General features: G+C 57.0%; 41 protein-coding genes, 1 tRNA gene, 2 rRNA genes, 7 pseudogenes and 1 other annotated feature (2 of these 52 only partly in view). Of the genes and pseudogenes, 30 read left to right on the forward strand and 21 right to left on the reverse strand.

Going from position 1 to position 57,671, the window contains the following annotated elements; genetic code table 11:
- From LDL28_RS13580 to LDL28_RS13590, 3 genes are all read left to right on the forward strand, one after another.
- A 23S ribosomal RNA gene (locus LDL28_RS13580) occupies positions 1-2,328 on the forward strand; it begins 415 nt to the left of the window's first position.
- 110 nt (positions 2,329-2,438) lie between these two features.
- Positions 2,439-2,554, forward strand: a 5S ribosomal RNA gene (gene rrf, locus LDL28_RS13585).
- Positions 2,555-2,574: 20 nt separating this feature from the next.
- Positions 2,575-2,651, forward strand: a tRNA-Met gene (locus LDL28_RS13590).
- 248 nt (positions 2,652-2,899) lie between these two features.
- On the opposite strand, the pseudogene LDL28_RS13595 reads toward LDL28_RS13590, so the two are convergent.
- The 5 genes and pseudogenes from LDL28_RS13595 to LDL28_RS13610 all read right to left on the reverse strand — a co-directional run.
- Positions 2,900-3,244: pseudogene (locus LDL28_RS13595) on the reverse strand (PHP domain-containing protein); the annotation flags it as partial.
- Positions 3,239-3,399: pseudogene (locus LDL28_RS15730) on the reverse strand (DNA polymerase Y family protein); the annotation flags it as partial. The pseudogenes LDL28_RS15730 and LDL28_RS13595, both read right to left, overlap by 6 nt.
- 57 nt (positions 3,400-3,456) lie before the next feature.
- Positions 3,457-7,107, reverse strand: a complete 3,651-nt coding sequence (locus LDL28_RS13600; RefSeq protein ID WP_233059040.1) for a DEAD/DEAH box helicase — start codon at positions 7,105-7,107, stop codon at positions 3,457-3,459.
- Positions 7,107-7,520, reverse strand: a complete 414-nt coding sequence (locus LDL28_RS13605) for a hypothetical protein (protein ID WP_233059041.1) — start codon at positions 7,518-7,520, stop codon at positions 7,107-7,109. The genes LDL28_RS13600 and LDL28_RS13605 overlap by 1 nt, the downstream gene beginning before the upstream one ends.
- A 96-nt stretch (positions 7,521-7,616) precedes the next feature.
- A pseudogene (locus LDL28_RS13610) lies at positions 7,617-8,380 on the reverse strand (IS5 family transposase).
- 174 nt (positions 8,381-8,554) lie between these two features.
- On the opposite strand from LDL28_RS13610, the gene LDL28_RS13615 reads away from it, so the two are divergent.
- The 7 genes and pseudogenes from LDL28_RS13615 to LDL28_RS15775 all read left to right on the forward strand — a co-directional run.
- Positions 8,555-9,175: a hypothetical protein gene (locus tag LDL28_RS13615; protein ID WP_233059042.1), complete on the forward strand. Its 621-nt coding sequence runs from the start codon at positions 8,555-8,557 to the stop codon at positions 9,173-9,175.
- Positions 9,176-9,736: 561 nt separating this feature from the next.
- Positions 9,737-11,014 carry a type II restriction endonuclease gene (locus LDL28_RS13620; RefSeq protein WP_233059043.1) on the forward strand — a complete coding sequence of 426 codons (1,278 nt, stop codon included), beginning with the start codon at positions 9,737-9,739 and terminating at the stop codon, positions 11,012-11,014.
- Positions 11,015-11,161: 147 nt separating this feature from the next.
- Positions 11,162-11,728: a hypothetical protein gene (locus tag LDL28_RS13625; protein WP_233059044.1), complete on the forward strand. Its 567-nt coding sequence runs from the start codon at positions 11,162-11,164 to the stop codon at positions 11,726-11,728.
- 41 nt (positions 11,729-11,769) lie between these two features.
- Positions 11,770-12,532, forward strand: a pseudogene (locus tag LDL28_RS13630) (IS5 family transposase).
- Positions 12,533-12,796: 264 nt separating this feature from the next.
- Positions 12,797-13,732, forward strand: a complete 936-nt coding sequence (locus LDL28_RS13635) for an MFS transporter (protein ID WP_255663278.1) — start codon at positions 12,797-12,799, stop codon at positions 13,730-13,732.
- Positions 13,733-13,758: 26 nt separating this feature from the next.
- Positions 13,759-14,043 (forward strand): transposase, encoded by a 285-nt coding sequence (locus LDL28_RS15770; RefSeq protein WP_408887022.1) that lies wholly within the window; start codon positions 13,759-13,761, stop codon positions 14,041-14,043.
- Positions 13,998-14,114 (forward strand) — a sequence feature (AL1L pseudoknot). It overlaps the preceding gene by 46 nt.
- A 93-nt stretch (positions 14,115-14,207) precedes the next feature.
- Positions 14,208-14,722 (forward strand): annotated as a pseudogene (locus LDL28_RS15775) (IS3 family transposase); the annotation flags it as partial.
- A gap of 357 nt (positions 14,723-15,079) precedes the next feature.
- Here LDL28_RS15775 and LDL28_RS13645 read toward each other — a convergent pair.
- From LDL28_RS13645 to LDL28_RS13660, 4 genes are all read right to left on the reverse strand, one after another.
- Positions 15,080-17,017 (reverse strand): toll/interleukin-1 receptor domain-containing protein, encoded by a 1,938-nt coding sequence (locus LDL28_RS13645; RefSeq protein WP_233059046.1) that lies wholly within the window; start codon positions 17,015-17,017, stop codon positions 15,080-15,082.
- Positions 17,018-17,030: 13 nt separating this feature from the next.
- The gene (locus LDL28_RS13650) at positions 17,031-18,986 is read right to left on the reverse strand and encodes a hypothetical protein (RefSeq protein ID WP_233059047.1); all 1,956 of its coding nucleotides are present in this window, start codon (positions 18,984-18,986) and stop codon (positions 17,031-17,033) included.
- Positions 18,987-19,961: 975 nt separating this feature from the next.
- The gene (locus LDL28_RS13655) at positions 19,962-21,440 is read right to left on the reverse strand and encodes an FAD-dependent monooxygenase (RefSeq protein WP_233059048.1); all 1,479 of its coding nucleotides are present in this window, start codon (positions 21,438-21,440) and stop codon (positions 19,962-19,964) included.
- 125 nt (positions 21,441-21,565) lie between these two features.
- Complete coding sequence (locus tag LDL28_RS13660; protein WP_233059049.1) at positions 21,566-21,937, reverse strand: hypothetical protein; 372 nt, start codon at positions 21,935-21,937, stop codon at positions 21,566-21,568.
- 528 nt (positions 21,938-22,465) lie between these two features.
- Here LDL28_RS13660 and LDL28_RS13665 point away from each other — a divergent pair.
- Positions 22,466-22,627 (forward strand): hypothetical protein, encoded by a 162-nt coding sequence (locus tag LDL28_RS13665; protein WP_233059050.1) that lies wholly within the window; start codon positions 22,466-22,468, stop codon positions 22,625-22,627.
- A 137-nt stretch (positions 22,628-22,764) separates the two neighbouring features.
- On the opposite strand, the gene LDL28_RS13670 is transcribed toward LDL28_RS13665, so the two are convergent.
- From LDL28_RS13670 to LDL28_RS13685, 4 genes are all read right to left on the reverse strand, one after another.
- Positions 22,765-23,097, reverse strand: coding sequence for a hypothetical protein (locus tag LDL28_RS13670; protein ID WP_233059051.1), 333 nt, complete (start codon positions 23,095-23,097; stop codon positions 22,765-22,767).
- A 237-nt stretch (positions 23,098-23,334) separates the two neighbouring features.
- Complete coding sequence (gene nhaA, locus LDL28_RS13675) at positions 23,335-24,516, reverse strand: Na+/H+ antiporter NhaA (RefSeq protein ID WP_233059052.1); 1,182 nt, start codon at positions 24,514-24,516, stop codon at positions 23,335-23,337.
- Positions 24,517-24,639: 123 nt separating this feature from the next.
- Positions 24,640-25,209 (reverse strand): hypothetical protein, encoded by a 570-nt coding sequence (locus LDL28_RS13680; RefSeq protein WP_233059313.1) that lies wholly within the window; start codon positions 25,207-25,209, stop codon positions 24,640-24,642.
- On the reverse strand, positions 25,209-26,297 hold the full coding sequence (locus LDL28_RS13685; RefSeq protein ID WP_233059053.1) for a DUF3500 domain-containing protein: 1,089 nt from the start codon (positions 26,295-26,297) through the stop codon (positions 25,209-25,211). The genes LDL28_RS13680 and LDL28_RS13685 overlap by 1 nt, the downstream gene beginning before the upstream one ends.
- A 257-nt stretch (positions 26,298-26,554) precedes the next feature.
- Between LDL28_RS13685 and LDL28_RS13690 the strand changes: the two genes are divergently transcribed.
- Complete coding sequence (locus tag LDL28_RS13690; RefSeq protein WP_233059054.1) at positions 26,555-27,430, forward strand: sulfurtransferase; 876 nt, start codon at positions 26,555-26,557, stop codon at positions 27,428-27,430.
- A 110-nt stretch (positions 27,431-27,540) separates the two neighbouring features.
- On the opposite strand, the gene LDL28_RS13695 is transcribed toward LDL28_RS13690, so the two are convergent.
- Positions 27,541-29,493 carry a tetratricopeptide repeat-containing sulfotransferase family protein gene (locus LDL28_RS13695; RefSeq protein ID WP_233059055.1) on the reverse strand — a complete coding sequence of 651 codons (1,953 nt, stop codon included), beginning with the start codon at positions 29,491-29,493 and terminating at the stop codon, positions 27,541-27,543.
- A 335-nt stretch (positions 29,494-29,828) separates the two neighbouring features.
- Between LDL28_RS13695 and LDL28_RS13700 the strand changes: the two genes are divergently transcribed.
- Positions 29,829-30,599, forward strand: coding sequence for an SDR family oxidoreductase (locus LDL28_RS13700; RefSeq protein ID WP_233059056.1), 771 nt, complete (start codon positions 29,829-29,831; stop codon positions 30,597-30,599).
- A gap of 102 nt (positions 30,600-30,701) precedes the next feature.
- Here LDL28_RS13700 and LDL28_RS13705 read toward each other — a convergent pair whose 3' ends face one another.
- Complete coding sequence (locus tag LDL28_RS13705) at positions 30,702-32,147, reverse strand: short-chain fatty acyl-CoA regulator family protein (protein WP_233059057.1); 1,446 nt, start codon at positions 32,145-32,147, stop codon at positions 30,702-30,704.
- Positions 32,148-32,448: 301 nt separating this feature from the next.
- On the opposite strand from LDL28_RS13705, the gene LDL28_RS13710 reads away from it, so the two are divergent.
- The 7 genes and pseudogenes from LDL28_RS13710 to LDL28_RS13740 form a co-directional block, all read left to right on the forward strand.
- Positions 32,449-33,360, forward strand: coding sequence for an AMP-binding protein (locus LDL28_RS13710; RefSeq protein ID WP_233059058.1), 912 nt, complete (start codon positions 32,449-32,451; stop codon positions 33,358-33,360).
- 296 nt (positions 33,361-33,656) lie between these two features.
- Positions 33,657-34,652, forward strand: a complete 996-nt coding sequence (locus tag LDL28_RS13715; RefSeq protein ID WP_233059059.1) for a Gfo/Idh/MocA family protein — start codon at positions 33,657-33,659, stop codon at positions 34,650-34,652.
- Entirely contained in the window at positions 34,649-36,052 is a 1,404-nt protein-coding gene (locus tag LDL28_RS13720; RefSeq protein WP_233059060.1) for an MFS transporter, read from the forward strand. Before LDL28_RS13715 ends, LDL28_RS13720 begins: the two co-directional genes overlap by 4 nt.
- A gap of 30 nt (positions 36,053-36,082) precedes the next feature.
- Positions 36,083-36,844: a 2-keto-4-pentenoate hydratase gene (locus tag LDL28_RS13725; RefSeq protein WP_233059061.1), complete on the forward strand. Its 762-nt coding sequence runs from the start codon at positions 36,083-36,085 to the stop codon at positions 36,842-36,844.
- 17 nt (positions 36,845-36,861) lie between these two features.
- On the forward strand, positions 36,862-37,791 hold the full coding sequence (locus LDL28_RS13730) for a 2-hydroxyacid dehydrogenase (protein WP_233059062.1): 930 nt from the start codon (positions 36,862-36,864) through the stop codon (positions 37,789-37,791).
- Between the two features lie 178 nt (positions 37,792-37,969).
- The gene (locus tag LDL28_RS13735; RefSeq protein WP_233059063.1) at positions 37,970-39,460 is read left to right on the forward strand and encodes a carbohydrate porin; all 1,491 of its coding nucleotides are present in this window, start codon (positions 37,970-37,972) and stop codon (positions 39,458-39,460) included.
- Between the two features lie 25 nt (positions 39,461-39,485).
- Positions 39,486-39,653, forward strand: a pseudogene (locus LDL28_RS13740) (IS5/IS1182 family transposase); the annotation flags it as partial.
- A gap of 14 nt (positions 39,654-39,667) precedes the next feature.
- Here the strand turns inward: LDL28_RS13740 and LDL28_RS13745 are convergent.
- A pseudogene (locus LDL28_RS13745) lies at positions 39,668-39,763 on the reverse strand (IS5/IS1182 family transposase); the annotation flags it as partial.
- Between the two features lie 114 nt (positions 39,764-39,877).
- On the reverse strand, positions 39,878-39,979 hold the full coding sequence (locus LDL28_RS15625; protein ID WP_370636396.1) for a hypothetical protein: 102 nt from the start codon (positions 39,977-39,979) through the stop codon (positions 39,878-39,880).
- A 191-nt stretch (positions 39,980-40,170) separates the two neighbouring features.
- Here LDL28_RS15625 and LDL28_RS13750 point away from each other — a divergent pair, with 191 nt between their 5' ends.
- Together LDL28_RS13750 and LDL28_RS13755 are read left to right on the forward strand one after the other, a co-directional pair.
- Positions 40,171-41,112: a hypothetical protein gene (locus LDL28_RS13750; RefSeq protein WP_233059064.1), complete on the forward strand. Its 942-nt coding sequence runs from the start codon at positions 40,171-40,173 to the stop codon at positions 41,110-41,112.
- A 236-nt stretch (positions 41,113-41,348) separates the two neighbouring features.
- The gene (locus LDL28_RS13755; RefSeq protein WP_233059065.1) at positions 41,349-42,869 is read left to right on the forward strand and encodes a CYTH and CHAD domain-containing protein; all 1,521 of its coding nucleotides are present in this window, start codon (positions 41,349-41,351) and stop codon (positions 42,867-42,869) included.
- An 876-nt stretch (positions 42,870-43,745) separates the two neighbouring features.
- On the opposite strand, the gene LDL28_RS13760 is transcribed toward LDL28_RS13755, so the two are convergent.
- The 3 genes from LDL28_RS13760 to LDL28_RS13770 form a co-directional block, all read right to left on the reverse strand.
- Positions 43,746-44,441, reverse strand: coding sequence for a YkgJ family cysteine cluster protein (locus LDL28_RS13760; protein WP_233059066.1), 696 nt, complete (start codon positions 44,439-44,441; stop codon positions 43,746-43,748).
- A 295-nt stretch (positions 44,442-44,736) separates the two neighbouring features.
- Positions 44,737-45,582 carry a non-homologous end-joining DNA ligase gene (gene ligD / locus LDL28_RS13765; protein WP_233059067.1) on the reverse strand — a complete coding sequence of 282 codons (846 nt, stop codon included), beginning with the start codon at positions 45,580-45,582 and terminating at the stop codon, positions 44,737-44,739.
- Positions 45,583-45,875: 293 nt separating this feature from the next.
- A complete protein-coding gene (locus LDL28_RS13770; protein ID WP_233059068.1) occupies positions 45,876-47,594 on the reverse strand; it encodes a diguanylate cyclase in 1,719 nt (572 codons plus the stop codon).
- A 615-nt stretch (positions 47,595-48,209) separates the two neighbouring features.
- Between LDL28_RS13770 and LDL28_RS15680 the strand changes: the two genes are divergently transcribed.
- The gene (locus LDL28_RS15680; protein WP_305069309.1) at positions 48,210-49,817 is read left to right on the forward strand and encodes a methyl-accepting chemotaxis protein; all 1,608 of its coding nucleotides are present in this window, start codon (positions 48,210-48,212) and stop codon (positions 49,815-49,817) included.
- 351 nt (positions 49,818-50,168) lie between these two features.
- On the opposite strand, the gene LDL28_RS13785 is transcribed toward LDL28_RS15680, so the two are convergent.
- Entirely contained in the window at positions 50,169-50,354 is a 186-nt protein-coding gene (locus LDL28_RS13785; RefSeq protein ID WP_233059069.1) for a hypothetical protein, read from the reverse strand.
- A gap of 297 nt (positions 50,355-50,651) precedes the next feature.
- Between LDL28_RS13785 and LDL28_RS13790 the strand changes: the two genes are divergently transcribed.
- The 7 genes in view from LDL28_RS13790 to LDL28_RS13820 are tightly spaced (each overlapping or abutting the next) and all read left to right on the forward strand, a layout consistent with a single transcriptional unit that may run on beyond the window.
- The gene (locus tag LDL28_RS13790; protein ID WP_233059070.1) at positions 50,652-51,305 is read left to right on the forward strand and encodes a cytochrome c3 family protein; all 654 of its coding nucleotides are present in this window, start codon (positions 50,652-50,654) and stop codon (positions 51,303-51,305) included.
- Positions 51,293-54,181, forward strand: coding sequence for a 4Fe-4S dicluster domain-containing protein (locus tag LDL28_RS13795; RefSeq protein WP_233059071.1), 2,889 nt, complete (start codon positions 51,293-51,295; stop codon positions 54,179-54,181). The genes LDL28_RS13790 and LDL28_RS13795 overlap by 13 nt, the downstream gene beginning before the upstream one ends.
- Positions 54,178-55,548, forward strand: coding sequence for an NrfD/PsrC family molybdoenzyme membrane anchor subunit (gene nrfD / locus LDL28_RS13800; protein ID WP_233059072.1), 1,371 nt, complete (start codon positions 54,178-54,180; stop codon positions 55,546-55,548). Before LDL28_RS13795 ends, nrfD begins: the two co-directional genes overlap by 4 nt.
- A complete protein-coding gene (locus LDL28_RS13805; protein ID WP_233059073.1) occupies positions 55,431-56,033 on the forward strand; it encodes a DUF3341 domain-containing protein in 603 nt (200 codons plus the stop codon). The genes nrfD and LDL28_RS13805 overlap by 118 nt, the downstream gene beginning before the upstream one ends.
- On the forward strand, positions 56,030-56,533 hold the full coding sequence (locus tag LDL28_RS13810; protein WP_233059074.1) for a cytochrome c: 504 nt from the start codon (positions 56,030-56,032) through the stop codon (positions 56,531-56,533). The genes LDL28_RS13805 and LDL28_RS13810 overlap by 4 nt, the downstream gene beginning before the upstream one ends.
- A complete protein-coding gene (locus tag LDL28_RS13815; protein WP_233059075.1) occupies positions 56,530-57,582 on the forward strand; it encodes a hypothetical protein in 1,053 nt (350 codons plus the stop codon). Before LDL28_RS13810 ends, LDL28_RS13815 begins: the two co-directional genes overlap by 4 nt.
- Positions 57,575-57,671: the 5' portion of a hypothetical protein gene (locus LDL28_RS13820; protein WP_233059076.1), read on the forward strand. 287 nt of this gene lie beyond the right edge of the window; the window shows 97 of its 384 coding nt (coding positions 1-97); its start codon is at positions 57,575-57,577; its stop codon lies beyond the right edge, outside the window. The genes LDL28_RS13815 and LDL28_RS13820 overlap by 8 nt, the downstream gene beginning before the upstream one ends.

Below are 57,671 nucleotides of genomic sequence, written 5' to 3' on the forward strand. Positions count from 1 at the left end.
TACTCCCTGGTGACCGATAGCGAACAAGTACCGTGAGGGAAAGGTGAAAAGCACCCCGATGAGGGGAGTGAAAGAGACCTGAAACCGGATGCCTACAAGCAGTCGGAGCCTCTTATGGGGTGACGGCGTACCTTTTGTATAATGGGTCAGCGAGTTTCTGTTTGCAGCAAGCTTAAGCCGTTAGGTGTAGGCGTAGCGAAAGCGAGTCTGAACAGGGCGACGAGTTGCTGGCAGAAGACCCGAAACCGAGTGATCTAGCCATGGCCAGGCTGAAGGTGCGGTAACACGCACTGGAGGGCCGAACCCACGCCTGTTGAAAAAGTCGGGGATGAGCTGTGGCTAGGGGTGAAAGGCCAATCAAACTCGGAAATAGCTGGTTCTCCGCGAAATCTATTGAGGTAGACCGTCTGGTATTACCCCGGGGGGTAGAGCACTGGATGGGCTAGGGGGGCCCAAAGCCTTACCAAACCTAACCAAACTCCGAATACCCGGAAGTATGAGCCAGGCAGACAGACAGTGGGTGCTAAGGTCCATTGTCGAGAGGGAAACAGCCCAGACCACCAGCTAAGGCCCCTAAATCGTGGCTAAGTGGGAAAGGATGTGGGGATTCCAAAACAACCAGGAGGTTGGCTTAGAAGCAGCCATCCTTTAAAGAAAGCGTAATAGCTCACTGGTCTATTAGAAACCCTGCGCCGAAAATGTAACGGGGCTCAAGCCACGTGCCGAAGCTGTGGGTGCATATCTATGATATGCGCGGTAGCGGAGCGTTCCGTAGGTCTGTGAAGGAGACGGGGTGACCCTCTCTGGAGATATCGGAAGTGCGAATGCTGACATGAGTAGCGACAAACAGTGCGAGAAACACTGTCGCCGAAAGTCCAAGGGTTCCTGCGCAAGGTTAATCCGCGCAGGGTGAGCCGGCCCCTAAGGCGAGGGCGAAAGCCGTAGTCGATGGAAACCGGGCAAATATTCCCGGGCCTGCCAGAAGTGACGAATGCAATATGTTGTCGGGTCTTAACGGATTGATCCGGCTTTTGGCGCATTCCAGGAAATAGCTCTGGCATATAGACCGTACCCGAAACCGACACAGGTGGACTGGTAGAGAATACCAAGGCGCTTGAGAGAACGATGCTGAAGGAACTAGGCAAATTACTTGCGTAACTTCGGGATAAGCAAGACCCATCAGTGGGCAACCATTGGTGGGTGGCACAGACCAGGGGGTAGCGACTGTTTAGTAAAAACACAGGGCTGTGCGAAGTCGAGAGACGACGTATACGGCCTGACGCCTGCCCGGTGCCGGAAGGTTAAGAGGAGGTGTGCAAGCACCGAATTGAAGCCCCGGTAAACGGCGGCCGTAACTATAACGGTCCTAAGGTAGCGAAATTCCTTGTCGGGTAAGTTCCGACCTGCACGAATGGCGTAACGACTTCCCCGCTGTCTCCAGCATCGGCTCAGCGAAATTGAATTCCCCGTGAAGATGCGGGGTACCCGCGGTCAGACGGAAAGACCCTATGAACCTTTACTGCAGCTTTGCAGTGGCATCAGAGACATTCTGTGTAGGATAGGTGGGAGGCTTTGAAACCGGGGCGCCAGTTCCGGTGGAGCCATCCTTGAAATACCACCCTGACTGTTTCTGATGTCTAACCGAGGCCTGTTAGCCAGGTCCGGGACCCTGCATGGTGGGCAGTTTGACTGGGGCGGTCGCCTCCCAAAGTGTAACGGAGGCGCGCGATGGTGGGCTCAGGCCGGTCGGAAACCGGCTGTCGAGTGCAATGGCATAAGCCCGCCTGACTGTGAGAGTGACAGCTCGATCAGAGACGAAAGTCGGCCATAGTGATCCGGTGGTCCCGCGTGGAAGGGCCATCGCTCAACGGATAAAAGGTACTCTAGGGATAACAGGCTGATCTCCCCCAAGAGTCCACATCGACGGGGAGGTTTGGCACCTCGATGTCGGCTCATCACATCCTGGGGCTGGAGCAGGTCCCAAGGGTTCGGCTGTTCGCCGATTAAAGTGGTACGTGAGCTGGGTTTAGAACGTCGTGAGACAGTTCGGTCCCTATCTGCCGTGGGTGTTGGAGACTTGAGAGGATTTGTCCCTAGTACGAGAGGACCGGGATGAACATACCTCTGGTGCACCGGTTGTCGCGCCAGCGGCACAGCCGGGTAGCTAAGTGTGGACGGGATAACCGCTGAAAGCATCTAAGCGGGAAACCCACCTCAAAACAAGGTCTCCCCAAGGGCCGTGATAGACCATCACGTCAATAGGCCAGGTGTGGAAGCGCAGTAATGCGTGCAGCTAACTGGTCCTAATCGCCCAATAGGCTCATTCCATCGCCACAATCGTGGCAACATACATGCACAGCAGTCATCCACTCTCAACACTCATACAAAACACACCAACCCATCCACATCCTCTCCCCTCAATCAGGGGGACTGGATGACCTGGTGGCCATGGCGGGGAATGATCCACCCGATCCCATCCCGAACTCGGCCGTGAAATACCCCAGCGCCCATGATACTGTGCCTTAAGGCACGGGAAAGTCGGTCGCCGCCAGGTCTTCCAATCCCCCTCACAATCGCGGGGTGGAGCAGCCCGGTAGCTCGTCAGGCTCATAACCTGAAGGCCGCAGGTTCAAATCCTGCCCCCGCAACCAAAACTTATTCAATATAATCAGCATGTTAAGCCGTCCGTAAGGGCGGCTTTCTGCGTTTCAGATACACCTGCAGGATGCGTATAGGATGCAAATGGGAGTGAAACTCCAGCGTAGTTTGGACTCATAACAAGGCTTTTCACGATGGCGTGAGCTTTATCGGCAGCCTTATTGATTAGTGGAAAGTGCGCGATCTGACGACGATACGCTCACCGGCGGAATCGCTGTCATGGGCGCTCTCAGCAGAGGTGCAGCAGTGTCAGCGCCATATAGGCTCGATCGGCAAAGGTGTCTTTCAGTTTGCGTAGTGCAGGGCACAACCGGCTATAGGCGGCCCGGTCCGTAGGGTAGACCGGCACCGGCGGGAAATCGGCAAGGTCGGGGCGACAGCCAACGACAAACCTGAGCCCGATCTGCTTCACCGTGACATGGGTTTGCACAATGCCTGCCAGAGAATTACGGTCGCAGATGCCCAGAGCCTCAATGACAAGAGCTTTTGCCTGTTCGCACAGTTCGATCAGTGAGGACGCCCCGCGCGGGAACGAGAAATAGGTCGTGATCTGAAGTTCGGCGTAGCGTGGTGCTGGCCCACCCACCCGGTAGAGCCAGAACCGCTCACTACTGGTATCTTCCACCATTCGCCAAAGACCCGTTCCGGCCCGTCGGCGTATTTCACCTTCCGCCCCACGCCGAGCCAGATGAAGAACAGCGGCGGCTGGTCTGGCAGCGCTACCATTGCCTGCACTGATTGGTTACTCCCACCACGCCATTTCTCCTTTTTCTTTCAACTCAGTCCTCCGTGTTCTCCCTATTGTCGCGAGGTTGTAGAGAACGTGCGGTGGACCGCGGTTTCCCATCGGTTCACTCGAAGTTCGTAGTCGTTGCCGATCCTTCGGGTTGAAAACTCTTCGAGGATATCGTCGGAGCGCGCGAGTTCGAAACCGGCGGGATCAAGCCATCGAATTAATGCGCCGCTCACGATCGGAATGACGCTATATCGCTGGCGACGACCATTGGTACCCGTCAGTCGGACGGTTTCGGCACCTTCCGCCGGTGCTGTCCGCTCCCTGCTTGGGAGGCTACCTTGCCATTGAAGGAAGAGTTGAGGATCGATCCAGTCGTCTGGATCAATGTCTTCGAATTCGTTGTTCAGCCAAGCATCGAATTCGGCGCGTCGGCCTACCGCTGCTTCTCGGGTTTGCGCTAGATTCTGGGATAAAGCGAACGCCACGAACGGGTCATGGGTCCCCCATCTCAGAAGCTCGCGAGCCCAAAAGCCGAACCAAGGAAGGCCGGTAGTATTCTTCCACTCATCAAGCGAGGGAACGGCGAAAGGGTCTCTTGCACCCGTTGACCATGCTTGTGCCACTACGGCGCCGATGGCGACGCCTAGCCGAAATTCGAGGTTGTCGGCGACGAAGCGCTGCCAGGTGCGTAAGTCGTCAGCTTCGGGTGTCAGAGCGTCGGGCTCATGCATCCACCAGTCCAAGACATTTGTCCAAGTCCGGAGGATTTCCTGGTCCGTAGCCGTCTGGCGTACGCGAAATCCAAATCCGCGATCGGCGGACAGCAGGTCGCCGATTTGCTCGAATACATTAATTCGCGCTTCTGCGTCGTCCGTGCCGTAGGTCGTTGCGGCAGCGATGAACTCAAGGACGCGTGGCGCGATCTGCTCGAAACGTCGGCCTACGAGTGGCGAGAAGCCGTATTGGTATAGACGGCGGCGTTCATCGGCATCTGGATAGACGGTTTCTACGATCGCACGCCCGCGCTGCACGAACGCGCGCTCGAGCCAGACCTCCTGGATTGCAGCCGCAGAGGTGAAGGTCGTGCGCCATAGTTCTGCTAGGTACGCTTCCGCTCTCGCCCCCGTCATGGCCACGTCCTCCGCTCGGGTTATTTCCTCGAGGGCGTTCAGCAGAACACCATCCAGCTCGTCGAGTGTGTCGGCGAGCCTTGAGAGAGCGTCGGTGGCGCCTTCTCCAGCGGTGCCGCTGATGTCGGTGGGTAGAGTTTGCTCTAACCATTCGAGAAAATCGTCTGGATCAATGCCTAGGAGACGGATTGCTCGATCGTGGATCGCGTTGAGCAGAAGCGCCAATGGGCTTTCCACTTCGTCGGTGTCCTCTTCTTCAATCAGCAGCGACACGCGCAGCCGCTCGTAATCTCTCTGCAGTTCCCGAAGCTGGCTTCGTTGGACGGGTATAGTCCCCGCAGCGGTGGAGGATACCTGGGTCGGCAGGGCAATCAGCATCATGCCCTCGATGCCCTTTGCGGTCCCCGGCCGACCCGCGCGGCCTGCGAGATTGCGGAGTTCGGAGGTGGAAAGAGGAGCGATAACTTGTGTCTGGGTTTCCTGATCCCACGATCGTCGTTTAAGTGATGTCAGAAATATGAGATCGAAGGGAAGATTGACGCCTTCGGTTAGCGTCGCGGTCGCGACCGTAATCGGACATATTCGGCGCTCGATCATGTCAGTCATCAGCCGTCGTAGACGTTGCGGCATCTGGCCGTGGCTGGTGGCGATTCCACGATCGAGCAGGAAGAGTTCAAACGAATCTTCGCCGCAATAATCGATGCAAGCTGCCCGCGCTTCGTCGAACCTCGCCCGATTGGCTCCATTTGGCGCGGCAAAGCGCGGTACGGTGGCCCAACTGGCAAGTTCAAGGGCTTCTTTGAACCAGCGCATTGTTTGTTCGGGCTCTTGCGCGACGGAAATCAGGATGCGCTGGTCTTCCTCAACGAGGTGAAGCACAGTCCAAAGAACGCTCAGGCAATTGAAGCGATTGAGGCTGTTTCGCATGGCGGCCGGAAGCTGCGGCATCGGTTGCATGCGCAACGGCAGATATACCGGCTTTTCCTGGCCCCGAATGTAGAGCGTCCGGCCATTCATGATGTCTAGAAGGATACGGCCAGTGGCATTGGGTGCAGTTTCCAGAACGCCTATGACTTGGCGCGTGCTGCGATATCGGACGCCGACGGCTTGGGCGTCGCGACGGCCCTCGATCCATCGGGCGACTGGAAGGGCCGCGCCACCCGCGACGGCCGTGAGCGCGATGCGCACGACGTCGGGGCGCTGCGCTATCACCCGCGAGACGAAGTTCTCCAGTCGGATCGAACGGTTGCTGTGGTCTGAGAAGCTGACGCGGGTGTTTTCGTCGCCGTTCGGGACAATCTGATGCGCCTCGTCGAGGATAAGCAAGCGCAGGCGTGCTGTGATGATGGGGCCGAGATAGCGCATTAGTGCGTCGGCTTTTTCGACGGTGGCGATCAACACCGTCGGTTCGTCGCCCGTGAGCCAATAGTCAGTGATCCCCCAGTCCGCACCGCCGTAGAGCGCTGTGATGGTCATTTCGTTCCCAAGCTCGGATCGGAGTTTGGTTTCGACCTCGCCGGCGAGCGCTCGCGACGGGACAAGGTAGATGGCGAGTGGAGCAAGGCCGTCATGCTCGCGCAGTAGCAACTCCTTGACGAGTGCCATGTTCGCGACGAGCGTCTTCCCCGAACCCGTTGGCGTGCAGAGTGCGAATGAAGAGTCGCTTAGCAGTCGATCTAGGCCCTGAAGCTGCGAGGTCCATAGGATGCCTCGGCCACGGCTAAACTGATCGCGGGCATAGGCTGTGAGCTTTCCACTCCGGCCCGGGTTCAAAGCGGCAAGGGCGATCAGGGGACGATAGATGCTTGCGGCTTTATAGCTGTCTGCGACCTGCCGCATGAGCGATAGGACCAGTGACGCGTCATCGCTGAATGTCCTGGCGGCCATTTCGTCGAGCGCATAGAGCTTCGTCATGGCGGTCTCTAGACGCGCGTCGTCGCCGCGCCGCAGGCTGTCGGCAATCAGCCCAAGGCTGCGGACAAGCTCGACCGTGAAGAACCAACCGACGCGGTCGTCATCCTCATCCAACTCGTCTAGTTCGGTCCCCGGCTGGGCCAGTCGAAGCGACGCATCCGATGCCGTCAAATCGGGATGGGCGTTCCAGAAGGCGGACGAGAGTCGAATGACGTCATCGAAGTCTGCTTTGAGAAAAGCGGCGTAGAGGGCAACACCGTCGTGCTCGGTGGTAATTTGCCTGAGAAGCCCAGAAGCCATCGCTGGCAGGCCTCCGAGTTGATAGGCTGCGGCCGCGAGAAGCTCGATCGGGACGACGACGCGCAGCGTGTCGGCGGCACGGGATAGCCATTCGAGGATTTCGCCGGTCCTGCGAATGCAATCGATCGCCCGTGCCGAGCTTGCACCTTCGATTTCCCGAAAAATGTGAGCCGCGTGCAAAAGGCGGCGGGCATCGGCGAGCTGTCGTATGGATTCACGCTTGGTCCACTGTATTGCAGGAACCTGCCAAGTCGTTTGAAGGCACCGCACATACGCGCGGGCTTGTGGTCGTGATAGTTCGTTTTCAATAGCGAGCGCCCTGCGCAAGGCGTCGGCAATTTCCAGGCGGTCTGCGTCTTGTTCGGGCATTATTCGGTCTCCTGCCAGAGGCTCGAATAGAGACCATCGATAAGTTGTTCGCCGTCGGTTAGGATGAGTTCGACGACTTGCAGATCGTGCGCCGCTGTATATTCTTCCGGCGCTTTTTTCCAATCGATGAGCACATCTAGAGCCTCGCGTCCACGCGCGCCGTTCCCGGCAATCAGAATGAGGTTCGTGCGCGGTAGAGGCGGCGCATTTTCCAAGGCGATGGCGCGGTCGATCGACAGGATCGCTGCCTGATGACCCTTGGGATCGCGCTGCTCAAGGAGGCGCTGGAGTTGGCGCAGCCCATGGGGAACGGCGGTATCGCGATTGACTTCGAACCAGACTCCGCGTCCCGATCGAGCGCGTTCGCCGGTCTCCTCGTCTTCTTCCCAAGGGCCGAGCATCAGCGAGTCCACTGCAGATGCTGTGAGCCGCTGGCGCCACTTCGCTTCTCCGGCGATGAAGCGGATGACTTCACCGGCAGCATTTAAGGATAAGCCTAGGCTCAGGACTCATTCCTTAAGATAGAAGATGAAGCTTGCTGCGATGTGGATTGCAGACATGAATGTATGAGCGCAGCGGTCGTATCTGGTCGCCACACGTCGCCAGTCTTTCAGCTTTGCGAACATGTTTTCGATCAGATGACGCTTTTTATACAGATGCCAGTTGTAAGGCGGCTTTGATTTCCGGTTCTTTTTCGGGGGAATACAGGCAGTGATATTGCGTTCTGCAAGCGATAACCTGATCCGGTTGCTGTCATAGCCTCTGTCCCCGATGACTTCTTCTGTCTCGTCGGAGAGATCTGCCAGCAGCACGTCTGCGCCTCTGAAGTCACTGACCTGTCCCGCAGTCAGATGAAGGCGGACAGGCCGGCCCAGACCATCGCACACGGCATGGGGTTTTGAGTTCAGGCCACCTTTTGTCCGTCCGATATGGCGGGGAAAAGCCCCTTTTTGAGCAGGGAGGCCGATGTCCGGTGCGCCTTGAGATGTGTTGCATCGATCATCAGGCGCTTTGAACGGCCTGCCTGTTCAGTCAGGGCGACAAGGATCCTGTCAAAGACGCCCAGGCGGCTCTACCGGATGAAGCGATTATACAAAGTCTTGTGCGGGCCATACGCTTTCGGAGCATCTTTCCACTGAAGACCGTTGCGGATCACATAAACGATCCCGCTCAGAACACGCCGGTCATCCACGCGTGGGACTCCGTGAGCCAGAGGAAAATACGGGGTAATTCTCTCCATCTGGCTCTCAGACAGCAAAAACACATCACTCACAGGCTCATCCTCCCGAATGCCTGTGAATCATGAAACTCAGCTCAATTCAACAAATTAATAGGTCCTGAGCCTAAAGTTTATGGCGTACATCTCGGTCCGGTATCGACGCCGTTTTACGAAGACGAAAATCCACGGCCAATCGGGCCGAATTTCTATTTCACCCAGCAATGCGAATTGCAGGCCCTTCATGAAGCCGGCGGCCCGGAATGGACGATCCTTCGCCCTGACGTGGTGGTGGGCGATGCTGCCGGGAATGCAATGAATATCGCGACCGTCATAGGTGCCTACGCCGCTATCTGCGCGGCCGATCAAGCGGCGTTCCGGTTTCCGGGATCATACACAACATATGATCGGTGTCTGGCCCAGGTCACGGATGCCCATGCGCTGGCTCGCGCCAGCCTGTGGGCAGCAACCTCGGAAGCAGCATGCGGTCAGGCATTCAATTACGTTCATGCGCCTTTCCGGTGGCGCCGGATCTGGGAGCGTCTGGCCCAGCATTTTGGTCTTATGGTGGGCGAACCCATTCCGTTTTCACTGTCAGAGCATATGCCTGCACTTGAGCCGATCTGGAACCAGATCAGCAAGCACCTGGTACAGCCCGATTTTGACAAAGCTGTCGGCTGGGGGTTTGGCGACTTTGTGTTCGGCACAGAAGCCGATGTCGTGTCAGATATGACAAAAATCCGACTGGCCGGATATACGCAGGACGCCGATCCGCTAGCAGTTCTGATCAGCGCGATTGAACGCCAACAACAGCAAGGCGTGATTCCGCGCATAGGCATCCGCGAGGGGTAGCGGCAGTGTCTAGCGATCTGTCTTTCCGAGTTTGGCGATGTGTATGACAGTCCGATCAAATGGTCGGCGCAACTGAAAAAGTTGGCGCAGCAGTGATCTTCAATTCGGGGCGCATCCTATAAGCTTGCTATTTATATGGCAGACGGACGTTTTGAGCGGATCCGCCACTACTTCTGTAACTTTGAACAAAGGGCTTTCGGTTTCGCTAGCGGAGGGGCTTGCTAATCATATTCAAGATCAGGCGCATGCAGAAAAAAGATTAGAGAAAGAGCTACTTAAACTCGCTTTATTCTCAACTTGATATTGTCGCAATTTGAGAAGCAATTCTGCCCCCGCAACCACTTGCAGTTTCTGAAACCCCGCTAAGTCAACAGCTTAGCGGGGTTTTGCTATGCGTAAACTGAGGGTATATTCTGGGAAGCTGTTTAATTTCAGTTATTTAGGGGGTGTAGGTTCAAATCCGGGGTATCCTACCGCGCAACCACTTGCGATTATCTGCATTGACGTAAGACGCTGTTACAATCAGGCTCAGAAGAGAATGTAATTTTAGCTTCCGGATTGATGACCGATCTTATTCGAGACCTTATCCTTCGCTGGCGGGCCGATCCGGCAGGGACCTATCAGAGCTGGTTTTTATGGGATGAGCGCCTTAAGAACTTTCGCTCTATCCGCCGGGGCCTGCAGCAGGTCGTCGCCGAAATTGCCGATGGCACATTCGGGGTCGCCTATCGTGGCTCATCCCTGGAAACGGTTGTTCATTCGATTGCGGAGCAGCGTCAGATTTTCAAGGGTGCGGATCATGCGTTCCTGTGGAAGCCGAAGCTACGGATTCCCGATATCTACGAAAATCCCGCCAATCAGAAAGCATTCGGGCAGCTTCTTAGTACCTGTCTGTGCTGCAATACCGAAGAGCATGTGGTTTCGGCCATTCATGCAATCGATGCCCGGAAGATAAAAGGGCTGGGACCAGCCGTCGCCAATCTGCTGTATTTCCTGCATCCGACGATCATGCCGCCTTTCAATACGGCGATCGTGAACGGCTACAACGCCTTGACCGGATCAAAGGTGAAGCTGGGGCGATGGGAGGAATATCTTGCCATGCGGCAGAGTATCCTGAAGCTGAATGCGACCTACCGTTCGCTGCTGTCCAATGATCTGGGCGCCATTGGAGGACTGCTGTTTGACCTCGGAAGCGGACGCTATACAGCGCCGCCTCTTGAGGATGACGAAACAGCGCGAAAACTCTGGGAAGCCGATCTTCATCAGGTGAGGGAGCAAAGCGCAAAAGAGGCCCGGATCCTCGCCACGGAGCGGGAAACGGATCATACCCATACCGAGATTCAGGGCTGGCTTCGCGATCTGGGGCTTTCTCTGGGTTACGATGTCTGGATTGCGGCCAATGATCGCAGTCGTCCATGGCAGGAGGGTAAGCTGGGGGATGGCTGCCTGTCGGTATTGCCGGGGTTCACGACGGAAACGCAGGGAGCGGAGTCAGTGCGTCTGATCGATGTCCTATGGCTGGACCGGGACAGCCACCGGATTGTTGCAGCCTTCGAGGTCGAGCATTCAACGACCATCTATTCCGGCATCGTGCGAATGCTGGATCTTGCTCTCGGGTCAGAGGCGCAGGTTCTGGAGGGACTATTCCTTGTCGCGCCGGACAAGCGGGAAGCCGATGTGCGGGAACAGTTGCGGCGGCCGGCCTTCAGCAGGATTTCTGATCTGAAAGTCCGGTATCTGCCTTATGGGGCGCTTGAGAAAAATCGCGAGGCAATCAGGCGCTTTGGCCAAGGACTGAAGCCTATCCGAGTCATATCCCATCTCCTTACGCCAGTATAATGGTGGTGACCGGAATGGGGGAGAGCAGACGGTTCGTTCCGGAGGAAACAACACACAAGATCGGACTCCACTCCTATTCTGTATCTTTTCGTGTCAATGCAGGAATGTTACTATTTTTATCTTAGATGAGGAGGGAAGGTCGCCGCTGTGACTTGGCTGGAAACGCTGATAAACACCGAGATTATCGATCGCATCGCTGCTGATCCAAGGACGACTGCGGATAATTTCCTCGGTTATCCCAAACAGCATGTCTTCGCGGACGTGCTACAGGGAGGTCGACGTATCATTGAAGTGCCTTTGTCCCTTGAGACGCCTGCGGGAGAAATAGTTTCCCTGAGCGTGACAGATCAGGCTCTTCTGTATGCCCGTTACAACCAAAAAGGGCACTTGCATGAGCTCATGCATGCGTTCAGGCAATTGATCGGCACATGGCGTGGGGAAATCAGTATTCTCGACATCGGCTGCGGACCTGCAACGGGCGGACTTGCCTTAGCCTCGGTCGTAGGGCCGGCGCAGGCTTTTCGCTATTTCGGCTGCGATCGCTCTATCGCGATGCTTGACCTTGGCGGGAGGCTCATGGCTAAGGCCCGCGAGTTGGACGGTATTCACCGGGCGTCAGAAATCCGTTTCGTTCCCTGTCTGAACGATGTCGACTTTGGCAATCGTCGGCAGGTAACGACCCTAGGCTCAGGACCTATTAATTTGTTGAATTGAGCTGAGTTTCATGATTCACAGGCATTCGGGAGGATGAGCCTGTGAGTGATGTGTTTTTGCTGTCTGAGAGCCAGATGGAGAGAATTACCCGTATTTTCCTCTGGCTCACGGAGTCCCACGCGTGGATGACCGGCGTGTTCTGAGCGGAATCGTTTATGTGATCCGCAACGGTCTTCAGTGGAAAGATGCTCCGAAAGCGTATGGCCCGCACAAGACTTTGTATAATCGCTTCATCCGGTGGAGCCGCCTGGGCGTCTTTGACAGGATCCTTGTCGCCCTGACTGAACAGGCAGGCCGTTCAAAGCGCCTGATGATCGATGCAACACATCTCAAGGCGCACCGGACATCCGCGTCTCTGCTCAAAAAAGGGCTTTGCCCCGCCATATCGGACGGACAAAAGGCGGCCTGAACTCAAAACTCCATGCCGTGTGCGATGGTCTGGGCCGGCCTGTCCGCCTTCATCTGACTGCGGGACAGGTCAGTGAGTTCAGAGGCGCAGATGTGCTTCTGGCAGTTCTCCCCGACGAGACGGAAGAAGTCATCGGGGACAGAGGCTATGACAGCAACCGGATCAGGTTATCGCTTGCAGAACGCAATATCACTGCCTGTATTCCCCCGAAAAAGAACCGGAAGTCAAAGCCGCCTTACAACTGGCATCTGTATAAAAAGCGTCATCTGATCGAAAACATGTTCGCAAGGCTGAAAGACTGGCGGCGTGTTGCGACCAGATACGACCGCTGCGCTGATACATTCATGTCTGCAATCCACATCGCAGCAAGCTTCATCTTCTATCTTAAGGAATGAGTCCTGAGCCTAGTTTGGATGGGAATTAAATGGAATTTACGCACTGACTGTCGATCCCTGATGCTGTTCACAAACTGGGCAGGGAAAGGGTCTTCATGTTTCGCGTAGCGATTGGGCAGTCCAGGCTTGTGCAGGTAGCGTCATGCCCCTTGGCTTTGTGGTCGTTCTGATGACGTCAGCGTCGTCAATGTGGCGCTGGAAGCGTTGCACGCCGCCTTTCGGGCCGACATGAGCGGTCTGCAATAGGTCGTCAACGCCTATACGCTGGCGTTCGCGGCACTTCTGTTGACTGCCGGGGCGCTCGGGGATCGGGTCGGCGCCCGGCGTGTCTTTATGGCTGGGTTTTCGCTGTTCACACTCGCATCGCTTGGATGCGGTCTCGTTTCTGACTTGCGGGCACTGATTTTAGCCAGATTCCTGCAAGGAATCGGGGCGGCACTTTTGGTTCCGAATTCGCTCTCCTTGCTGCGTCAGGTCTTTCACGACCCCGAAGAACGCAATCGGGCGGTGGGATGGTGGGGCGCTGGCGGTGGAATCGCGCTCGCCGCAGGGCCGGTCGTGGGTGGGTTTCTGATTACTGTTGCCGGCTGGCGCGCCATCTTTCTCGTCAATCTGCCGATCGGTATGCTCGGTCTTTGGCTGACCGCGCGCTACGCGCCGACTTCTCCGAAACATCCCAATCGTGGGCTTGATCTCGCCGGCCAGATTACGGCGACTCTTGCGCTCTCAGGTCTGACAATGGCGCTGACGGAAGCGAGTGTCCGTGGCTGGACCGACCCGGTTATTGTCGTGGGTCTTGTTGCGGCAGTGTTGCTCGGAGCGCTGTTTCTCTGGCTGGAAGCTGGCAATCCATCCGCGATGCTGCCTTTGAACCTGTTCCGAGACGGGACGCTCCGGAGCGCCACGACGATCGGTTTGATCGCCAATCTCGCATTTTATGGCGGCGTCTTCATTCTGAGCCTTTATTTTCAGGCGATCCGGCACTATTCGCCGCAGACGACCGGATTGGCCTTTTTGCCGATGATGGCCACGCTGGTGATCATGAATGTCATTGCAAGCCGGGTCGTCGGTCGCGTTGGCCCGCGTCGTCTGACGGCGATTGGAATGAGCATATCGGCGCTCGGCTATGGCCTCTTGAATTGCCCCGGGTTTTGTGGAGACAGAAAGACCCGTGAGGTAAGAAGAATTCATGAGCAATAAATCGAAGCGTTTTCCGCCTGAATTTCGTGAACGTGCAGCCTGCATGGTTCTGGAGGAAGAAGAACCATCCTTCGCGGTGGTCTGCGGTGATGATGATCGCTCCAAAGCTGGATATTCACCCTGACACGCTGTCAAAATGGACCCGTCTGCATGAACGGGCGAATGCGCCTGCGGTGAGTGAACTGCCTGATCGAGAGAAGATCAGGCAACTGGAGCGAGAGAACTGCGCATTGCGGCAGGCCAATGAAATCCTGCGTAAGGCTTCTGCGTATTTTGCCCAGGCGGAACTCGACCGCCGGTTCAGGCCATGACCCGCTTCATTGAGGAGCATCGGCAGACATATGGTGTCGGGTCAATCTGAAAGATCCTGCCGATTGCGCCATCTGTCTATTATGCTTCCGTGGCCAGGCAGAAAAATCCCTATGTGCGCGGCCAGAAAGACAAAGAGCTGTATCCGCAACGTCCGTGTCCGCAGGATCTGGTGCAACGCCAGTTTCATGCTCCAACTCCCAACAGGCTCTGGGTTTCGGATTTTACTTACGTTTCCACATTGATGTGTTTGCCCGCGTGATTGTGGGCTGGCGCGTCTCGTCCACTACCCATACCGACTTCGTGCTGGACGCCCTCGAGCAGGCTCTGTGCCAGAGGCGGCCTGAGGGCAAAGTGACCCATCATTCGGACCGCGGCTGTCAGTATGTGTCCATTCGCTACACGCAAAGACTGGCTGAAGCGGGTCTCGTTGCTTCTGTCGGAAGCGTTGGGGATTCCTATGATAACGCCCTGGCGGAGACTATCAACGGGCTCTACAAAACCGAACTCATCTATCGACAGGGGCCATAGAAAAACAGGGAAGCTGTTGAACTGGCAACGCTTAAATGGGTTGACTGGTTCAATAATAGACGCATCATGTCATCCATTGGAAACATCCTGCCAGCAGAAGCTGAGGCTCGCTTTTATGCACAACAAAAATCACATGCTTTAGCCGCGTAGTTCAGATAAAAAACGTCTCCACAAAACCCGGGGCAATTCAGTTCAGGGATACCCTGCTCTCCCGTCTGGTTCTAGCCCTTGAACGGGATGCCGCAGCCATTCGGGCTTCTCTTGTGACATCGTGGACAACCAGCCCTGTTGAGGGACAGATCAGTCGATTGAAGATGATAAAGCGCACCATGTTCGGGAGAGCAGGGTTCGAACTCCTCAGGGCACGTGTACTTCCAGTCTCATAGCGCAAAAGTCACCACACACTTTGCGGAAGAGCCCAGTTCTCAGTGAAAATCAACACCCTCTGTCCCCTTTCAATCAAGATCGCGGCAAGCTTCATCTTCTATCTTAAAGTGAGTCCTGAGCCTAATGGAGATGACGTAATTTATTGATCCATGATGGTTGACTGAGTGGGGCAAGCGGTTCGACAATCTGGGTGATTTCGGCCGGTGTCATGGGCGCTAGGTTAGAAGCAAGCAGGGTGAGGCCGGATTCATAGAAACCATAGGTATCCCGTAACAGGGCCTGCGCATCTGCTGCGCTGATCTGTGGTGGGAGGAAAGGCCGGAGAGTCTCGAGGGTATCATGGCGCGGGCCTCCGGTCGTATCACCGAGAAGAGCCATGAGGGAGGCTTGGGACTGAGGTTTAGCGAGGGCATGTCTGAGGAGCATGACGCTGGATGACCAGAAGTCACCGGTCTGATCCAGAATCTGGGCAGCGTCTGTTCCGACGAGGCCGGGCTTGATGTGGGGGGTGATAGCTGCGATGGCGTCGTGTCGTGGCCCTTGTCTCATGCCATCCAGAAGAGAGGCGACATCCGAGGCCTCCAGTGAGTCACTCATCTGATGGGCGAGAATGCTGATTCCGAGAGAACGGAAATCCCAGAGCCCATTAAGAAGTTTGACGATTTCAGCTGGGGTAAGCGTATCGGGCACCGCGGCTTCAAGCGCACGTATGGCATCCAGGCGTGTCCCTTCACGGGTTATTCCGAGCAGGCGATCGAGATCAGGGCCGGATTGAGGCTTGGTTAGTTTCGGGATGACGAAGGTAAGTGTCGAGGTCCAGAAACTATCCGTATTTCGCAGGATTTTCAGAGCCTGATCCGTTGTAACGGGTGTCTGGATGTGCTGCATAAGGTATTTTACTGCGTCGTTTCGCTGCCCCTCAGCCAGATTACCCAGTAGAGCGACGACATCATCGCCGTTGAGGGTGTCAGGGAGATCCTGATCTAGATACCGGAGGGCTTGGCCACGGAAGCTCTCGGTATACTGGAGGAATGAGACCGCCACGCCGGGGGGAATAGGAGTGGGGATGCGATCAGAGAGCATGTGGAGACTATCGGAGCGAGCACCTTCCCGCATCCCGTGTAGAATACGACTGACCTGATCGTAGGTCAGTTTTTCGTCCGTTTCTTTCAGGACCTGATTTAACATGTTAACGCGCATGCTCGGGTTGGTGCGGATAAGTTGCTCGATGAGTGGCGTGAAGGTGCTGGCCGTGTCCGTGGCGGGTTTAGGCGAAGCGGGTGACGGGGAAGCCGACTGCTGAATCGCAGCAGGGCCGGACCGGGCTGGCGCAGGCGGAGCCGACGTGGTTTCAACGGTTGGTGGAGGAGCCGGATGGGAGACTTCGGCTGGCGGTAAGGGGGGTGAGGAAGGTGTTGTGTCGGGTAAAATCTGTGTCCGGGCGGATGACACGGGTTGCAGGCTTGAGGCTGGCTTATGCAAGAAGACGGTTACCCCGACCACAGCACCGAGGACGGCGACACCTCCCCCCATTAGGGCGATGCGGTTTCCAGATTTGCGGGACGCTATGTAGCCGCTTGTTGTCGCTGCATTGTCTGGGAGTGTCTCACCGTTGGCACGAGCAACCTGTCGTTTCAGCGCGTTGCAGAGACGGTCCAGCGCGGTATCGTAATTGCGGAACAGGTCGATGAACTGGGCGTTTGTAATCTGATATTCGAAGGCGCCTGTCGGGAGAATGTCTTCGATCCGGGCTGGAATGACGGGCTTGCTGCGCTGGCTGGCAAGGGCCAGTTCCTTGACGATTTCCTTGGAACTGTTGGCGTGGCTACTGAAGAGTAGCAGCATGGCAGCGGCATGACTCATCGCGTTGACGATGGCGCTCTGATAATCATCGCCGGGTTCGATGTCGCGGGAGCTGATCCAGCACCGGATGCCACGTTTCTCGATGTCGTTTACCAGTTTCCGGGCAAAGTCATCATCTTTCGATGAGAAACTGATAAAAATCAGATCATTCATCTCGGGTTTATTCCTGTGCTGATCGGTCTGCGAAGCGGTCATGGACGTGTGCTTCCTACCCCATTTTCACGGTGACGGGGTGGGCACGATGCAACTGTACCCATGTTGCGTTTTCGGCGAGAGATTCCTTGCCGAGGGCCACAACGAGTGCTTTCCATTCATGGTCGAGCACGTTGTCGAGGGAGGTGTTGCTGCCGAGGGCCTCGTTAATTTCAGTGGCCTGGCGACTGGCATGGGCGAAAACACCGGCGGCTTGTTCGTAAGCATGAGTGTGTTCTTCGAACAGGCGGAGTTCCTGAAAAGCAAGCAGGAAGGCGAGGATGGCAGGCAGTACGCCGATGATGACCGACGGGATTTCCCGGAGCCATTCCGGCCACTCTTCCGGCAGTTCGCCGCCCAGACTGAGCTGGGTGCTGAACAGGAAGACGATGACAAGAGCGAGGGTGCCGATAGTCAGCTTGGTCAGGCGCCTGAGGGTTTTAGCAGCCTTTTCATATTGGGTGACGCGGTTTTGGAAATAGTCCTTCTGTCCGTCCATCCATGAGGTCTGGATGGCGGTGCATGGCACGGTTTTTTGCTGGAGGGCAGAGGCCATGGCGCAGAGAGATGGACCGCGCAGGGCGAGGCGGATCCAGCCGAGTTCACCTTCATGCTGGCGCAGGTAATTGTCGGATACAGAGAGAGGCACGCCGGAGAGCGCCCAGTAAAACTGCACTCTGAGGGCTTCAGCGAGAGCACGGTGATCCTGATAGAGGGTCTGCCAGCCGTGTGGTTTTACCGAGAGGAAATAGACGGCTGCCGAGATGGCGAAGACGAGGCCATAGAGTCCGAGGAAGACGGGATTTTTTCCATATTCACAATAGATTTCGAAAAAGAGGACCGCGAACGGTACGGCCGCTGCAAACCAGAATAGGGCGCCGAGGTGCTGGCGGCCGGGGGCTCTCTTCCGCCAGGGCAGACCAGGAGCCCAGTCTCCGAGGAGTTTCTGCTGGGCGAGGAAGGAGAGTGTATCGGCCGCGGCGAAGGTGCTGCGAAGGTTTTCCAGTTCCGGATCTGCAGTGCCCGATGCCAGTTCGGGCACTGTGTTGGGAGTGAGATAGCTCCCGTTCCGGGCGCAGAGGGCTGGATGCTCGCGTATGATTCGGGCGAGTGCGGCATCGGCCTTAATGATGAAGCGGAAATCTCGCGGCAGGAGTGGCAGGAGGCGCTTGCACCAGTCTTCCACGGTGCCGACGGGATCTAGATCGTGCCAGAAATTCGCAGCATCTCCTGCCGGTGGAACGCCTTCCTGAGTTTCGGTACTGAGGTCGTTCCACCAGCGCACGGCGCCAGCATGAGCGAGGTCCGGAGTGCCGCTGGAACTGCGTGGGGTCCGGAGGTGGAGAATGGGGCCGCATCGGGCGAGTTCAAGACGGGGAAGCCGGGCATTGAAAAGCGCGCTGTTGCGGAAGGTCTCATCGGAGACCTCAGTATATTCCCCGTTGGTGCGGATGGCGATGACATGGGCGGTGCCGCCACGTTTCTCGGTCCGAACATATCCGGGGCGCCGGGTGCGGGTGTCGGGATCTTCTCCGTCCCATAGGGCAAGGAGGATGTGGCTCTGACGGGCCAGCAGCACACCGAGCTGTTCGTACTGCAAGATATTGCGTTTTTCAGGATCGGATTCGGTTGTTGCGACGGGCGGCAATGTAAGGCGAAGGATGACGCTATCGTGGTCAAGGATCCGGTCGAGACGGGTGGCGGCTGCGGCGCTCATAGTCCTGCGGTAGAGCGTGCGCTCCATGGGAAGTATGCAGACGAGCGGCATGTTCAGAGCGAGAGCGATTTCGGCGGTTTCCTGATCCGCGCCTTCAGCCAAGGCAGTCATCAGGTAAATCTGGTTGCCGTAAAGTTCGGAGAGGCTACCAAGGATACGGCTCAGGCGTTCCCGAATGATGGGGAGGGCATCGGGATGGATGTCACGGTGTCCGGATACGCCAATCAGGAGAGGTAACATCGGCGCGTTGGGCATGAAGAGTCTTCCTGATGGTCGGGCCGGCTGCTGGCGTGTTCTGATAAGGTCCATTCCAGTTACAAGAGTGATGTAAACGTGTAAACAGTCGGGATTGTCAACAGGTCAAGACCATGCTGCGGCTTACGTATTTAGTGTCTCGTTTTTCGTAAAAGTACATGTATCAGATATAGAGAGTAAGAAAGTAATTGTTTATTCATAAATTATTGGGGTCTATTATTCAATGTATCTGCACGTCGTGAAGCAGATATGCTTGGATGATGAAATGACGAAATTGGTGACGAACTGTGACTATATTGTATCTGCTGAAAAGGTCTGTTTGTAGAGACTATTTTTTATTGTAGCCGATCAGGTGTTCCCTGGTCCGGCTCGGAGGCTGGCCGTATGTCTAATGATGACTGCAGCGCTGGTGCGAAAGCTGTGTTAGCCCTGTCCTCGGGTCGGTTTGTCATGGTCTATGACGGGCAGGGCGTCCAGTTCGTGCCGTCGCGCGCAGAGATGAAACGACTCATGGCGCATGCGATTTGCTGCACATTTTAGACTAACATGTTCAATATCGTCCCAGATGGCGATCTTAGTGGGTCGTGTTTACACCATGCGCAACCGGCGCATTGGGATTTCGTAGGTTGTTCATCCGGCGCTGTCCGTCAGTTCGACCTCCCTGATACCCGTATTGGCCGGGAAAGCGGAATGTCCGCAAGCAGAGACATCAATAGAAATGTGGCCGTTCATAAGGGCAATGTTCCCGGTTCCTGCGCGTACGCTTTGGTTTCCAGTGGCCTTAGCTGACGGGCATCCATGGTCTGATCCCATGGCTGGTGCATGTGCGTGGCAGCCCACTGCTCAATGAGATCCTCACAGCCTCGCGTTTGAAATCTTCCGTATACCTCATGCTCTCGTCGGTCTCCTGATACGAGCTTGAAACGCTCAGATGACAGGTGCTGAATCATTGCAATTCCTTATCGAATCTTATGTTCAAGTTCGTCCCGATAAAGATGTATGTGCTGCCATTCCTGCCAGGGCAGTCTCGATCACCGGCCAGTTCCCATCATGTGCACGCGCCATAACGTAGCCATCAGGGCGTACCAGCCAGATGCCATTTCCAGCCGGCTGACAGAGTTCGGGTTTCAGCAGGGAAGAATGGCGGGCGATCATGGCCCGCGCCTGTTCATCGTCTCTGGCAACCAGTGTAAAGCGGGGAAGGTTGCTTGTGCTCATGGTACAGGCGGTAGTAAATCGCTGCCCGGGTCGCGGGCCTCGGAGCCCTCTGGCAGAACCGGTATTGAGGGGACTGTCCGGATACTCGATCCTGACGCCGGAAAGCCGGTTGGCGGCAGCGCGACGGATCATTGGTATGCTGAAGATTCCCCTTACGATAAAGCCGCGCAGCAGTCGCGCCAGACGGCTTCTGAGTAGAACAATTCTGGTCATACGGCCGGAATCGGACAGGATCTGCCGGGCGACCGCACTGCGTTCGATGCTGTAGCTGTCCAACAGGGTCGGACTGGCCTCGTGTCGCTCGACAAGTGCCAGTTTCCACGCAAGGTTGAAGGCGTCCTGCATACCCATGTTCATGCCCTGTCCCCCGGCAGGGCTATGGATATGAGCCGCATCACCCGCGAGGAATACGCGGCCCGCACGATAATTCCGGACCGTGCGCTCGTTGACCCCGAAATCCGACAGCCAGACGGGGTTGGACAGGGTAATACCGCCCGGTCCGCGTCGGTCGACAATTGCCTGTACTTCCTGCAGGGTCGGGGCATGCAATGGAGCAGAACCGATATCGGCAATAATACGGTAACGATCCGGCGATATGGGAAAGAATACGACCGCTCCCTCAGGATGCCAGAAAATAGCCAGTTCGTCCGGCTTGATGGCGAGACCTGCGACATGCACATCGGCGATGATAAAACCAGTTGGCAGGGTATCGCCCTCAAATGCCAGGCCAAGCCTGCGGCGGACAAAGGAATGGGCGCCATCGCAACCGATGAGCCATGCTGCCTCCATGGTTTCGCTTTTACCCCCGGCATGTGTCAGGGTGCATGAAACGCCATCGCCCTTATCGACGAAGTCCGTCAGTTCGATGCCGCGTTCGACTGTTCCACCAAGATCCCGGAGATGGGCTTCCAGCAGACGTTCGGTCTCTGATTGCGGGATCATCAGAAGATAATTGAATGGTGAAGTAATCGTCGCGAACGTGACACGGGCAAGGACTTTGCCGTCGGAGTGAATGCCGACGGCTTTTGCATGCAGGCCAGTGGCCACGAAAGCATCGGCACAGCCCGCTACTTCCAGCAGTTCAAGGGTTCGGGCCCAGACGGCGAGGGCTCTGGACTGATCGGTGCGCCCGGGTGCTTTATCGACAAGCCTGACGGGCACTCGATACCGCGCAAGCTCGGCAGCCATGATCAGACCGACCGGCCCCGCACCGACGACAAGAACAGGCTTCGACATGATTTTTGTCCGCAGGGAAAGGAACTGTCCGACTAGGCACAACAACCATTTCCCGGATTAACGCCTGGGATGCTTAACCCGTTCCGGTCCAGAAAAAGGCAAAGGCATGGTCGCGCGTGCTCTGGTCAACCCGCCTTTGCCCCTTGAACCTCGGGGTCATTTTCAAAGGCGTGCAGGACGGCAGACCAGAATGCCCGCAGGCTTGGAAAACAGCCCCAGTTGGGAGGCTCTTCAGCTTCTGCAGTCGGATCTATACCAAGCAGGGCCTTGCTGACGCGGGCGATTTCTTCATCCGTGCAGGCCAGTAAGGTTTTCAATTCGTCGATCGTTTGCAGTTTAAACGGGAGATCATGCGTTCGAGGTCCGCACTGGATCGCTTCCTCCAGCGTATCTCCAAACATATCAGCATCTTCGCCTAAAGAACTGGCGCCGAGGCCAGTTAGACGATCAAATGTTTGGCGGATCTCGTAATCAGTAAAGCCTAACAGGCTGCTCATAATATATGATCCTATTGTGTTCTTTATTTGTAACTTAATTTTTGTGTATCGTATGGTTTTTAGCAGGTCATGGCCGTCTGGCTTACGGTTATGCGGGGTACTTCATGATGGTTGAGATAAAGCCTCTTCTGCCGATGGGGTGAGAGAAGATTCCGATTGGTGGGCGTCCATGTCGGCTCAGTGGTGCGTAGCGGCGGTTGATGGAAGCGCTCAGGCGTGTCGTCATGCCTGAAGGACAGCCTACTTGCATCCGCAATGCAATGCGAACGGCCTGCGTCGCCGCGAAATGCCCGGTTGTATGCAGTAGGCTGCCGGGAAACAGGGCATCCGTGCTTGGACAGCAGACATAGAAATGGATGGTGGCAGGAGGGAGGGGCATCGGCAGGAAGTTCAGGTGCACGAAGTCTGTTTAATAACGATTTTCAATATATCTTATGGTTTCATACAATCATCACACTTGTTCGGGCATGTTTTTGCTATGGCAATCCTGCCTGCGCTTTTGCGGGTTTTTTCAGAGGTTTCCGGATCATGGACAGAACATCTGATATTACTCCATCCCCCCGCAAGGAGCCGCATGAGGAATGGCGTGAGGCCCTGATTCATGCATGGAAAAACAGGGGCGGCCATATCCGGTCATACGATACGGCACCTGCCGTTACGGATGAAGGTTTCATATTTGACGAACCCTGATTTTTTAATAATACGAATATAATTTATACATTTATGAGCATTGTTTATGATTCATTCGGTTACAAATGAGGTATGAAGGTGGTCTTTATTTATTAAGATCATCATTTTATAATCTATTTTCTGATTGAGAAAATCAGTTATGTTAAGAGGATATTAATAACATGAAAAAAGCACTGCTTTTTGCTGCGGCGCTCGGTCTTTCCCTTCCTGTCGTGGCGCATGCGGAAGACAACACCGAAATGCATCATGAAGGTGAGCGCGGTCATCATCACGGCCGCAATCATGGCGATCATGAGCATGGTGACCGCGAACAGGGTGATCGTGAGCATGGCGACCATGAACATGGTGATCATGAGCATGGTGACCATGAACATGGCGATCACGCGCAGCAGTAATCTGCGAACGTAAAAGCCTGAAGAAGGGGGCGCTCCGTTTGGGGTGCCCCCTTTTTTTTGGAAAATGTTATCCAACTATGAACAGAGACGGATCAGGCGCTGTCAGCGATTGGTAATTTTATCCGTTGGGCAAGCGTTTCCCCGGGCCTGACGTTTCCGGGGGCATAAATATCAGAGCTGACCACAAGACCACGGGAGCCTGAAAGAAGGGCTCGATTGCAAAGGGCGGGACCGTTGTGAAGCATCTGCCCGCGGTTGCGGCGGCTATGGCACGAAAGTCTTCGGGATCGTGGAGGAGGCAGGGAACGCCACTCACAGCCGAAAGCGCAGCCAGAGCCAGCCCGTCAGGGCTGAGAGGATGGAACCCGCGAATATTCCGATCTTTGCCGGGACCACAAGATCCGAGCCAAAAAATGCCAGATCCGCGATAAACAGGCTGATCGTGAATCCGATACCGCACAGTAGCGAAAGACCAAACAGCATTCCTGTCGATGTCGCGGCCGGAAGTGTGGTGATCTTCCATCGGGTGGCGAGCATCGTCGCGCCGAATACGCCGGCCGGTTTGCCAATGAGCAATCCCGTCATGATCCCGACGGGAACAGCCTTGAGCATCATGCCTGCATGAACGCCCATAAGTGAAATGCCCACATTCATGAAACCGAACAGCGGTAGAATTCCCCATGTGACAACGGGTGCCAACATGGAGGCTGCTTTATCCACAGGGGCGGTCTGTCTGTTGTGCATTGCAGGTGCCGTGGCAGGCAGGCAGAGTCCGGTCACAACCCCCGCAAGGGTCGGATGCAGCCCCGAAACCAGCAGGGCGGCCCATAACAGGACACAGCCGAGGGCATAGCCCCAGAGTGTTCTGACACCAGCCCTGTTCGCACCGACCAGCGCCACCGTGACGATCAGGGCGGCCACCAGCGCAGGCCAATACAGGGCCGCCCCGTAGAACAGGGCGATTACGACGATACCGAGCACATCATCAAAAATGGCAAGGGCCATCAACCAGGCCCTGGCTCCCGGAGAGACACGATGACCGAGTGCGAGAATAATCGGTAAGGTAAACGCCGCATCGGTCGCAACGGGAATGGCCCAACCGCGCGCGGCTTCCGGATGGCCGTATGTCACCAGAAGGTAAATCAGGGCAGGTACGACCATTCCGCCCACCGCGCCGATCAGAGGAAGGGCGATGCGGCGCAGGGACGAGAGATGCCCGGAGACGATCTCCTTCTTGATTTCAAGAATGACCACCAGAAAAAACAGGGTCATGAGCCCATCCGACACCCATGCGTCGATGTTTTCCGGCCCTCGGGCTCCAAGGAAGGACAACTTCACAGGCAGTGTTATCAGGGCGGTATAGCCTGCCGCCCATGGCGAATTCGCCAAGGTGAGTCCCGCAAGGGAGGTTAGCAGAAGGACGGACGCCCCCCCGGCGGGGGAACTCCAGAAACGTCGGATGCGATCAGTAAACGTAACAGGGGTATCAGGCATTCATGGTCCTTGGATAAATCAGATCGCAGCGACAGGCCGACAACCTTACGATGCCTTGAACGACCCTGAAATCCCGAACGGAAATATGCGGTCTGTTACCCGAAATAACAGCGGGGAAATGAGTTATCGAGAAGGGTTCTTTACGGGCTCTTGATTGTCGACAAGAAAGTCCAGTTGATAAAGTGACTGATCTTTTGAGCGTTTTTGCTGAAGGATATGAATGGACGGATCCTGTGGTAGCAGGCAGTTCACCAGCCAGACCGTCCGGGCATCGGCGGGCCTGTTCCGGTAAACAAGATGATAAGGCCCATTGCCAAGGCGGCCCTGTGCGTCAAACGCAATGTCGATCAGGCCAGTACCTCCTTTCATCATGTCAATGGTAGGAAAAGCTCCGGCATCGGGACGGAGGGACACGGACTTTCCGTTCAGTGAAAGCGACAGGTTGCCGGCAATCCGTTCCGCATACCCGCGCTGTTCCTCCGTTGACATGACGCCATCTCCATTGCGGTCGATCTGCCGGATCACCCGATCCGCCATGTCCACCCCCGGTGTCAGCCGGAGCCGCAACGTGATCCCGTCCCGCGCCAGACCGATCGTTGTCGCCTGCAGGTACTCATCCAGCCGGTGCGCCTGCGCCGGAAAGTAGACCGCCAGCAGTATGACAGCGACCGGCACCACCCATTTGCCGAACATCACCGCAGCGTAAACCGGCTGCCATAACTGTTCGTCGGGTCGCGATAGACTGTATGGACATGCATTGTGGCATCGCCGCCGACGCCCTGCGGCGAAAACTCGATCAGCAGATGCGGCCCCTGAATCCGGTAATAGGACGACCCGTTCCGGTCGGGGGCATGGGTCACCGGCCCGCTCCATGCAAACCACGTTTCATTCAGGTCATCACGGATTTCCTTCAGGCGCGGGGCCGCATAGGCATCATTGATGAGCCCCGCCCATTCACCGATCACGTCCATAAGCAGTTCCTTCTGGGCCATTGTCAGTGAAGAACCCTTGATGCCTTCGGGCACGATTGTCTCGCCATCATGCCCTGGGCCGGAAACCAGATCCTCTACCTTATATGACAGAATGGCCTGTTGACGCTGCATGGCATCCAGCCTGTCCAGCAGTGCAAACGCCCTGTCGTTTTCCCCCGCCAGCACCCGCACCGTCTTTTTGCCCGCCTGATACACTGCGGGCTGCGCCCCGGTCAGTGTGGGTGTCATGACGCCGTGCACGCCGTCGATCACCACGTTAAGCCCGAGATGATGCCCGCCAAACTGCACCATCCATGGCGTCTGCTCCGATGGCGCGCCAAATATTGCAATCGTATAAACCGCCCTGCCGGATGCAAAGGGTGTCCCGCTATCCGCCAGCGCCTGATCCGATCCCATGATGTCGAGAACTTTCTGATAGCCCCTGGCACTCAGAAGCACGTTCAGGAGATGCATGGCCGCCGTGCGTTGGGCCGTTGTAAGGTGTCCCATCTGCAAACCCGGACGCGGCACGTCGCTGACGGGAAAATTTGACCATACCGCAGCTCCGTAACGCTCACCGATAAACCCGCCGGGAGGCCCCATACCCGGTCCCTTCATACCCGGGGCCGCGGCCTGTGCATCCGTTACCGGCACGGAAGGTCCATCGGGCGTACTGCGGCGAAATCGCGCCAGCGTGCCATGTTTTTCCACCACAAATGGAAACTGCACAGCCGCGCGTCCCTGCGCATCGAACGTTGCAAGAAAAGCCTTCGCGGCCTCGACGCTCGCCCTTGTCTGGCTGGCTGGCATATCCTTTCCCGAAGGCGCCGGATCTGGAGCGATCTGCACAGGATTACTCCTGGCGGCAACAGGCGCGGCCAGCAGAAGCCATGCGCTGGCGATAAAAACACTCTTGTGCCGCATTCCCACCATCCTGCATCCGGGCCTTTCCGCCAACTGGTTCGCCAGTTACCTGCTGGTATCATAACGGCAACGCATGGCTGTGCCTACAGACCGGGTGAAGTGACTGATAGGATGGAGCTACCAGACAGTCGTGGAGAAACAGAATGCAGGAAGCCGTCCTTTATGCACCGCAACAGGTGCAGGAACTTATTTCCACGGGCGAAGTCGTGTTGGTTGACGTGCGTGACCGGAAGGATTTCGAGGCCGGACATCTGCCCGGCGCCGTCAACATGCCCGATATCTTTACCTATCTGGCGGAAACGACCCCCGAGGGCCTGAAGGCGCTTCAGGATAAGTTTGCCGGTCTGTTTTCCGATTACGGTCTCGATGGCCAGAAGACAGCCATTATCTACGAAGATGCCCTGCACACGCGCTATGGCGGATCATGCCGTGGCTACTGGATACTGCGTTATCTGGGGTATCCAAAGGTTGGAATTCTCGATGGCGGACTGAATGCATGGAAGCAGGCTGGCGGCCCCCTGACCACGCAGGCAGCCAATCCGGCCCGGACAACCTTTCCCGTCAGTATTCGTGCCGGGCTGATGGCCACATATGAAGACGTGCTTCAGGCGTTGGAAGACCGGAACACCAGGCTTCTTGATAACCGGGATCAGGTTGAATGGCTGGCTGAAAGTTCATCTCCCTACGGTGTGGATTTTGCCCCACGCAAGGGGCGCATTCCGGGGGCCGTATGGATTGAGTGGTATGATTTCATGAAAGTCACCGATGGGCAGGCTTCCTTCCGTTCCAAAGATGAGATACTTGCCCTGGCGGCTTCCCGTGGCCTTTCGCCTGATGATGACATTATCATCTACTGCTTCAAGGGCGCACGGGCCGCCAATACTTATGTTGCCCTGTCGGAAGCTGGTTTTGGCAGGCTGCGCATATATATGGGCTCGTGGAACGAGTGGTCCCGGAAACCGGAACTGCCTATTGAAGGAGGCACGCCCAAGGCCGCAGCCCCGTTACTGAGGAAGTAAGGAAGAAAGACGGAGGGGCGGAGGGATATATTCCCTTCGCCGTGCTTCAGGCAGAAGCCTGCCAAGGGCATGTCGTGCAAACTATATGGACGTTTCTGGTGGAGCTTTTTTCAAAACGCTTCGTGTCCCAATCCTTCAAGAAGCGGGCGTAGTGTTTCGCCGTCAGGACGCCACCGCCCCACGGAACTCCGATAAATGGGGCTTCGGACCTGCGCCAGGCTTGATGTCCTGACCGGACGTCTGGATTTGTGGAAGTTCAGGCAGGCATCATCCCATTGCAGGCCGCAATATGAAATAATTCGCCGGGCGCTGGCTTCGAGATTATCGACAGTATCCTCATAACGGACCTCCAGCATTGCCCCTTCAGGCAGGACATGACGCCAATGAGCCATGAGTTCCTGATAGTGACGATAGCGACGGCCAAGTTCACCCAGATCAAAGGTAAAGTCCAGATCGTTGAACGAAATGGAAAAACACGACAGGCAGGTATCAATCGGGTCACGAAACGTATGGATGATCCGGGCATTAGGCCATAACTGACGAATGAGGCCAATATAAAGATAGTTTCCCAATGTCTTGTTGGTAATACGCTGCGGCGCGCCAGCGCCATCCCATCCGACAACCAGCCTGTCCAGACGGTCAAGATAATCCTCAGCCACGGAATGCCGCTGGGCTTCCGTCAGATGCGCCAGGGGCGCTACAGTTTTCCATGCAGGAAATCTTGCAGCCGCGTCCTTGAACGTATCGAGTAACGTGCTGACTTCGCCCGCTGCATAAACTTCAGGATGACTGCTCAATATCTGCTCGACCAATGTGGAACCTGATCGGGGCATGCCAACAATGAAGATGGGACGGGAAGAGGGGTTCCCGCCGGGGGCCAGTCTGCTTATTTCTTCGGCCGAAAACAATTCACGTGTTTTTCGCATGCCGGAAAATACTCTGTTTTCATCATAGACAATATGACGGCGGCGGATCGCATTGCCCTTCAATATATGTTCGAAAGACAAATGATGCTCGGAAATATCGGATAACGCCTTGCCCAGAGAAAAATGAATATCCGCCATCTCATGGTCAGATAGGGAGATGGTCTTGTTTTGTACAAGTTCCCGCAGCGTTCCCAGAATGGGATCGTCCGCATCAAGCTTCGTAAGGCGGGTAAGGCACTGGTAATACCGTGTGCGATCCGGCGCCAGGGCAATGGCCCGGCGAAAACATTTTACCGCTTCGTCTATTTCTCCCATTTCCTGCAAAATCAGGGCGAGACCAGCGCTGGCGGATGCCTCCCCCGGTTGCAAGGCGCAGGCCCGCCGGAAACGATCGAGCGCTTCCGGATGCCGCCTGTTTTTATGGAAGATTTTCCCCAATTTCATATTGACCATGTAGCTATCGGGGTGATGCTTCAGAATGGCGCGATAGCAGTCTATCGCCTCATCATCACGTCCAAGTTCGGTCAGGACATTGCCAAGATTTATGGCGGTTTCCAGATGGTCCGGCGCATATGTCAGCCCTGTCCGGAACTGGTTGGCGGCTTCCTCGTGCCTGTCCAGGGCCAGAAGCGTCTTGCCAAGATCATTGAGCGTTACGATATCATATTCATTATCCGCCAGCATTTCGCGATACTGGCTGACCCTGTTTTCAAGACCATCTATTTCCAGAATAGTCCGATATTGCGCGATGGCGCCTGCCTGATCACCGCATTTTGCAAGTACGTTTCCCAGGTTGACCAGGGCGGCGCGATAATGCGGGTATAGGACCGTCGCCTGACGGAAGGCGGCGATGGCTTCCCCCATCCGGCCGGTTTTTTGAAATGCCGTCCCGAGAATATTGAAGACTTCCGCATTTTCAGGTGTATGCATCAGGATACGCCGCAGCAGGGGGATGGCTTTATCGAACTTTCCCTGCTGGGCATAAATCTTGCCCAGGAAATGTATTGCGTCAGGATCGTCGGGGTTTTGATCCAGGATAAGCTCATAATGTTTCATGAGATTATGAATCTGGCCGTTATTCGCACCAATATCCGTATAATCCAAACTGTTGGATAAGTTCTGCTCTGGCATTTTCATATCAACATTTCAAAAAATCATATTTCACTGATGAAACTGAACCTGCGAACATTGTCATTGTTCTGCGGAAACGGATTGCGGATCGATACAAAGGTGACATCTAACATATTGAATTATATATCGGGTCATTAATTCAAAAAGTAAATTACGATCAATTATCGTTTACTATTGTAACATGAGTTGAGGTGATCGCCACTTTCGGTGCCGTGGGGAATGTAGCTGACTGACTGCTTTCACGGGTTCGCGTCATTGATACGCGCACGCGCAGACGTGTGAGGCCACCGGGCGTTATCCTTGCTACGGTTGAATTCATCATAACCAAGACGGAAGTCATCATGCTCAACAATACCCTTTTTTCACTTGCCGGCAGGCGGGCGCTAGTCACCGGGGCCTCCCGGGGCATCGGGCTGACCCTGGCGCGTGGCCTGGGCCAGTATGGGGCAAAAATTGTGTTGAACGGCCGTAATCCCGAACCGCTGGAAGCGGCCCGCGCCATGCTGGAGCATGAGGGGCTGGATGTCGTGACCGCCCCATTCGACGTGACCGATCAGGACGCCGTAATCGCGGGGGTTGAAAAAATAGAGCATGAACATGGCCCGATTGATATCCTGATCAATAACGCGGGCATCCAGCGCCGCGCGCCGCTGGAACAGTTCAGCCGGGCGGACTGGGACGTGCTCATTGCCACCAACCTCAATGCGGTCTTCTTTGTCGGTCAGGCTGTGGCGCGGCATATGCTGCCGCGTGGGCGGGGCAAGATCGTCAATATCTGTTCAGTGCAGAGCGAACTGGCGCGCCCCGGCATCGCGCCCTATACCGCGACCAAGGGAGCGGTCAAAAACCTGACCAAAGGCATGGCGACGGACTGGGCGCGTCATGGCCTTCAGATCAACGGTCTTGCGCCGGGTTATTTCAAAACAGAAATGAACCAGAAGCTGGTGGCCGATACGGCCTTCACCCAATGGCTGTGCCAGCGCACACCTGCCGGTCGGTGGGGAGATGTAGAGGAACTTGTCGGCGCGGCGGTTTTCCTGTCCTCGGATGCATCCAGTTTTGTAAATGGGCACATCCTTATGGTGGATGGTGGAATGACCGCGTCTGTATGACCGGAAACCGGAGGGCTTTACTTTTCTCCGGTAGTGTCCGCCCGACTGTCAGATGCTGTTTTACATAGTCTCCTGTCAGTGGAGAAAAGGGGCTGGTGCGAATTACAGTGCCGTACGATAGGGCGCGATACCGCGCCCCTCGTTATCGATATCGACACGGTGGCCGACCATGGGCAAGGCCCGATGATGACAGTTTTCGCGCATACAGGCCCGACAGCCCGGCCCGATCGGGATGATCATCCGGGGGTCATTCAGGTCAAGGCCCGCGGAATAGACAAGCTGTTCCGCATCAGCGATCGAACAGCCCAGAACCACGGCGGTCAGGCGGGGGCGATCAAGATAGGATATGCTGTTCCGCCCGACTGTCCGGGCTATATTGAGGTAAACGGCGCCATCCGTTGTCTGTGATAGCTGTACCTGCACCTGCAGGGGCGTACTGAAGGCACGGAAAATATTCCATAGCGGGCATGGCCCACCAAAACGGGACTGGGTGAAACGGTTCGCGCTGAAGCTTTTGAGGATATTGCCCGCTATGTCCGTTTTGAGAAAATAGAACGGAATGCCTTCGCTTCCCGGGCGCTGCATGGTGCTTAACCTGTGGCATGCCTGCTCGAAACTGACCCCGAAATGGCGCTGCAACAGTTCCAGGTCATGGCGTACCTCGCGTGCCGTCATACGGAAACGCTCATAGGGCAGCAGCAGCGCCCCGGCAAAATAATTGGTCAGATAGACGCGCGCGAGCCCCCGGGCCTCGCTTTCGCGCAGCCGGGAGCGGCGGATCGTGCGTGCAAACACACCTTGATGTTCAATCTGCCCCAACGCCTGCGCCATCCAGAACGTGCTGCTTTCCGATGGTATGATCCGCGACAGGAACAGGGTGCGATGCCGACGGTCCATCCGCCACATCAGGCCCCGCTCGCTCAGGCCGAGATCGATCTCGGTGCGGATGCCATGGTGGTCGAGAAGATAGCGGGCAAGCTGTTCTCCCGGGCTTCCTTCATCCAGTCGCATCGTGTCGAACTGCCGTTCGGCCGAGCGGTCGATCTCATCAAAATAATTGCGCTGCGCCTGCACCCAGTCATTAACCGCTTCGTAGGGTTCCACCCGGTCCGGCGTATCAAGTGACAGGGCATGCGATGACGCATCCGCACCGGTCAGCGACGCGGCGCTATGTTCCTGGCGCAGGAGATAGGCGCGGTACAACCTGACAAACTGCGCGCACAGTTCCGGCGCCACGCGCATGGCGGACTGAATGCTGTCCAGCCTTACCGCTTCCATGTCGAATACCGGATCGGCCAGTATTTCGCGCAATGCCTGTATGCCGCGGGTTTCTTCGGTATCGCTGAAATAATCCACCCCTACCGAAAAAATGTCGCACAGTTCGTTAAGCAGGGAGAGGGGAAGCGGCCTGACATCGTGTTCGATCTGGTTCAGGTAGCTTGCGGATATACCCAGTTGCAGGGCCAGGGCGCTCTGCGTCATGCCGATACGGTTCCGTTGATGACGGATACGCGATCCGGTGAAGGTCTTGGTGGCGGGATGTCTCATCTTCGCAATCTTTGCAATTCGCGGCGCGGCATTCGCCTCTTTAAACGGCAAAACATCTTCCGCACGCAATCGGTATTTGTCACAGTCCGGATCAACAAAAACAAAAAGAGTCGCATAGATGAAAGACCATGACGGGGCAGGCCCCAATATAAACCGGCGCTGTTTCAGGAAACCGGCAGGGCGGATAATGGCGCCCGGCCCTGTGCCTCTCGTGGTGTAAGGCGGAAGCCGCCTCTCCTTTAATTTACCGTTGCGCCGGGGGTGGGATTCACCACGCGGCTGAACGATAGGAAACCGGACCATGACCAGCAGCATTCATGATGACGTTGGCCTTCTGTCGGCCTTGCGTGGGCGGGAGATGACAGGTTATGCGGCAACACGCCCTATCCAGCCGGAGCATGGGCGGCGGGTGCTGAACATCTCCGCCGTATGTGTGGACCGCCATCTGGGTGAGGGCGCGGACCGGGCCGTCGTGCTCCGGCATGGAGCTGGCACGCAACCGGATGGGCAGGTGTCCTGTCGGGAACTCCATGAACGGGTGTGCCGCCTTGCAAATGCGTTGAGGGACCAGGGGGTGCAACATGGTGACAGGGTTGCGATCCACCTGCCCCTGATGGTGGAAAGTCTCGTTGCGGTTCTTGCCTGTATCCGCATTGGCGCGGTGTATGTCGTGCTGGCCGGGGGGCTGGACGCGCAGGGCGTGGCGGCGCGGCTGGGGGATTGCGGAGCGGTCGCCGTCCTGACGGGCGACGGAACACGGCATGACACCAGTCATGTACCGCTAAAGGCCACGCTGGATAAGGCATTGGACATGATGGGCGCCCGCAGCCGGGTCAGGCTGGTGCTGGTGGCTACGATCAGCGGCGCGGAGGTGCCGATGAAAGCCGGTCGCGACCATCGCTACGATGCCGTCGTGGACTGGTACGAGCCCGATTGCCCGCCCGAGGCGATGTATGAAGATGACCCCCTGTTCGTGTTCCACCCCCTCCATCGCCATGGCGCAGGCACGGCCGCAACCTGCACGGTCGGGGAATACAGACGCCTGACATCGTACGCGATGGAGATGCTGTATCCGCACGATGATGCTGATGTTTCCCTGGGCCTTATCATCCAGGCATGGAATAGGGGCCAGACCTCCCCGCTTCTTGGCCTGCTGGCAAGGGGGGGAACCCTCACGATTGCTGAAGGCGGCCCCGTGCACGGGCGGGCCTGACATAATCATCACGGTCGTGGGAGCGGATTGATGGAACCTGCGGACCACGGCCGTAGAGTATAGGTATGTAATCCACTTTCACGATATTGTTCCCACCCCAAGAAAACCTGCCAAACAGGGTGACGTTAGGAATCCATGGTCGGCATGACCGGGATCTTCTTCAATAAATAATAAATAAAAATTCACCATCCGGTTTCCGTTTTTAAAATTTATATCAAGGACATGCGCGCCGGTGGCGGGCGTGTCAGTTAGGGAGGAGGGCCGAAAGTGCCCCTGACTGTTCAATGAATCGTTCTATGGGTTGGGCTCTGATTGGTGCAAGTAATGTAGCCAGGCAGTGGATTGTTGATGCCATTCGCGCGCAGGCTGATAGCAGTATCGTCACCGTTCTCAGTTCAAGCGAGGAACGCGGCGCCAAGTTTGCGGCTGAAACCGGCATTCCCGCCCATACGACGGATATCGACACCATTCTGGCCGATGACAGGGTAGATGCCGTCTATATCAGCACGGCCAATGAGTTCCATTGTAACCAGACCCTGGCGGCGGCAAGGGCGGGGAAAAACGTTCTCTGTGAAAAGCCGGTCGCCCTTACCATACCCAATGCCCGGGAAATGATCGCGACCTGCCATACGGCGGGCGTGATACTGGGCGTCAACCACCACCTGCGCTGCAATGCCATGCACCAGAAACTACGCCAGCTTCTGGCGGAGGGAGTGATTGGCAGCCTTAACGCCGTACGGGTATTTCACGCCAATTTCCTGCCCCGGCTCCTGCAGGGCTGGCGGATCAACGATACCCAGGGTGGTGGCCTGATACTCGACAGCACGATCCATGACATTGATACGCTGCGTTTCCTGATGGGCTGCAACCCGACGCACGTCATGGCCATGACCCAGAGCGGTCGACTGGCCCATGACGGAGTGGAGGACGGCATCATGGTCGTCATGCGTTTTCCCGGTGATGTCCTGGTACAGATCCATGGCTCCTATACCGTTCCGTTTTCCGAAGGGGGCGTGGAATTTTACGGGAGCGAGGGCGTTCTTGTCGGTCGGGACTGCATGAGCCAGCGCGCCGCGGGCCGGCTGTTCATGCGCAATGCCGAAGGTGAGAAGGAAATCCCGGTTCACCACCACAATCTCTATCACTACGCACTTGCCGCCTTCAGCAATGCGGTGCGTGGCGCGGGACAGCCCGCGGCCACCGGGGAAGATGGTCTTGCCGCCCTGACCATAGCTCTGGCCATTCGTGACGCGGCGCGTACCGGCCGTCAGATCAAAGTGGAAATTCCATGACACAGACAGTCTTCGGGGTCATCGGTGCAGATGGCCGCACAATGGGTGGCACGGGTACTGCGCGGATCACCCTGAGCGTGAGTGAACTGCGGCGCGCGGCATGGACATGCTCGTTGGGAAGTGCGCTGGAATATTATGATTTCGCGCTCTACAGTCTGGCCTCGGCGCTGGTTTTCGGGCCCCTTTTCTTTCCGTCGGCCACCGAGGTGACCAGCCTTATCGCCAGCTTCGCGACCTATTTTGTCGGGTTTGCCGTACGCCCCGTTGGCGGGATCATTTTTGGCACGCTGGGGGACCGCATCGGCCGCAAGAAGGTCCTGTTGATTACGGTGACCCTCATGGGGCTTGCCAGCACGGGTATCGGGCTGATCCCCACATACCAGACGATAGGGATATGGGCGCCTGTCCTGCTGGTTGCGGCACGGATGCTGCAGGGGCTTGGCGCGGGGGCGGAACAGGCCGGGGCCGCCGTGATGATGACGGAATACGCCCCCCTGGGCCAGCGCGGGTTTTATGCCTCGCTGCCGTTTCTCGGTATCCAGATCGGCACCATTATCGCGGCCATGGTCTATTGCAGCCTGCTGTTCGGGGTAACGGACATTACGCATTCATGGGTCTGGCGCGTGCCGTTTCTGGTCAGTGCCGTGATCCTGGTCGTTGCGCTCTATATGCGCTTCAAACTCAAGGAATCCCCCACCTTCGAGAATATCCAGCGCAAGGAGGAGGAAGAGGAGCGCGAATCCCTGCGCACGGTAATCAGCCATTCATGGCGCACGATCCTGGCCGGGATTGGCGTGAGAATGGCTGAAAACGGCGGCTCATCCATCTATCAGGTGCTGGCGATCAGCTATATCGTCAATACGATGGGCCTGCCGGGGCTGTGGGGTACGATAGCCCTGATCACGGCTGCTATAGTGGGGGGCTTTACCGTACCGATTGCCGGGCGGCTGAGTGACCGGTTCGGGCGGATAAAGGTGTATCGCACCTTTGCCATCCTTCAGGGGGTCACGGCGCTGCCGGTGTGGTACGTTTTCAGCATGGGGCGTCCGTTGCCTGCCATTCTCTCGTTGTCCGTGGCACTTGGCGTGACGACGTGGGGCATGTTCGGAACGCAGGCCGCGATGCTGCCGGAAATGTTTGGCGCGCGCCATCGTTACATGGCCGTATCACTGGCACGCGAAATATCCGCCGTCATCGCCGGTGGCGTGACACCGCTGGTGGGCTCATGCATCATAAGATGGGTCGCGCTCTTTCATCCCGCCATGGCCCATCCCGGCCAGATGGCCTGGCTCCCCATATCGGCCTATGTTGCACTCCTTGCCGTTACAACCGTTGGAACGACCCTTTTCATTCCGGAATGTTGTAACCGCGATCTCCTCGATCCACATGATATTCTTTAGTTTTCTTGTTTTTTAATGGAAAATACAGACATGCCAGTTAGCACCTTGACTGATATTGCGGATCTGCTGCTCTCGGTCAGAAATGGAACCGCCTTGCCGCCAGACCATGTGCCCGACAGCCAGATTCCGCCGTCCATTGATGCGGCCTACACCATACAGGATGAGGTGGGGCGCCATCTGGGCCCGATAGGGGGGTGGAAAGTCGGGTCGGAAACCCCGCAATCAGAGCCTTTCTGCGCCCCGATCCATACATCCACCATTTTTGACGATGGCGCGACCATACCACATGACCTGTGCCGTTATCTGGGGGTGGAGGCGGAAATCGCCTATCGGTTCGTCCACGACCTGCCACCGCGCGCGCACGAATGGACACGGGACGAGGTGCTTGATGCGGTCGGGACGATCCATCCGGTGATCGAGATTCTGGATACGCGCTATGCAAAACCGGGGTCACAGCATAAATTTCTCCATACCGCCGACCAGCAGAGCCATGGCGCCCTGATCGTGGGGCCGGGCGTAGCGGAATGGCGCAAATTCACGCCGGTTCATGAACGGGTCATTCTTTCCATCAATAACCAGACCATGGCCGAGCATACGGGTGGCAATTCCGCCGGTGATCCGCTGCGCCTGCTGGTGTGGCTGGCCAACCATGCGTCGCGACGGAAAATCGGCATCACGGCGGGGAGCATTGTTACCACCGGCTCCACCACCGGAACCATTTTTGTTGATCACGGGGCCGATGTGACAGCCACTTTCCCCGCTATTGGCGCCGTACGCGCCCATCTTGCCTGAAGAGGACACATTGAATCATGAAACCTGAAATCCTGCTGATCGAACCGATGATGCCTGAAATCGAGAAACAGCTCGATGCCGCCTATACCGTTCATCGCTTTACCTCGGTTGAACAGTTGAAGGACTGCGCGGGCAGGATACGCGGTATTGCAACCGGCGGGGCCACCGGCGTGTCCCCGGCCGTTATGAAAAGCCTGCCCGCGCTTGAAATAATCGCCATCAATGGCATTGGCACGGACGCCGTTGATCTGAATGAGGCCAGGCGGCGCAATATCCACGTCACCACCACGCCGGGCGTCCTGACTGATGATGTCGCGGATATGGCGATCGGGCTTATCCTGTCGCTTTTGCGTGGCCTGCCCGCGGGTGACCGGTATGTGCGTGAAGGCACATGGGGGCATGCCCCGGCACCGGGGCTTGGGCGCAAGGTCACGGGCAAGAAGCTGGGTATTGTCGGTATGGGGCATGTCGGGCGTGCCATTGCATCGCGTGCCCGGGCTTTTGCAATGCCCGTATCCTACACCGACCTGCGGAACCTGGAACTGGAGGGCTATGCTTTTGTTCCGGATCTGAAAACGCTGGCGCAAAACAGTGAGATTCTGGTCATCGCGGCATCCGGGGGGGCGGGTTCGCGTCATCTGGTCAACCGGGAGGTACTGGATGGTCTGGGACCGGATGGTTTTTTGATCAATGTGGCCCGTGGTTCGGTTGTGGATGAACAGGCCCTTGTCCAGGCCCTTAGCGATGGGACGCTGGGCGGGGCGGGGCTGGATGTGTTTGAGCATGAACCCGACGTGCCCCCGGCGCTCCGTAATTCACCCCGTACGGTACTGCAGCCCCATCGGGCAAGCGCAACCGTGGAAACGCGTCTGGCGATGGGAAATCTGGTGGTACGCAATCTTGCCGCCCATTTTGCCACGCAGCCATTGCTGACGGCTGTCGTCTGACCGGATATATTGACGACTGGATACGCTCCTTACGGGGCGTATCCACCCCGGTTACGCAAGGCTGAAGAATACGAGCAGCCCCCGCTCTGCTTTGGTCTGTATGAATACATAAATAATAATTCCATAATGGAAGATTTATTTATAATAAATAACACAAAAATAAATCGGATCAGGATGAATGCGTGCATTCTTTGTGATGATTACGGCATTCTATCGTAAAAAACAGGTTTCCGAAGCAGCCACCCGGATAGTTGCCGTCGCAGGGATGATGCTGTGTAGCCAGGCAACAGCACAGACCTTTCAGGACAATTCAAACAGTGACGCCAGACTGCGCGTGGCCACGCCGCTTATGGCGCATCCGACAAACGCGCCTGTCGTTCCGGCGTTTTCCCGGCCGGAGGCGATATTCGCGGATCCATTTGGCATGACATCGTGGCTGCGTTCGCGTGGCGTTGCGCTAACCATGGACAATACCAATGAATACACGGACGCCATTTCCAGACCAACCTCCGGCCATCCGAATTACAAGCAGGGATCAAGTAATGCCGGGCAGGTCAATACCGCCCTGCATATCAACTGGGAAAAGATCATCGGCCTGAAGGGTTTCGCCACCCATACGCTCTTTACCAGCCGATATGGCACGACCGCCAACCGCATGATGGGGGACTGGCTGGCCCATTCATCGGAAATATATGGCGGCGGCGGTAATGTTGTCGTGCATCTGGTCACGGCCTATGGAGAGGAAAACCTGCTTGGTGGCCGTATAAGTATCGCTGGGGGACGGTTGACCGAAATGAGTGAATTCAGCGCCAGTTCGCTTTTCTGCAACTTCCAGAACAACAGTTTCTGTGGGCGCCCCAAGGCCGCGATCGACAACCAGTATATCACGTCCTATCCGGCAGGGGAGTGGGGGTTCCGTGTCCGTGGCCGCCCGTCTCGCTATACTTACCTACAGGCGGGCGTTTATTTTGCCGAGCGCGGCATTTACGCGAACAATCAGCATCGGACCGGGTTCCATTTCAATTCATCCAATATTGTGGGACAGATCGCACCTGTTGAGTTTGGCTGGGAACCTGTGCTTGGTCGCGCACATAAACTGCCGGGACATTACAAGATCGGCGCCCAGTTGATTTCCGCCCCCAATCCCGACAATTACTATGATGTAAATGGTCAGGCTTATGCCGTGTCGGGGCTGACGGCGCGCAACCACCAGCAGACCTGGGGCACATGGTTTGAAATTGACCAGAAAATCCTCCATCATTCCTATTCCAATGCTGAAGGCGGCCTGACGGTCATGGGCGGGGTGCTGTACAATGACCCGCATACGTCACTACGTAATTATGAGACTTACGCAGCGTTTGTTGATCGTGGTTTCATCAGGAGCAGACCCTATGATTCCTTTGGCGCGGTCATGACCTATGTCCAGATTTCTCCTGGCGTTTCAAATACTGATATCCTTGACCTCAGTCTGGTCCCGGCCAGAGCGGAGCCGAACCATGCAACAGGTGTTCAGGGTCATGCAACCATATTTGAAACGAACTATCAGGTTCATGTCATGCGTGGGGTGGTATTTGCTCCCGATTTCCAGATCTATTTTCATCCCAATGCGCAAAGAAACCTGAAAAACGTCGAATTCATCGGCTTCAAGTCACAGATTCAGATCCTGTAATCGCTCCCTGGAGGATGACGCCCGCATGCTGCTGCGTCGATGGGGCATCGAGCGATCTTTCGCATGGACCGCTCGCTGCCGCAGGCTCGTCAAGGATTACGAGTGTTACGCTTCAACACTTGCAAGTTTCCATGTCATCGCGTTCGCAGGCTTCATGCTCAGAAACGCCGCTATACTCGCGCAAGGTACATAACACCCGCACGGTAGCAGAGCGCACCATTTCGCACCATTTTGGTGTCGCCAAAACATGACGGAAATGGTCCGTTGCAAGGTCTTCGGGGGCTTGCTCTTTGGACGGACCAGGCGGTATCAGGAAAGACAGACTGCATTACGAGCAGTACAAAAACCTATGCAGTCCGTCCTGTCATTCAGGGCCTGATACAGTGTAGCACGCAACATTCCGGGAATATTGCGTGATCAATTTAGCCTCTCTTCGGACAACAGGGTTTCAATACCTTTTTCTATGGCACAGGCCAGAATCATGGCGTCATAGGTTTGTAGCCCATAGCGTTCGATGATCGCCCAGCCTCATGCAGGAGGATTCCTCTTAACACTTTAGACCCCACGCGCGCTGCCCACCGGGCATTCATCACGATCTTTTCCCCATGCTGAATAAAAAACAGGAGATTAACTTTCTCCTTACCGTTTCAATGTTCTTTGATTAATCCATTAAGTCTGTCTTTCTGCCAGCGTGGAAACCGGAGTGAATTGTGACAACCGTAACGACAACCAACCTCTCATGGTCAGCTTCATGGTTTCAGGGGCTGGTCTCATCTGATACCGATGGTGGCCAGACTCCCCTCCAGCATGGCAGCATGGTTGTTAGCGATACGTCCGAAAGTACAGGTGTTGCTGATGGTTCGGGCCCGGACGCGGTTTCCCTGTCCAGCGAGGCGACAAGTTACCTGAACACGCAAAATACGCAGATAGGCGGCTCCACCGGCACGATACAGAAGATTTACGATGCCCTTGCGCAGGTCATCACCAGTTCTTCCACATCCGATGCACAGAAGTGGGCCGCATACGTTACCAGCGATGAAATGCGCTCTGAAATCGAAGCCCATGGCGGCGACGCGGCAAACGGTATTGAAACGGCTTTTGATCAGGAAACCGAAAATACGCCGTTCATGCAGACAATCAATGCCGGGCTACAGGACATAAGCAAACGAAACCTGACATATGACGATAACCAGCCGGTTTCGATCCCGCTGGAAAGATCCCTTCTCTACCTGCAGCAGACCGAGGAACGGGCGAATGAGAAGGAAATGTGGGGATCGTCCTCCCTCTCCATCAACATACAGGAAAATACGGTCAAGACGGATTCAGGAACACAGACCAGCTTCACGCTCTCATCCAGTTTTTCGGGGCAGGAAAATATCCTGCCGACCGATTCACTGCCAACACTGAGCACCTCCATCCCGACAGTGGCCTCTTCCCAGCCCTATAACTTTACCCCGGAAGGGAACACGACAAGCATTGTCGGCCATTTTGACAATATGGATGGCATGAATGCGGCACTCGACAAGGAAATTGTCGATGAACTTTTTGCGTCGCCCTCCAGCCCAGCCTCATCTGCCAGCGGCACGAACCCCACTGGTCAGGACAGCCTGAATAGATCCATTTCAGGTAAACAGGATACGGAAAAACAATAAAACGACCCAGGCCACATAACATATTAAGGCTGTCATGACGAAAGCTGCCTTTTTGAAAAAGGCAGCCCTGAGCTGATTGGTAACATTATGCCTGCTCATGAACATTCATCGCTGTATCCCACTTTTATCAAAAATTTTCTGGCATGGTGCCGCCCAACGTTGGGACGGGCGTTTCATCCCAAGGGAATTATCCAAACCATGGGGAGCGATCTGTCGGCGGATCGTCATGAAAAGCAATGTCTGGAAAGGATGCCACACCCCCGCTGGAAATTGAGCTGAAGCTACTCTTTCCGCCGGACGCCCGCCCCCTGCTTGCCCAGCATCTTGCATCCATGAGCATGGGGCAGGGTAGGCAAGAGCATCTGATCACGACCTATTATGATAGTCATGACCTTGCGCTGGGCAACGCCGGCCTGTCGCTGCGTGTCAGGCATGTGGGCCAACAGCGCATCCAGACCCTGAAAGCCACCACGAAAGGAAATGGATTGGCGTCGCATCGCGCGGAATGGGAACGGGTTGTGAAATCGGACCAGCCTGACCTGAATGTGCTTTCGGGCACGCCTGCCGGGCCGCTGCTGGCGGCGTTGAATGGAAAACTTATGCCTGTCTGGGGCTCGGATGTGCATCGTACTACATATACCTTCCAGCACGACGGCGCGACGGTAGAGGCCGCCATTGATGAAGGCTGCATCAGGGCAGGTGAGGCACAGGATATGGTGCGGGAACTTGAACTGGAACTGAAGGAGGGACCGGTAACGGCGCTTTATAGTCTGGCACTGAGATTACAGGCCGCGGTTCCGCTGCGACTTGGCATGCTTACGAAAACCGAGCGGGGCTATCATCTTCTGACGGGCATGCCAGCTTCCTCCCGGCAGATCGATATACCCCGACTGACCAAAAAAACGACACTGGCTGAAGGCTTCGGCATGCTGGTCCGGGCTGGCGTGAACACCCTGATCCATAATCAGCCCGCAGCCGAAGCCGGTGATCCGGAGGGCATACACCAGATGCGCGTGGCCATCCGTCAACTGCGCACCATGCTCCAGATGCTGAAGGACCATGCCGCCCGTCCCACGCTCGACCTGTTTCAGTCGGAGTTGCAGCGTATCGGGCATAAACTGGGGGAAGCGCGTGACTGGGATGTCTTATGTCTGGAAACATTACCCGCCGCCTTCGCGACGCAGGGTGATGGCGACCTGATCGGGTTGTTCAATGATAGTGCAACCGAAAAAAGAATGAATGCACATCAGCAGCTTTGCCAGGAACTGGAAACACCGGCGCTGACAGAATTAATGCTTTCGCTTATGCTCTGGGTTGAGGATCGTTCCTTTCCGGGAGACGGGACGCAGCGGGCCGCTTCTCTCTCCCACGTCGCACCGGTTGTGCTCAACCGTCTTGCGCGCAAGGTCAGACGACGGGGGCGGCATATCCACCAGCTCAGTTCGGATGAGCGGCATGCCCTGCGCAAGTCGCTCAAGAAACTTCGGTATGGAGCGCAGTATTTTGCCGGTCTTCATGCTTCCCGGTCGGTTAAAACCTATATGAAACGTAGCAAGAAGTTGCTGCGGCATCTGGGGGAGATCAATGACGCGACTGTCGCCGATACACTGGTCAGCACGTTAGGTAAGACACATCCGGGTCTGGCAGTAGTGGCGGGTACGTTTGCAGACTGGAACGATAAACGTCGCCGCAAGGCGCTTCACGCTCTTCCCGCCGCATGGAAGAAATTCCGTAATGCCGAGCCTTTCTGGCACTGATACGAAACGGCTTGATTCATAATTCAGCTTTGGCGCAATGGTAATAGCCGCATGATTGAGCGTATGATCTTCCAGTCGCACCGTGATTGTTGAGAAATCCGCGTGATCATGACCCGGGACACGGATATGGAAGTTGCCGGAACCGATCGTGTGGTTATGGCCTGTTGCGACGTGGCGCAAAGTCCATCATATAATATTATTTGAAATCTATCGCGATCATTTCAATGTCAGGATTTTTTACTTTCCATCAACCGTTACCCGACTACCCCATGGCGGACGGGATCCGTTTTGGGGAAAACCGGGTTTCCCATCGACAATGGTCTGACTACCTGGCCCATATGGCTGAGAAGGGTAGGGGCTGGAATATCGACTGTCCATATCTTCCTGACCATAGGGAACATAAGGGTTATACATGTAAGGAAATGGCATTCCGTAACCATTGGACATGATCGGGGGAGCGCCCAGACCATACATGCCAGTGGGAGGGGGCGGTCCGCCGGGTATGGCGGAGGGTTGTTCCTGATCGTCGTCCATAGGGAAAGGTTGCGCGTGGGCAGTCAGGGGCAACAGGGCAATACAGGTAGTAACTGCCAATAAGATGCGACTCATCGTGCGTCTCCTGTTGTGATGTCTCCGGCTTTCAAATCCGGGGGCTGATATTACGCAATGCCCCTGGTCGCCTACCTGAATTGCATGGCCATGTCTGGCTCATACAAACCAACAGTGAATATTGTAACATCGGTTTCGGGTGTATGAAAGGCATGAAACAGTTTACGCTGCAAATCCATATCTACCCAAAAGCGCCGCATAAGGGAGAACATATTAATTACTTCAAGAAACTAACAATATGTTCTTTGTTTAAATCAGGATACATTATTATTGATCCCCTGTATCCGGGCCTGCAAAGAGCCCACGTTTGCCAGACTGCCATAAATCAAGTGTCTCAGGCGATTCCAGAAGTACACGTGCAGCATCATGCAAAAAGATGGGACCGGGATCCAGGCCAAGTTCCTGTTCAATACTTTCAATGCGTTTTTCCAGAACAAACAGGAAGATCATGTACTGATGCGCGGCATGGGCTCCATCGCCTTGATAGCCCATATTTTTTTCAGAATAGTCCCCCTGTTTACATAACTCTACATCAAAGCTGTAATATCCCCTGCATACCATGGGGCGACTGTGATAGATCGAACACTTTCCATCAAACAGGAATGGACAGAAAAGGGTCTGGGAAACGAGCCTGTCCTGAAGGGCGTCGAACTGGTTCTTATCAAAAGTCCGGCGTGCCTCCGCCAGTCCAAGAGCGGCAAAAACCGGATTGGTCTGGATAAGGTTGCGGCAGCATGTATCACATCCGCTATGACAGGCCAGTGGCTGGACTGGACATATTCTGTGTAATTCCTGACCGACTTCATCGCACAGGGCGAGCATTTTTTTCGCAAGATCGATAATGTCTGACTCGCCTGTGGCGGTGGAAAGGCCATTTCTGAACAGGCTGTCCGCCTGCACCATTTTTTCTCGCATGTAATCAAGGGGGGAGCGGCGTTGGGGCGATGTTTCTGTATTCTGCATGTATATGTTCTATTTTCTTCTATTTTTCATAATATTGGTAGGATACATGCTGAACGCGCAGCACCACGAGAACCATGAGAGGTCGCACTTACACGAAATAAGACGCCAAACCGATAAAAAATACTATATCCCAAACAGATGGAAACGTAAATGTCGGGTTGCTGAAGCGGCTTATGGCGAGCGGACAACGTGCATGACTGGTTCGGCAATAAGGGAGTAAATTTGCAAATCAGCCGTATTAGAATGAATACTTTATGCTGTCTTATATCTCTTGCACGGTTTCTTTTGCCCGCACTCAGGATACATCCTGCACGATATCCCCATAGTCGGCCCAGGGGTCAGGCTGCGTCGCTACCCGCCCCGGCACGCTACGTAGTGTCCAGATATCCGGGTCAAGCGTGGGATTCACTTCTTTCCATGCAAGCGGTGTTGCAACCGTGGCGCCGGGTCGGGCGCGAGGGGAATATGACGCAATCGCGGTGGCTCCAGGGCCATTACGCAGCCAGTCGATAAAGATATGGGCATGACGAGCTTGCTTGCGTGGCGTTGCGACGAAAAGTGCCGGGTGTGCTTGCACAAGCGCGATGCTGGTTTCATGCGCGAAATCCCGCACACGCGCCCATCCCGCCTTGCGGGAGAGGGGTACGACGACATGCAGACCATGGCCACCCGTCGTACGACAGAATGAGGTGAGACCAGCATGCGCCAGATGATCGCGCACGATATGTGCTGCTTCGACAACACTCACGAAAGGCAGGTCTTCACCGGGGTCAAGATCGAATACCAGCCGATCTGGATGTTCCGGATCCTGCTCTGTTGCCTGCCAGCCGTGTAATTCCAGGGCTGCGATCTGCGTCATGGCCAGCAGGCCACGGGCATCGTCAATCACGAGATAGGGCTGGCCAAGCAGGGTGCCCGAGCGGATCGCTGCCGGAAGCACTGAACGGGCGTGTTTCTGAAAAAAGCGTGGGCCTTCCACCCCATCGGGGCAGCGCAGGATCGCCAGTGGACGGGCAGCAAGGCCCGGCAAGGCAACCGATGCCATCGCGCGCCAGTAGGCGGCAAGATCACCTTTCGTCACGCCCGGCCAGAAGAGCTTGTCCGGGTGGGTCAGGACCGGTTCCGCGCGCGACAGGGCCATGGCCGCCTCCTCTCTCATCTCCTGTGACATAACGCCATGTGTCTGAAAAAGTATCGGATATCGGCATACATATCTGCACCTGCATTTGTGCATGCCCTCAGGAGTTCTTTGAAATAACTTGTTAATAAGTAACAAAAGTTTTTGGGTGCCGCCTGTTTTCAAAAAAGGCGGTATTTTCTGAACCCCAATACCGCCTTTATTGCAACAAAGCCAAACAGGCACCTCGTTGCCTGTTTATTTCGGAGAATGATTATTCATGGTGGCAGAACGTGTCACGCAATGAATGTGTCGCGCTACGTAGCAACAACAATCCGGTCTCGACCTTCGCTTTTGGCGCGATAGAGCGCCTCATCGGCGGCCTTGATAATGGCGGCGCCATTCGTGAATGTGGTTTTCCGCCATAGGGCGATACCGAAGGACATGGTTATCTTGCGCAGTTTCTTTCCGTCGTGATGGAGTTCGAGCGCCGCCAGGGCCGTGCGCAGCCGTTCTGTATGCATGACAAGCGTATCAAGTGAATCTACGGCGCTGATAATAAGGAATTCCTCGCCACCAAGCCGACATACGATGTCATTGCTGCGGAAGGAGTTCTGTATTTCCGCCGCAACGCTGCACAGGACGACATCACCCGCATCATGCCCGAAATCATCATTTACTTTCTTGAAGTGATCGATGTCACCTATGATGACGCCAAAGGCCGTATTTTCCCTGCGGGAACGCGCGATTTCGAAACTGAGCATTTCCTCCATGTATCTGCGATTGTACAGACCAGTAAGAGGATCGCGGATTGTCTGCTCCCGCAGATCCTTCTGCAGCTTCTGGTTGACAAGCGCCGACGCTATATTCTCGATAAGCGCGGAGAGAAGGAAACGATTTTCTTCCGCGACAGTGCCCTGAAGGTAAAAAAGACCGACAACCTCGCCACTCGCAAGTAATGGTTCGCAATGGTAAGCCGTCACGTCATGTTTCACATGGGCGCACATGATGTCATTGCCCTGTGGTGAAACGGAGTGGCTCTGCCCCAGTCTCAGCGCCCAGCAGGAATCTGGCGTAAGGCTTTCAAGTTCATCTGAAACATTCCCCCAATGGGCAATACGCAGCAACAGATTACGTGAATTATTATGTGCGTAAAGCGCACCATCTATACCGGGTATGACGCGGGGGACAAATGCACAAACAATGGCGGAAAGCTCCTGTTCCGTGCGCGCGGCCTGCAGGCGATGCGCCATCTCCCCCAGTAATTCCAGGGACTGGCCCCGAATTTTCAGCACATTACTGTTGTGCGTCAATTCCGCATTGGCCGCGACAAGTTTCCGGTCACTGGCTTCCTGGGCCTCTACCGCGTCTTCCAGCCGATCCGCCATGGTATTGTAACCATGCGCAAGCATATCAAATTCGGTGCAGCCCATACGGCCATTTACCCGTACCTTGAGATCTCCGTTTCCGAAATCCGACATGGCCTGCTGGATCATCCGTATGGGGTTGCGGATGCCACGCGTGACAAGAAGCAGCAGACCACTGACCAGAAGGATAATGACAAGGGTTCCGCCAATGACCAGTTGCTTGTTCCATGCGGCGTGGTCTTTCAGGGTCGCGATCCGCTCCAGCAGTAATTCATGCTCGGTTTCCTGTATTTCATTAATCTTCTGAACCAGCAGACCCATGTCAACACGGTCGCGCCCCGTCAGGACTTCGGTCCGGGCTTCATCAAAACGTCCCTCCCGCGCCAGGGTTATCAGTTTTTTTATGGTCAGGATCCGTTGGGATACCGCCGCCTGCAGGGCCACGGAGCGCTCGTACTGCAACGGGTTGTCCCTGACCAGTTGTTCAAGGAGTTTTTCCCTGGAGGCAATCGCGGTGACGAGACCATCAAAATTTTCAGCAAACGAGGCATCCTTTGTCAGAAGGTAGCCGCGCTCTTCGGATTGCGCTTCGTGTAAATCCGAAAGCGTTTCCGACATGATTTCGGTGATTTTCTGCTTGCGGGAATTCCACTCGAAACTGGCGGTCATATTATGGGACGCGGAGAGCAGGAGCCCCGAAAGAAAAACCAGACTGATACTGACTATGGATCCAACGGCAATGATGCGGGATGTAAGGGAGTGTAACACATAATCCTCGAAAAACAGGTAATATTTATTCCGGGTTCAATGATGGGAATGTTTAGTGTAATTTTATTGTCGGCGCGAATTTTCCATGGAAACTGGTCACCTGATTTTATACATGAGAAGCCGAGACGGTTGAGCGGTATCCCGCATGGGGATGGTCTGATCTGCTCTACGTTACCCTAGCCGGGATGTCACGTTAACTTCCGTCTGGCGTGGGGACTGCCCGCGTAACCAATCTAATATCGAACCGTTAATGAAACGCCGTCGTCTCCGTTTTTTTGCGTCCGTGGGGCGGTAAAGGTGAGGGGTGTGTCAGGCCCCTGCGGTATTGGGCGGTGGCAACTGGTATTCGTGGGGCTTTGTCCGATAATTCGGGCATGCCGGTAACCTGCCCGTTCCTGGATTCCCGACGACACTATTTATTACCATACCCGGAGATGTTATTGAGAAGGTTGCATTAACAGATATCACGATTGTATGATAAGGAAAATCCCGAAATAGACCTCTCCGGAGTGCCCCATGCCCAAAACGCTACGCAAAATAGCCGAAGCTGACAGAGTGAAGGCTGAAATCCAGGCCGTCAGCGAACGTCTGGAATTCATGCAGATGACCCCGCAGAACTGCGCGGCGCTTCGTTCGCTCAAGGCGCTGGTGCGGCGGGAACTGCCTGTTGCGCTTGATAAATTCTATCAGCAGGTAAGGAAAACTCCAGAAACTAGGAAGTTTTTCTCATCAGAGAAACATATTGATCACGCAAAGACGGCGCAGGAAGGTCATTGGGGAAATATTTCCGATGGTAATTTCAATAAAGATTACGCCGCCCAGGTGCGCAAGATCGGCATGGTGCATGCGCGGATCGGCCTTGAGCCCAGATGGTATATCGGTGGCTACGCCATAATCCTCGATCATCTCATCAAGGCGGCGGTTAAGGAAAACTTTCCTAAACGCCGCCTGTTCTCTGAAGGAGCCATGAATGCCGCAGACTTCGGGGAGGCGCTGGGCAGCCTGACCAAAGCGGTGATGCTGGATATGGACCTTGCCATTTCCGTCTATATCGACGAGGCGGAGAAAGCCAAACTGGCGGGTCAGGCCAGCGCGATCGAACAGGAACAGAAGCTTGTCTGCGAGAGCTTCGGCAAGACCATGGCCCGCGTTGCCAGCAAGGATCTGACCTGTGAAGTCAGGGGGGAACTGCCCGAAGCCTACCAGCCGCTACGGGCCGACTTCAACAATGCGGTCGGCACGCTGCGGCAGTCATTGCAGTCCGTGGCGCAGGTGACGGGGTCGATCGAAGGGGCGATCCGGGAAATCAGTTGTGCTGCCGACGATCTTTCCCGCCGCACGCTGCAACAGGCGGCTTCGGTTGAAAAATCCGCCGCGGCGCTGGACCAGATTACGGCCACCGTCCGCTCCACCGCGCAGCGCGCCGAGGATGTCGGCGCGCTGGTGGCCCGTTCCCGCGCCAGTATCGAACAGTCGGAAGCCATCGTTCACAAGACCATCGTCAGCATGGGGGCGATCGAACAGTCTTCCGGTTCGATCGGCAGCATTACCGATGTGATGGACGAGGTGGCCTTCCAGACGAACATTCTGGCGCTGAACGCCGGTGTGGAAGCCGCCCGCGCCGGTGACGCGGGCCGGGGCTTCGCCGTCATCGCCGCCGAGGTCCGGGTCCTGGCGCAGCGCTCCGCCGACGCCGCCAAGGAAATCAAGGCGCTGATCGCGAAATCGCGGGGCGAGGTCCGCTCCGGCGTTACCCTGGTGGGGGAAACCAGCAATGCCCTCAAGACGATCATCAGCGATGTGGGGGAAATCAACGAGCATATATCCGTGATCGTGGAAGCCTCGCAGGAGCAGGCCGCCGCGTTGCAGGACGTCAATTCGGCGGTCAGCGCCATTGACCACAATACGCAGCAGAACGCCGCCATGGTCGAGCAGACTTCCGCCGCAGGCCGGAGCCTGGCCGAGGAGGCCGAACAGTTGAACGCCCTGCTGGCTTCTTTCCAGCTTGGGGGGAAGGCGTCAGGCGCGACAGATATGATGGTGCAACCCGGCACTGCGTATCAGGACGAAGAGCCGTCCGCCAATGTGTCGCAGCTTCAGCTTGAGCCCGCGATGGATGCCTAACGGGCTTTACGGTCGGCTGTGATCCGGCGGGGATGGAGGGGCGCTGTGCCAAAGGCTACGGCGACCACTGTCCCCCGGATTCGGCGCATGAAAATGCCGCCTGTTTGGGGAAAGGCGGCATCCCAAAACTTCTGTTGGTTTTTATCGGAACTATTATATTCAAATAGAGTCTGGGTGCGGAGCAGGCTGAAAGCACATACTCCCGGATCAAGCAGAAGCTGGGGGCTTGATTGTAACGAAACCTGTTTCCAGGTCAGCACATTGGAACCCGTAAAAACGCTGATCGGGGAACTTGCCATTGGTATTATTTAATACAAATAAAAATATGGATTTTATACTTTAAAAAATCATCTAAAACTTGGGCAGCGGGATGTGTGGAGAAAAAAGGCATCCGATAGCTATGCCCCCAAGAAAAAGAATGACCATCATTGTTGTCAACAGGGCATGTTTTCGTTCCGTTGGCGTGGCGAACGGGGGCTTGAGGCTTTTATCCGCCAGGGGCGGCGGCTCGCCGTTCGAATGGAAATTATTGCTCATGGCCGTATTCCTTATTGCGGGATTTTGGTTCCTGAACGCCACCCGCATCCCGTAAGTTTCGCCATGGCGGAATAAAGGTTTCGACCAAGAAACCAGCGGTGTGATGCATGTAATCCCTGACCATGCGCAAGCGAAGCCGAGCGGCTATATTCACTGCGTTGTGAAGGGATCGTTTTCCGGGGGCGGGGCGTTCTGCCCCATGGAAAGTCCGCGAACCGCCTTGATGCTGTTCGTGGCGGGCCAATGATATGCGGTATCTCCGGTCATAAACGTAATATAAAAACGGAATACAGATAGATGGCAGCGCTGTTCACGCCCCGCGCCAATGTCATCATGGTTACGTGCATGCTCGGGTGCGCCAGCATGGTCATAGGTGGATGCCTGTGGTGGTTCGCCTGGCCGTATACCGATTATGCCCGGCATGTGGGGTGGGTGGTCGAACAGCCGGTTCCATTCAGTCACCAGCATCATGTCGCGGGTCTGGGGCTGGATTGCCGGTTCTGTCACAGCAGTGTGGAACAGAGTGCGCAGGCCAGCATGCCCCCAACCTTTACCTGCATGACATGCCATTCCCAGATATGGACGAATGCCGGGGTGCTGGCGCGCGTTCGCGACAGTTTCCTCCATAATACGCCGCTGGTCTGGCCGCGCGTTACCAATGTTCCCGACTATGTTTATTTCAACCATGGCATTCATGTCGCCAAGGGCGTGGGATGCGAAAGTTGCCATGGCAATGTCGCTACCATGCCCCTGACCTATAAGGCCCGGACGCTGACGATGCAGTTCTGCCTCGACTGCCATCGCGACCCGGGGCCGCAACTGCGCCCGGCAGAAAATATATTTGATACCGACTGGCGCCGTGACCGCTCCACGCCCATGCCGGCGGCACTGGTGGCGCAATATCATGTAGGCGGACGTAACCTGACGGAATGCGCGATATGCCACCGCTAGGCTGGCCTGCGGGGCGGGATGCGGTCCGCAGGCTGGCCAGCCTGCCCGACAGCGAACTGGCCCGGCATTTTCCTCCGCTTGAAACGGCCCTGTCACATACGCTGGACCGGCGGCGCGTACTCAGGCTGCTGGCGCTGGCAGTGGCGAGTGGCGGGGTCGCGGGCTGCGATCCCGGCACGCCGGATCGGGGGTTCGTCTCAGCCGTAAAGGCTGCGCAAGGCGTGGTGCCCGGTGTGCCCAATATCTATGCCACGGCGCATGTGCGTGAGGGATATGCCGAAGGCATTCTCGTGACCCACCAGATGGGCCGCCCCATCAAGATCGAGGGGAACCCCGCGCATCCCGCCAGCCTGGGCGGCACGGACGCCATGGCGCAGGCCCTGATTCATGATTTTTATGATCCCGACCGCGCAAGCGGCCCGTTACATCAGGGCATGCCCACGTCATGGCAGGATGTGGCGGGCGCAATGCAGAAGATGCGTTCAGCCGTCATGTCCCAACGACCCGATGGAACGGCTTCAGGCGCCGGGTTGCGTATCCTGACAGGTACGGTGACCTCTCCCACGCTGGGCCGGGTGATCGAGCAGCTTCTGGCGGCCAGCCCGGGCGCACTGTGGCACCAGTGGGATGCGATCGGACGGGAGCGCGTCAGGCAGGGCCTCCGCCTTGCCTATGGCCAGCCGGTTTCGGTTATTGCGGATCTGGCACAGGCGGATGTGGTGCTGGCGCTGGACAGTGACCTGCTGGACAGCGCGCCGGGGCATCTTGCCCACGCCCGGTCATTTGCCGCGCGCCGCAATCCCGCGCGTGGTGTCATGAACCGCCTGTATGCAGTGGAGCCCACGCCATCACTGACCGGCGTCGCGGCGGATCATCGGTTCATCGCGTCTCCCGCCGTGCTGAATGAGGTGATCGGCCGGCTATCCGCACGGATCCTGCAAAATGAAGCGCCCTCGGGCGGCCCGGACTGGCTTGGTCCCGTGGTGGCGGACCTGCGCGCCAGCCATGGGCGGGCGCTGGTCCATCTCGGCCCCCATCATCCGCCCGAAGTCCATGCCATGGTGCAGGCCATGAACGAAGCCCTGGGCGGACGAGGCCGGGTCTTTGATGTGTTTGAGCCGCCCGAATATCAGCCCGTCGCGCCGCCGGGCACGCTATCAGCATTGATGGAAGACATGGAGCGCGGCGCGGTGGACGCGCTCGTGATCCTCGACGTCAATCCCGTCTATCAGGTTCCGCGCTTTGCCGCCGCCCTGCGCCATGTGCCGACCAGTATCACCCTTGCGGACCGCCCGCATGAAACGGCGGTCACGACCCACTGGCACGTACCGCTGGCGCATGGAATGGAGGACTGGGGCGATGCCCGTGGGCATGATGGCACGGTCGCCCTCATCCAGCCGCAGGCCATGCCCCTGTATGGCGGGATGCACGTGCTCGGCGCCCTGCAGGCCTGTCTGGGGCAGCCATTACGCCCCGCCGCCGATCTGGTGCGCGCGACATGGCGTGACCGCCTGTCCTCTCCGCGCGACTGGCACGACGCACTGGCGTCCGGCGTTGTCGCGCAAACGGCGTCCCGGCGGGTGGATGCGGCCCTGCAACGTGGCGCTGTCCGCGTGGCGTCGCCCGCATCCTACCCGCGCCAGCCCGCGCAGCCTGTCCTGCTGCTCCGGCCCGATCCCTATTTGTGGGACGGGCGGGGCGCCAACAATCCGTGGCTGCAGGAACTGCCGCGCCCGTTGAGCAAGGTGGTATGGGACAACCCGCTACTGATCCCCCCCGATCTCGCCCGTGACATGAAGTTGCGTAATGGAGACGTGGTGACACTCTCGCGGGGGGAAACCTGCAGGCAGCTTCCGGTCTGGATACAGCCGGGGCAGGCGGCGGGGTGCGTGGTGGGCTTTCTCGGGTGGGGCCGCAGCCATGCGGGGGAGACGGGCAATCATGTCGGCACCGATCTGTATCCATTGCGTGAGGCATCGGGTTCCCTTCGGATCGAGGCGGCGACGGGCCAGGCCAGTCCCGTCGCCTGCACCGAACACCACGCCACGATGATTGATGCCGGGCCTTCGGACGTTGCACGTCACGGTACACTGGAGCAGTTCAGGGACAATCCAACCTTCCTCAAGGATGGTGGGGAAGGGGAGGAGACGCTGTATCGCAGGCCCCCCGACGCGCCCGTCGCGTGGGGGATGAGCATCGACCTCAATGCCTGCATCGGCTGCAATGCATGTGTTGCGGCATGCCAGGTGGAAAACAATATTCCGGTGGTCGGACGTGACGAGGTGCTGCGCCAGCGTGAAATGCACTGGCTGCGGATTGACCGTACCTACGAAGGAACGCCCGACGCACCCGACACGTTCTTCCAGCCGATGTTATGCATGCATTGCGAGCAGGCCCCGTGCGAGACCGTCTGTCCGGTGGGGGCGACGACGCATGATTCCGAAGGCCTGAATGTGATGGTCTATAACCGGTGCATCGGAACCAAATTCTGTTCCAACAACTGCCCCTACAAGGTCAGGCGGTTCAACTACTTCGCGTTCGCGCAGCAAGAAAGCCGTCCGGCCATCAGCCGTAATCCCGATGTATCCGTCCGCACGCGCGGGGTGATGGAAAAATGCACGTTCTGCGTGCAGCGCATCGCGCAGGCGCGCATCGTTTCGGATCGTGATGGCGTGCCGGAGCGCGTCGTGACCGCGTGTCAGGCGGCCTGTCCCACGCAGGCCATAAGCTTTGGCGACATCAACGATCCCATGGCGGAGGTCACGCGCCGCAAGGCCGGCCCGCTGAGCTACGCCGCACTACCCGAACAGGGTACGCACCCGCGCGTGACGTATGAAGGACGCATCCGTAACCGCAACCCGGATATCGGGTCATGACGCGCGGCGCGGCCGCGGCACGGGAAGGTGAGGGTCTCATCCATCCCGATGAGACACCCCGCACCCTGACGGAGCGGATATGTGCGACGACCCTGCGCCCGGATGGGGGGCGATGGACACCCCTGTGGTGGTGGCTGTGCCTGGGGATTGCGCTGGCGCTGCTGGCGGGGGGCGCGGTGTCGGTGGCGTGGCTGTTTTATGCCGGGCTGGGGATATGGGGCATCGACTGGCCCGTGGCGTGGGGGTTCGATATCCTCAATTACGTCTGGTGGATCGCGATCGCCTCTGGCGGTACGTTTATTTCCGCCCTGTTCTTCATGCTGCGCGCGCCGTGGCGTACGTCACTCAACCGGCTGGCCGAGAGCCTGACACTCTGCGCCGCCCTGTGCGCGGCCATATTCCCGATCCTGCACCTGGGGCGGCCACAGTTTTTCTACTGGCTGTTTCCCTATCCCAACACCATGGGGCTGTGGGCACAGTTCCGCAGTCCGCTGGTATGGGATTTTTTCGCGATCCTTGCCTATGTCTCATGTTCCGTCATGTTCTGGTATTTCGGCCTGCTGCCTGATCTGGCAACGTTGCGAGACCGGGCGCAGCGCCCGTGGCAGCAACTGTTCTATGGCGTGCTGGCGCTGGGGTTTCGGGGCTCCGGCCTGCAATGGCGGCATTACCAGCCGGTCTATGGCGTGATGGCCGCCCTTATGGCGCCGCTGGTGGTGTCGGTCCACAGCATTGTCGGTATGGATTTCGCGGGGGGCGCGACAACGGGGTGGCATTCCACCCAGTTCCCGCCATTCTTCGTATTCGGGGCGGCGCTGTCCGGCTTTGCCGTCGTGCTGCTGGCGGTCATTCCGCTGCGCCGGGGCATGGGGCTGCACCCCTATATCACCAACTGGCATATTGACGTGCTGGGGCGGCTGCTGCTGACGGCCAGCCTGTGCGTGGCCTATGCCTATGTCATGGATGTCTTTTCGACATTCTATGGTCCGGATCAGGCGGACCGGATCATGTTCGCCTTCCGGCTCCATGGCCTGTACGCGCCCGTTTACTGGGGCACCATCATGCTGAACATCGTCTTTCCACAGGTGTTGTGGTGGCGTTCGGTGCGACTGAACCAGCCGGTCGTGTGGCTGGTCTGTCTGGGCGTGATCATTGGCATGTGGCTGGAACGCTTCCAGATTATCGTGACCAGCCTTGCGCGCACGCAGCTTCCCTCCGCCTGGGGGCAATATACGCCTACCCTGTGGGAATGGAGCCTGCTGGGTGGCACGATTGGCCTGTTCCTGACCACGTTCCTGCTGCTTGTACGCTTCATCCCCATGCTGGCCATGGCCGAGATGCGGGCCATGCTGGGGGACAGGCCCTGATTATCGCCGCCTTCACCACCGAAGCGGCCCTGCACGCCGCCGCTACCGAACTGCGGCGCGACCCGGACCGCGCGGTCGAAACCTATAGCGCCACGCAACCGCCCGATACCGCTTCGGGCTCCATCGTGCCGCTGCTGATGCTGGGGGGCGCGCTGGTTGGGGGCATGGGGGGCTTTGGCATGCAGGTCTATGCCACGACCATCGGCTATCCGCTCGATATTGGCGGCAGGCCCGATTTCTCATGGCCATCCTACATCCCGGCGACTTTCGAGCTCGCGGTGCTGGGTGCGGTGCTGGCGGGGATGATCGGCTACTTCGTCATGGCGCGCCTGCCGCACCTGTATGACCCCGTGGATGAAAGCATGGCCATGCGGGGCGTCATGACCGGGGGGTATGTCCTTGTGGTGCGATCGGCGGACAGCGCGGGGGTGCGTGAAGCGCTTGTCCGCCACGATCCGCTCGTGATTGAGGAGGTCGGGCCATGAAACCCGCACGGCCCGCCCGCTTTGTGTCCTTTGCGCTTCTGCTGCTGGCCACCGGGTGTGACGACATGTCGAAACAGCACAAGGAAAATCCTTACGCCAGCGCCGACAGCGCACCGGCGGAGCCTGTGCCGGGCACGGTGGAATACCATGACGCACCGCATCCTGTCCCCCGGCTTACGATGGGCCTGCTACAGCGTGGCCGGGACGAGTATCACGCCTTCTGCGCGCCCTGCCATGCGGAAACGGGAAATGGTGACGGCATGGTGGTGCAGCGCGGTTTTCCCGCGCCACTGCCCCTGATGGCGGCTGGTGGGCAAACGGGTGGGCCGATGCACCTGCATGATGTCATCACATCAGGGCAGGGGATCATGTACGGCTTTGCCCAACGGATCGGATCGGACGACCGCTGGGCCATCGTGGCCTATCTTTACGCCCTTGGGCGCAGCCAGCACGCCACCCGCGCCGACATGACGCCCGAACAACTGGCGCGCGCGCCATGAACCGCGCATGGCATGGCGTGCTCGTTGTGTCCGTGCTTGCGCTGGTGGTGACCGTGGCGGTTGCGATCCGCGCGCCCCATGCGGTTTTTCCCGCATGGCTGGCGGTCTGTGCCGCGTGGATCGGGTGGCCACTGGGCAGCATGGCGCTCCTTCTGGCGCATGCGCTCAGTGGCGGCCGGTGGGGCGAACTCCTGCGGCCGGGCCTGCGTGCCGGGGTGGCCACATTGCCGCTGGGTATTCCCGCGCTGGTGGGGGTGCTGTGGGGGGCGGGGTATCTCTATCCATGGATCCGTCCCGATGGGCAGGCGCGGATTACGAATGGTTTCTACCTCAATGGGCCTTTCGCGCTCGGGCGGGTGGTCATCTACGTGCTTGCATGGGGCTGCCTAGGGGTCTTCTGCCTGCGGGGGCGCGATCTGGGGCGGGTCGCGCCGGGCGGGCTGATCGTGCTGGCCTTTACCTTCGGCTTCGCCGCGATAGACCTGACGGAATCGCTTGATCCCCATTTCAGTTCCAGCGCCTATGGCCTGATCGCTTCCGCCGGGGCGGTGTTGCTGGCCTTTGCAATGGCGGTCCTGTTTGAAGGAATACGGGCGAATGCTGCGGAACTGCGTGACCTGGCGCGCCTGCTGCTGGGGCTGACGGTCCTGTGGGCCTATCTGGATTTCATGCAGTTCCTGATTGTGTGGCAGTCCAACCTGCCGGTGGAGGCCGCGTGGTACGCGCCCCGCCTGCGGGGCGGGTGGGGTGCGGTGGCGATCGCCATTGCCGGGCTGCATTTCCTCCTGCCTTTCGTCCTGCTGCTGCTGCCCCCCCTACAGGCCCGGCGGCGTGTTGTCGTGCTGGTGGCGGGGTTGCTGGTCAGTATGGAAATTGTCCGTAACCTCTGGCTGGTCCTGCCGACATGGACACCACCCGTGCCATTATGGGGTGTGCCGCTATCGCTCGCGTTCCTTGGCGGCGGGAGTGCCTTGCTGGTTTTGTGGCACAGGGGCCGGGAGCGGGCGGTATCGTCGTGCCCCATGCAGCCGGGAGATGCCCGTGTCTGAGCCGCATGGACCGCCGGAGGTGGAACCGACCCATCATGAAACCCGCGACATTTCGCTGCGCGCGGTCATTGGCGGGGGCGTGTTCATCG

Origin of the sequence: Komagataeibacter sp. FNDCR2 (genome assembly GCF_021295395.1) — a bacterium.
Lineage (GTDB): Bacteria > Pseudomonadota > Alphaproteobacteria > Acetobacterales > Acetobacteraceae > Komagataeibacter.

Bases quoted from the DNA above. Each gene is read 5' to 3' on its own strand.
- LDL28_RS13795 (WP_233059071.1), top strand. From the start codon at position 51,293: ATGCCACCGCTAGGCTGGCCTGCGGGGCGGGATGCGGTCCGCAGGCTG.
- LDL28_RS13730 (WP_233059062.1), top strand. From the start codon at position 36,862: ATGAAACCTGAAATCCTGCTGATCGAACCGATGATGCCTGAAATCGAG.
- LDL28_RS13700 (WP_233059056.1), top strand. From the start codon at position 29,829: ATGCTCAACAATACCCTTTTTTCACTTGCCGGCAGGCGGGCGCTAGTC.
- LDL28_RS13665 (WP_233059050.1), top strand. From the start codon at position 22,466: ATGGACAGAACATCTGATATTACTCCATCCCCCCGCAAGGAGCCGCAT.
- LDL28_RS13600 (WP_233059040.1), bottom strand. From the start codon at position 7,107: ATGCCCGAACAAGACGCAGACCGCCTGGAAATTGCCGACGCCTTGCGC.
- LDL28_RS13785 (WP_233059069.1), bottom strand. From the start codon at position 50,354: ATGAGCAATAATTTCCATTCGAACGGCGAGCCGCCGCCCCTGGCGGAT.
- LDL28_RS13650 (WP_233059047.1), bottom strand. From the start codon at position 18,986: ATGCCCAACGCGCCGATGTTACCTCTCCTGATTGGCGTATCCGGACAC.
- LDL28_RS13725 (WP_233059061.1), top strand. From the start codon at position 36,083: ATGCCAGTTAGCACCTTGACTGATATTGCGGATCTGCTGCTCTCGGTC.
- LDL28_RS13720 (WP_233059060.1), top strand. From the start codon at position 34,649: ATGACACAGACAGTCTTCGGGGTCATCGGTGCAGATGGCCGCACAATG.
- LDL28_RS13715 (WP_233059059.1), top strand. From the start codon at position 33,657: ATGGGTTGGGCTCTGATTGGTGCAAGTAATGTAGCCAGGCAGTGGATT.
- LDL28_RS13790 (WP_233059070.1), top strand. From the start codon at position 50,652: ATGGCAGCGCTGTTCACGCCCCGCGCCAATGTCATCATGGTTACGTGC.
- LDL28_RS13660 (WP_233059049.1), bottom strand. From the start codon at position 21,937: ATGAGCAGCCTGTTAGGCTTTACTGATTACGAGATCCGCCAAACATTT.
- LDL28_RS13760 (WP_233059066.1), bottom strand. From the start codon at position 44,441: ATGCAGAATACAGAAACATCGCCCCAACGCCGCTCCCCCCTTGATTAC.
- LDL28_RS13645 (WP_233059046.1), bottom strand. From the start codon at position 17,017: ATGACCGCTTCGCAGACCGATCAGCACAGGAATAAACCCGAGATGAAT.
- nrfD (WP_233059072.1), top strand. From the start codon at position 54,178: ATGACGCGCGGCGCGGCCGCGGCACGGGAAGGTGAGGGTCTCATCCAT.
- ligD (WP_233059067.1), bottom strand. From the start codon at position 45,582: ATGGCCCTGTCGCGCGCGGAACCGGTCCTGACCCACCCGGACAAGCTC.
- LDL28_RS13690 (WP_233059054.1), top strand. From the start codon at position 26,555: ATGCAGGAAGCCGTCCTTTATGCACCGCAACAGGTGCAGGAACTTATT.
- LDL28_RS13685 (WP_233059053.1), bottom strand. From the start codon at position 26,297: ATGCCAGCCAGCCAGACAAGGGCGAGCGTCGAGGCCGCGAAGGCTTTT.
- LDL28_RS13815 (WP_233059075.1), top strand. From the start codon at position 56,530: ATGAACCGCGCATGGCATGGCGTGCTCGTTGTGTCCGTGCTTGCGCTG.
- LDL28_RS13805 (WP_233059073.1), top strand. From the start codon at position 55,431: ATGGAGCCTGCTGGGTGGCACGATTGGCCTGTTCCTGACCACGTTCCT.
- LDL28_RS13770 (WP_233059068.1), bottom strand. From the start codon at position 47,594: ATGACCGCCAGTTTCGAGTGGAATTCCCGCAAGCAGAAAATCACCGAA.
- LDL28_RS13755 (WP_233059065.1), top strand. From the start codon at position 41,349: ATGTCTGGAAAGGATGCCACACCCCCGCTGGAAATTGAGCTGAAGCTA.
- LDL28_RS13710 (WP_233059058.1), top strand. From the start codon at position 32,449: ATGACCAGCAGCATTCATGATGACGTTGGCCTTCTGTCGGCCTTGCGT.
- LDL28_RS13810 (WP_233059074.1), top strand. From the start codon at position 56,030: ATGAAACCCGCACGGCCCGCCCGCTTTGTGTCCTTTGCGCTTCTGCTG.
- LDL28_RS13735 (WP_233059063.1), top strand. From the start codon at position 37,970: ATGCGTGCATTCTTTGTGATGATTACGGCATTCTATCGTAAAAAACAG.
- LDL28_RS15680 (WP_305069309.1), top strand. From the start codon at position 48,210: ATGCCCAAAACGCTACGCAAAATAGCCGAAGCTGACAGAGTGAAGGCT.
- LDL28_RS13655 (WP_233059048.1), bottom strand. From the start codon at position 21,440: ATGTCGAAGCCTGTTCTTGTCGTCGGTGCGGGGCCGGTCGGTCTGATC.
- LDL28_RS13680 (WP_233059313.1), bottom strand. From the start codon at position 25,209: ATGTTCGGCAAATGGGTGGTGCCGGTCGCTGTCATACTGCTGGCGGTC.
- LDL28_RS13620 (WP_233059043.1), top strand. From the start codon at position 9,737: ATGACCGATCTTATTCGAGACCTTATCCTTCGCTGGCGGGCCGATCCG.
- LDL28_RS13705 (WP_233059057.1), bottom strand. From the start codon at position 32,147: ATGAGACATCCCGCCACCAAGACCTTCACCGGATCGCGTATCCGTCAT.
- LDL28_RS13695 (WP_233059055.1), bottom strand. From the start codon at position 29,493: ATGAAAATGCCAGAGCAGAACTTATCCAACAGTTTGGATTATACGGAT.
- nhaA (WP_233059052.1), bottom strand. From the start codon at position 24,516: ATGCCTGATACCCCTGTTACGTTTACTGATCGCATCCGACGTTTCTGG.